Genomic DNA, 54,386 nt, shown 5'->3' with positions numbered 1-54,386 from the left:
AGCAGATGCAGCCGTTCCGCAGCAAGCACATCGCGATGATCTTCCAGGACCCGATGACGTCGCTGAACCCGGTCTACAGCGTCGGGTGGCAGCTCGCCGAGACCTACCGCGCGCACCACGACGTCTCGAAGAAGGCGGCGTGGGCGAAGGCGGTCGAGGCGCTGGAGCTCGTCGGCATCCCGCAGCCGGACAAGCGCGCGGCGCAGTACCCGCACGAGTTCTCCGGCGGCATGCGGCAGCGCGTGGTGATCGCGATGGCGATCATCAACGACCCCAGCGTGATCATCGCGGACGAGCCGACCACCGCGCTCGACGTGACGGTGCAGGCGCAGATCCTCGACACCATGCTGCGGCTGCAGGCCGAGACCGACGCGGCGATCATCATGATCACCCACGACCTCGGCGTCGTCGCCGGCATGGTCAACCGCGTCCAGGTCATGTACGGCGGCACCGTGGTCGAGTCCGGCCCGGTCGACGACGTGTTCGAACGGCCGCGGATGCCCTACACCGTGGGCCTGCTGGGCTCCGTGCCGAACCCGGCCTCGCTGGGCAAGCGGCTCACCCCGATCAAGGGCGCGCCGCCCTCGCTGGTGAACCTGCCGACCGGCTGCTCGTTCTCCCCGCGCTGCCCGCTCGTCACCGACGTGTGCCACGAGTGGGAACCGCACCTGGAGGAGGCGGGCCGGCCGGACCACCGCACGCGCTGCCACCGCTGGGAGCACCTGGCGGCCCACGAGCAGCCGCAGAGGCTGTTCCTGCACGACGAGATCGGCACCGTGGAGAACCCGGCGGTCTTCGCCGCGGCCAACCCCGACGAGTCGCTCGAAGTCACCGCCGTGCACGGAACCCTGCTGGACGAGGAGTCGAAGTGACCACCCCGCTGTTGGAGGTCACCGACCTCGTCAAGGAGTTCCCGGTGCGCGGCAAGGGGATCATCCCGCGCAACGTCGGCACCGTGCAGGCCGTGTCCGGTGTGTCGTTCACGCTGAGCCCCGGTGAGACGCTCGGCCTGGTCGGCGAGTCCGGTTGCGGCAAGTCCACGACCGGGCGCGCGATCCTGCAGCTGCACAAGCCCACCTCGGGCTCGGTGAAGTTCGAGGGCCGCGAGCTGACGTCGCTCAGCACCAAGCAGCTGCGGCCGCTGCGCAAGGACATCCAGATCGTCTTCCAGGACCCGTACGCGTCGCTGAACCCCAAGTGGCAGGTCAACGACATCATCGCGGAACCGCTGGTGATCCACGGGGTCGAGGGCGGCGTGCAGCGGCGGGTCAACGAGCTGATGGAGCTCGTCGGCCTGAACCCGGAGCACCGCAACCGGTACCCGCACGAGTTCTCCGGCGGTCAGCGGCAGCGCATCGGCATCGCCCGCGCGCTGGCGCTGAACCCGCGCTTCCTGGTGCTCGACGAGCCGGTGTCCGCGCTGGACGTGTCGGTGCAGGCCGGTGTCGTGAACCTGCTGGAGGAGCTGCAGGAACGGCTCGGGCTGGCCTACCTGTTCGTCGCGCACGACCTCTCGGTGGTGCGGCACATCTCGGACCGGGTCGCGGTGATGTACCTCGGCAAGATCATCGAGATCGGCGAGCGGGAGGCGATCTACACCCGCCCGATGCACCCGTACACGCAGGCGTTGCTGTCGGCGGTGCCGATGCCGGACCCCAAGCAGGAGCGCAAGCGTCAGCGGATCGTGCTGACCGGTGACGTGCCGTCGCCGGTGAACCCGCCGTCGGGCTGCCGGTTCCGCACGCGGTGCTGGAAGGCCCAGGACATCTGTGCCACCGAAGAACCGAAGCTGGAAAGGCGAGGTGCGCCGGACGGAACGTTGTCCGCCTGCCACTTCGCTGAGGAAAAAACGGTCGTGTGAGACCGATGTGAAGGCCACCTTCGTCCCTGGACAAAGGTGGCCTTTACTCTTTTCTGGTGACGCTGACTGCCCCACCACGGTTGCTCTTCGTGCACGCCCACCCAGACGACGAGAGTCTGTGGACGGGCGGCACCATCGCGCGCTACGCCTCGGCCGGCGCCCACGTCACGGTGATCACGTGCACGCTGGGGGAGGAGGGCGAGATCATCCCGCCCGCACTCGCCCACCTGGCCGCCGCGGAGGCCGACCAGCTCGGCGGCTACCGCGTCGGGGAGCTGAGGTCCGCCTGCGCGGCACTGGGCGTGACCGACCACCGGTTCCTCGGCGGCATCGGCAGGTGGCGCGACTCCGGCATGGTCGACGTGCCGTCCAACGCCCACCCGCGCGCGTTCGTTCAGGGCTCGGTGCAGGAGCAGGCCGCGCAGCTCGCCGACGTGCTGCGCGAGGTGAAGCCGCAGGTCGTGGTGAGCTACGACGCGTTCGGCGGGTACGGGCACCCGGACCACATCCGCGCGCACGAGATCACGATGGCCGCCTGCGCGCAGGTCTCGGACGTCGAGCGGGTGTTCTACGCGGTGACCTCGCGCGACGCCACGGAGGCGGGCGTCGCCGCGCTGTCCGCGGTGCCGGAGGCGTTCCGGCTGCCGGAGCCCGGCGAGCTGCCGGTGACGCCGGACGAGGACATCACCACCGTGATCGACATCTCGGAGCACCTGATCGCGAAGCGCCGTGCGTTGCGCGCGCACTCCACGCAGGTCAGTGTGTGGGACGAGGGATACGCGTTGTCGAACGGCATCGCCCAGCCGCTGGTCGGCAACGAGTACTACGTGCTCGCCAAGGGACCGGCGGACGGCGTCGCCGCGGATCTGTTCGGAGGACTGGGTGAGCGCTAGCTGGCGAGTGGTGTTGCTGCTGCTCCTGTGCGTCGAGGCAGCGGTGCTCGCTGTGCTGGAAGTGTTCTTCCTGCTCGTCCGGTTCGACGGGACGCTGCTGCCGGACCTCGGCGCGTGGCCGTTCCCGGTCATGGTCGTGGTGGCGGTGGTCACCACGCCCGTGCTGGTCATGTGGGCCGCGGCGCTGTCGGACCGGGTGTCCGCCGCCGCGGCGCCGCTGCTGGTGTGGTTCTTCACGATCTTCGCGCTCGCCTACCTGGAGCCCGGCCGGGTCGCCCGCGTCAGCTTCCTGCTGGGCGACTGGCGCACGCTGCTGCTGATCGCCGGCGGCGCGCTGCCGGGCGCGGTGGCCGTGAGCGCGGCGATGGCGCGCAACGCGGCCAACCGGCCCGGCCTCTACGACCCCGCGGGCACCCAGTAGCGGTAGCGGTGGTGCTCGGAGCAGCCGAGCTCCTCGTACAGCCGGATCGCCGCGGTGTTGTGCTCGGCGACCTGGAGCGCGCACGTCGTGGCGCCCTCGGCGAGACCCCACCCGGCCAGCTCGCCCATCAGGCGCGTGGCCAGACCGCGGCGGCGGTGCTCCGGCCGCACGGCGAGCCGGGCCACGTGCAGCACGTCCTCGACGACCGCCCCGCGCACGGCGGCGACCACGACCCCGTCCTCCTCGACGCCCGCGAAGCACACCCGGCCCGTGCCCAGCACGTGCCGTATCGCGGCGGTCACCTCGGATCCGGCCGTCAGTTCCCACCATCCGGGAAGATCGCGGCTTTCGGCGGCACCGTCGGCGAACTTCTCCAGCGGACCCGTCATGACCAGCGACTCCGCCCCGCCGGGGTGGTCGAGGTCCACCCGCCAGCCCGCGTCGGTGATCGCCCGCTCGTGACCGCTGCCGCGCACGACGTGAGCAGTGGGTTTGATGCCGTGCGCACGGGCGAACCCCTCGACGGCCGACAGCGCCGACGGAACCGGTACACCAGGATCGCCGCAGGTGAGCGTGCTGTTCGCGCGGCCGGTGAAGCCGGCGGCCGCGCGCATCAACCAGTCTCCAAGCCGTTCTTCTGCCACCGCGGGCCATGCTCGCGCGCAGAGCGATTCCAGGTGATCCACTGTGTGCACGGGTCCATCCTCGTCTCAGGGAGCGAGCCGGGGTGGGTGGTGTGACGTGGCGCACCAGGCAGCTAAGGCAAGCCTGACCGGGTGATACTCGAACGTGCCGCGTACTCTCCGGCTTGCGCGGTGTGGACCAGGGAGAAGCAGGAGAGCGCAGTGACCTATGTGATCGCCCAGCCGTGCGTGGATCTGCTCGACAAGGCGTGCATCGAAGAGTGCCCCGTCGACTGCATCTACGAAGGCGACCGGATGCTCTACATCCACCCCGACGAGTGCGTGGACTGTGGCGCGTGCGAGCCGGTGTGCCCAGTGGAAGCCATCTACTACGAGGACGACGTCCCCGACGAGTGGAAGGACTACACCAAGGCGAACGTCGACTTCTTCAACGAGCTCGGCTCACCCGGTGGCGCCTCGAAGGTCGGCAAGGTCAGCGCCGACCCGGAGTTCGTGAAGGCACTCGCACCGCAGGCTGCTGAGGGGCATTGATCATCCAACGCCGAGGTCCGGGCCTGCCGGACTTCCCGTGGGACTCGCTGGCCGGCCACGCCGCCAAGGCGCGCAAGCACCCCGGCGGTGTGGTCGACCTGTCGGTCGGCACACCCGTCGACCCGGTTCCCGCGGTGATCCAGTCCGCGCTGTCGTCCGTCGCGGACGTCCCCGGCTACCCGACCACCCACGGCACGCCCGAGCTGCGCGCCGCCTTCGTGGCGGCCGTGCGGCGGCGCTACGGGATCACCGGCCTGTCCGCCGACGCGGTGCTGCCCACGATCGGCTCCAAGGAGCTGGTGGCGTGGCTGCCGACGTTGCTGGGCGTCGGTCCCGGTGACGTCGTGGCCGTGCCGTCGGTGGCGTACCCGACCTACGAGGTCGGCGCGCTGCTCGCCGGTGCCGAGGTCGTCCGGCTGGCCGACGACGAGCGGCCTCCGCCCGGCACGAAGCTGGTGTGGCTGAACTCGCCGTCGAACCCGACCGGCCGTGTCCTGTCGACCGAACAGCTGCGTTCCGCCGTCGCCGCCGCGCGCGAGGCCGGAGCCGTTGTCGCGTCGGACGAGTGCTACCTCGCACTGCCGTGGGACTCCGCGCCGGTGTCGGTGCTCCACCCGTCCGTCGTGGACGACTTCGACGGCGTCCTCGCCGTGCACTCGCTGTCGAAGTCGTCCTCGCTGGCCGGTTACCGGGCCGGGTTCGTCTTCGGCGACCCCGAGCTGGTCGCGGGCCTGCTGGAGCTGCGCAAGCACGCAGGCATGATCGTGCCGCGGCCGGTGCAGGAGGCCATGCGCGCCGCCCTGGAGGACGACGCGCACGTGGCCGAGCAGCGGGCCAGGTACCAGGCCCGGCGCGAGGTGCTCAAGCCCGCGCTGGAGGCGGCCGGGTTCACCGTGTCGCACTCCGAGGCGGGGCTGTACCTGTGGTCCTCGCGCGACGAGGACGCCTGGGAGACCATCGCCTGGCTGGCGGACCGGGGCATCCTGGCCGCACCGGGCACGTTCTACGGTCCCGCGGGCGCCCGGCACGTGCGGATCGCGCTGACGGCCACCGACGAACGGGTCGCGGCTGCCGCGGAGCGGTTGAAGGCCTGACCCGGCGTTGCCGGCGCGGCGTCAGGGCGTCAGGGGCGTCAGGGCTTCAGCGCCGACCACACCCGGCGGGTGAACTGGTTGGGCGGCACCGCGTCTGTGGTGAGCCGCACGCTCGTGCTGATCTCCTCGCCGCTCAGGCCGAGGCCCAGCACGAGGTGCCAGTGCAGGTCCCACAGGTCCTGGAAGGCGTCCAGCTCCACGTCGGTGTCCGCGCTGACGTGGAGCACGGCCGGTTCCGCGACCCGCACGACCCGTTCGACGGCCCGCACGTCCCTGCTGTTGGTGCGGAAGCTGAACCCGAGGTCGACGGTCTCGCTGTCCAGCCCGTACGTGACGTAGGAGTGGCAGCGGTGGTGCGGCAGGCTCAGCGGCTGGTTCGTCTCCAGGTAGAGGTCGCCCTCGAACCGCAGCGTCGGCGAGTGCTGGCTGAGCGTCGCGCGGGCGCTGACGAACTCCCAGCCCGGCATCTCCAGCCTGGGCAGCAGCAGTTCCAGGATCTCGCCGCGGCGTGCTGACCGCGTGCGTTCACCGGAGCGCCACGGGATCTCCCGGCTGTAGGGCTCCTTCTTCGTGACGAACACGTACGGCGCGTTGTCGGTCTGCAGGGACAGCACCACGACCGTCCGGCGCGGAGCCCAGTCGAACGCGACGGTCGTGAGGCCGGGCGCGACGCCGTCGAAGTGGCTCTCCACCTTGGGCCACCAGCTCGACAGCTCCTCGGCCGGCGCGCCCTTGACGTAGCGGCCCTTCTCGTCGACACCGACCACCCACATCGCCTCGGAGCCCCTGGCGGCGTTGCAGAGGGCGGCGATCTGCCGTGCGGCCTTGCCGTGGTCGACCGGCCACTGCGTCTTGAACTCGACGAACGAGTCCTCCGACTGCGCACCCTGCAGGGCACGCTCGATGGCGGCGCGAGCGTTCAACTCGAGTCGCTGTTTCAGCACGTGCACCTCCTGCGGGTCGAGACGGCAAGGGCCCAGCCTGCCTGCGCAGACCGGGCCCCGGACACCTGGTTTCCGGTCAGTCGTTCGCGTGCAGCGCGGCGTTCAGCTCGACGCCGGTGCCCTTGCGCGGTTTCACCTTCACCACGCCGTCGGTGGAGTCGCGCAGGAACAGCAGGTTCGACTGCCCGCTGAGCTCCACGGCCTTGGTGACCGTGCCGTCGGGCAGCGTCACCTTCGTGCCGGCGGTGATGTAGAGCCCGGCCTCGACCACGCAGTCGTCGCCGAGCGAGATGCCCAGGCCGGCGTTGGCGCCCAGCAGGTTCCGCTCGCCGAGCGAGATGACCTGCTTGCCGCCGCCGGACAGCGTGCCCATGATCGACGCGCCGCCGCCGACGTCGGAGCCGTCGCCGACCACGACACCGCCGGAGATGCGGCCCTCGACCATCGAGCTGCCGAGCGTGCCGGCGTTGAAGTTCACGAAGCCCTCGTGCATGACCGTGGTGCCGGACGCGAGGTGCGCGCCGAGCCGCACCCGGTCCGCGTCACCGATGCGCACACCGGACGGGACCACGTAGTCGACCATGCGCGGGAACTTGTCGACGCCGTAGACCGTCACCGGCCCGCGGACGCGCAGGCGGGTGCGGGTCTGCTCGAAGCCCTCGACCGCGCACGGGCCGTGGTTCGTCCACACGACGTTGGTGAGCAGGCCGAAGATGCCGTCGAGGTTCGCGCCGTGCGGCTGGATCAACCGGTGGCTGAGCAGGTGCAGTCGCAGCCAGACGTCGTAGGTGTCGGCCGGGGCGGCGTCCAGGTCGACCGCCACGCGGACGCCGACCACCTCGACGCCGCGCTCGGGGTCCTCGCCGAGGAGCTTGGCCGCGGCCTCTCCGAGGGCTGCCGCGATCTCGGTGGAGGCCAGCCGGGTCGTGCCCAGGTCCGGCGTCTCCTCCAGGACGGGCGACGGGTACCAGGTGTCGAGGACGGTGCCGTCCGGGGTCACAGTGGCCAAGCCGATGCCGTATGCGGTGCTCACGGAGACCGAGCTTAGTCCTGGTGGGACGGGGCCGGGTTCCGCAGGTCACCGCCGGTGGCGGCGGTCGTGCTCAGTCGGGGACGTCGGCTGTGAAGTAGAGGGAACCGAGGTCGCCGCGCGTCGCGATCAGGGCCTCGTTGCACTTCCACTGCCGGGCGTCGGTGCTGGACACGTTGTCCACCGCCACCTCGCCGCAGCGGTTCGCCTCGAAGTCGCCGACCGAGGTCCTGAGGCGGGGCAGCACCTCGCTCACACCGGGCTCGACCTCCTTGCCCTGCAACGACCGGTCGAGCGCGCGGGTCATGCCGCCGACCCGGGAGACCCACGCGGCGCACTCGGCGGGGGTGCCGCTGTGCTGGGAGCCGCACGGGGCGGCGAACAGCGCCCTGATCTCGCCGCACTGCTGGTCGCACGCCACGGGCGCCTCGCCGCAGCCGGTCGCCGTCAGCACGAGCGCGGTGACGAGGAGTGTGCGTTTGGTCACGCACCGCACGCTAGCGGCTGATCGGGCAGGCGCGAAACGCGCGGCGCTAGGGTGGCGGTCGTGTCCGACACCCTTGACCTGTTCGCCGACCCGATCGAGCTCACCACCGCGCTGGTGGATGTGCGCAGCGTGTCCGGGGAGGAGGACGAGATCGCCGATCTGGTCGAACGGTCGCTGCGGCTGCACGCGCCGCACCTGGAGATCACTCGATCGGGGAACGCCGTGCTGGCGCGGACGAACCTCGGCAAGGACAAGAGGATCGTGCTGGCCGGGCACCTGGACACCGTGCCGGTCAACCGGAACTTCCCCAGCCGCCGCGAGGGCGATGTGCTGCACGGGTGCGGCACCGTCGACATGAAGGGCGGCGACGCGGTCATGCTCGCGATCGCCGCACAGAGCCGGAACGCGCGCCACGACCTCACGTTCGTCTTCTACGACTGCGAGGAGATCGAGGCCGAGCGCAACGGGCTCACCCGCATCGAACGGGAGCTCGTCGAGTGGCTGAGGGGCGACCTCGCGATCGTGTGCGAGCCGTCGAACGGCACGGTCGAGGCCGGCTGCCAGGGCACCATGCGCATCGAGATCAGGACGACCGGCAAGCGCGCCCACACCGCGCGGGCGTGGATGGGCCAGAACGCCATCCACGGGCTCGGGGAGGCGTTGAACCGGCTCGCCGCCTACGAGCCGCGGCAGCCCGAGATCGACGGCTGCCGCTACCACGAGGGACTGCAGGCCGTGAAGATCAGCGGCGGGGTCGCGGGCAACGTCGTGCCGGACGAGGCGGTGCTGACGGTCAACCACCGGTTCGCGCCGGACCGGTCGGTGGAGCAGGCGGAGCAGCACCTGCGGGAGGTCTTCGCGGGCTACGACGTCACGGTCACGGACTTCTCGGGCGGTGCGTTGCCGGGGTTGCACGCCCCCGCCGCGCAGGAGCTGGTGGCCGCCGCGGGGGGCACGCCGGTGGCCAAGCTGGGGTGGACGGACGTGGCGCGGTTCGCGGCGCTGGGGATGCCCGCGGTGAACTTCGGGCCGGGTGATCCGACGCTCGCGCACACCCAGGAGGAGAACGTGCCGGTCGAACAGATCACCGGGTGTTTCACCGTGCTTCAGCGTTTTCTGCTGGCCTGATCATTAGGATCATCGGATGACGGAAGAGAAGAACAGCAACGGCGCGGTGGACGAGCATCCCAAGGAGAAGCAGCGCGGGCCGGTCGTGCTGCGCCGCGACCAGAAGGACGAGCTCACCACCACCGACCAGCGCCTGCTCGACTCGCGCGGGCCGTCGGACTGGGTGCACACCGACCCGTGGCGGGTGCTGCGCATCCAGGCCGAGTTCGTCGAGGGCTTCGGGGCGCTCGCCGAGGTGCCGAGCGCGGTGACCGTGTTCGGGTCGGCGCGGACCGGGCGGGACCACCCGGAGTACCAGCTCGGGCGCGACCTCGGGAAAGCGCTGGCGGAGGCCGGTTTCGCGGCGATCACCGGTGGCGGTCCCGGCGCCATGGAGGCGGTCAACCGCGGGTGTTCGGAGGCCGGCGGGTTCTCGGTCGGGCTGGGCATCGAGCTGCCGTTCGAGCAGGGGCTCAACCCGTGGGTCGACCTCGGCGTGAACTTCCGCTACTTCTTCGTCCGCAAGACGATGTTCATCAAGTACTCGCAGGCGTTCATCTGCCTGCCGGGTGGTTTCGGCACGCTCGACGAGCTGTTCGAGGCGCTCACCCTGGTGCAGACGAAGAAGGTCACGAAGTTCCCGGTCGTGCTGTTCGGCAAGAGCTACTGGCAGGGCCTGTACGACTGGATCCAGAGCTCGGTCCTGGAGGGCGGCAAGGTCGGCGAGAAGGACCTCGCGCTGCTGCACCTGACCGACGACATCGACGACGCGGTGCGCGTGGTCAAGGAAGCGCACAAGGCATGGGCGGACGCACACTGATGTACGTGGCTGTGTACTGCGGCAGTCTCGCCACCGTTCCCCAGAGCTACGTGGACGTCGCCGCCGAGGTGGGCAGGCAGATCGCCGCACGCGGCTGGAACCTCGTGTGGGGCGGCGGGCAGACCTCGATGATGGGCGCGGTCGCACGGGAGGCGCGCGCCGGCGGCGCGAGCACCTACGGCGTGATCCCGAAGGGCCTGGCCACCAGGGAGATCGCCGACACCGACTCGACCGAGCTGCACGTCGTCGACACCATGCGCGAGCGCAAGCGGATGATGGACGACAAGGCCGACGCGTTCCTCACGCTGCCCGGCGGCATCGGCACCGCGGAGGAGTTCTTCGAGGTGTGGACGGCCGGGGTGCTGAGGATGCACGACAAGCCGGTCGTGCTGCTCGACGTCGACGACCACTACAAGGGCCTCGTCGAGTGGCTGACCGAGCTGCGGGACAAGGGTTTCGTCTCGCCCGCCGCACTGGCCTCGCTGGTCGTGACCGGCGACGTGTCAGCGGCTCTCGACGCTTGCGTCCGCTAGTCCCCTGACCCTGGCCAGGAACTGGGCCTCCGGCAGGAGGTCCGGCAGCGGCCGGTACGGCGTGACCGCCACCGCGAACCGCTTGCCGGACACCACCCTGCCCTGCCAGGAGCCCGCGATCTCGCCGTCCACCAGCACGGCGCCGCGCCGGCCCAGCACGCGGAAGACGTCCTTCTGCGCGGCCTTGTCCGGCAGCAGCAGGTCGCGGTCGCGCGCCTGCAGGTAGGGGTCGGTCGGCGGCAGGAACCTGACCTCCGGCGGGTCGGCGGCGGCGATCTCCACACCCTCCGGCAGCCACGCCTGCTGCCCCTCCACGGCCACCTCGACGAGGTCGTCCGGCCACCTCTTCTTGACCTCGCGCACGGTCGTGCCGAAGTAGGAGGCCACTTCGGACGGTCCGGCCGGGCCGTGCAGCGCCAGGTAGCGGTGCACCAGCTCGTCGAACCCGGCGGTCTGCCGCGGCACCCCCGGCCAGCCGTGAATCCGTTCGAACGTGACGGTCTTGCACTCGGGCAGGATTCGCAAACCCGCGGGCAGCGCGGCGAGCCGGAAGATCGGGTCGCTGACGTGCGCGGTCCCGCAGCCCCGGCAGTCCTCGACGGTCTGCTTCGGCGCCAACGGGGTCAGTGCCGCGCTGACGTCGCCCTTGGTCATCGGCTTCGTCACGATCGACCGCATGGCCGTGGCGACGTGCCGCAACGCCGCCAGCAGGTCGTCGACCTTCGGCCGGGAGGCGCGGGCACGGGCGTCGGCGTCGCTCCACGGCCACAGCGCGCGGGCGAACGCCTTCAGCTCACCGGCCCGGTGCAGGTGCGGGGCACCGCGCACCGACCACGTGACGGTGAAGTCGTCGGTGGCCGGCGCGGTGAGGCGTGCGGCGAGGCTGAGCAACGCCGAGCCGGCGGTGTTGTCCTGGACGCCCAGGGAGAACACCGCCAGCTCGGCCGCGTCGCCGACGCGCCGGTCCAGCTCGTGCTGGTGGATCCGGTGGAGGAGCACCTGCTGCCGGGTGAGGTCCACCCGGACATTCTTACGCCTTCGGCACGGTGAGGCTCGACGGTCCGAAGGTGACGGTCGAGCCGCGGGTCGACTCGCTGAGGTACCGCGGGTCCACGGTGTCGACCACCAGTGCCAGCCGGTTGCCCGCGCCGACGTTCCACACCGTCGGCTCCAGCGGCACGTCCAGCGTCTGCGTGCGGCCGGCACCGGTGACCTTCACCGGCTTGTGCGTGACCAGCGCGCCCAGTCCGAGCGGGCCGACCTCGTACAGGTACGCGAACAACGTGGTGACCTCCGCGCTCGGCGTCACCGTCAACCGCAGCTGCGGCGTGCCGGCGAGCGTGGCACCGGCCGGGTACTGCGGCCCGTACCAGACGCCGGCGACGTTGCGGTCGACGAACGGCAGCGAGACGCCGGTCGGGAGGTTCAGGAACCCTTGCAGCGCACCGGAGAGCAGGATCGTGCCGCTGTCGGCGACGGTGTTCCAGCCGGCGTGGATCCGCTTGCCTTCGAGCTGCACCGTGTCGGCGGCCCCGTCCGGCCAGGCGCCGAACTTCTTCCACGTGCCGCCGTTGTTGGGCTTGAGCTGCACCGGCTGCTCGGCGTCGATGCCGTTGGCCGTGCCCTTCACGTACCGGTCGAACCAGCGGCCGACCGACTCCCAGATCTCGTTGGGCAGACCGGCCGCGCCGAACAGCTCGGCGGTGGCGTGGTCGCCGGGCGAGAGCATGAGCCGCTTCGGCCCGGTCAGCCGCGAGTAGAGGTCCGCGACCTGGCCGGGGGCGAAGATGCCGTCGTTCCAGGCGTTGCCGAGCAGCACGGCGGTGCCGTTGGCGTTGAGCTGCGCGATCTTCGAGGCGGCTGACCGGCCGGCGGAGATCGGCACGACCTCGTGGAACCGGCCGTCGCGGTAGGCGTCCTCGGCCTCCAGCAGAACGGGACCTGGGCGCCCGGTGGCGTGGCCCGCCGCCAGCAGGACCTCGACGGCCTGCTTGTTCACGGTGTCGTTGGGGTAGAGCGAGCGGGCCAGGTCGGTCCACGTGCTCAGCGCCGCTGCCGCCCTGATCCGCCGGTCGTTCGCGGCGGCGAGCAACGACTGCCCGGCGCCGTAGGAGATCCCGGCCGCACCGACCTTCGTGCCGTCGGCACGGGCGTTGGCGATCGCCCAGTCGATGACCTTGCTGACGTCGCCCACGGTGTCGGGGCCGGCGATGTCGATCTCACCGCCGGAGTCCCAGAAGCCGCGGCTGGTGTAGCTCACGACGACGTAGCCGGACTCCTTGGCGAGCTTGGCCGCGGCACCGACGTACTCGATGTTCGGAACCGACCAGCTCGACGGCATCACGAGCAGCGGGAACGGCCCGTCACCCCGGCCGGTGGGCTCGATGACGAAGGCCTTCAGCGCGGTGCCGCCGACGCCGGGGATGGTGCGGTAGGTGATCTGGTGTCCCGGCGCCGCGATGGCCGCCGGTGCACCGAGCAGGGTGGTGAGGAGTGCCAGGAACAGAACAAGTGACCGGCGCACGCTGGTCCTCCTTGACCATGACGTAGATCACACAGGGTTGCTGTTCGGGAGTAAAGCAGATGGCTACTCGCGAGTAGCAAGAAGCTGTGAGTCAGGTCACTGTTTACGCTGGGTGGCGTGAACCGATTCCGCGTCAGTGAGCTGCCGAAAGACCGGGTGCTGGTCGTTGCGCATCTGACCAGCGCGAATGCCTTGGAGCAGGCGGTCGTCGACGGTGCCGACGTCGTCGAGTTCGACGGCGAGCTGGAGCTGCCGCCGCTCACCGGGACGCTGGACGTCGTGACCGTCCCCGCGGGCGACGAGGACTTCACCCTGGCGGCCGCGACGGTGGCCGCGCTGTCCGGAGCACGCGCCGTGCGGGCGTCCGACGTGCGGCAGGCGAGGAAGGTCGTGGAGATGGTCGCGAGCGTGGCGGGCACCCGTCCGCCGGCCCGAGCGGTGCGGGCGCTGGCCTGATGCTGCCCTCCGTCGAAGCCTGGTTCGGCACGCACACCTGGCAGCAGCCCCCGTGGACGGTCGACGAGCTGGTGGCGTCGAAGCGCGGGCGCACGGTGTCCGTGGTGCTGCCGGCGCTGGACGAGGAGGAGACCGTCGGCGCCGTCGTCGCGGTCGTGCGGCCGCTGCTCGGCTCGCTGGTCGACGAGCTGGTGGTGGTGGACTCCGGGTCGACCGACCGGACCGTCGCCGTGGCGGCGGAGGCCGGGGCGCGGGTGGTGCTGCGCGAGGACGTCGTGCCGTGGCTGGAACCGGTGCCCGGCAAGGGCGAGGTGCTGTGGCGCTCGCTCGCGGCGACCACCGGCGACCTCGTCGTCTTCCTGGACTCCGACCTCGTGGACCCGGAGACCGCGTTCGTCACGGCATTGCTCGGGCCGTTGCTGCTCGACCCCGGCGTGCACCTGGTGAAGGGCTTCTACCGGCGGCCGCTGCGGCTGGAGAGCACCGGCGGCGGGCGCGTCACGGAGCTGGTGGCGCGGCCGTTGCTGAACACCCTGCGGCCGGAGCTGTCCGGTGTGGTGCAACCCCTCGGCGGCGAGTACGCGGCGACCCGCTCCTTCCTGGAGTCCGTGCCGTTCGCCGCCGGGTACGGCGTGGAGATCGGCCTGCTGCTGGACGTGCACCGCCTGCACGGGCTGGCCGGGCTGGCGCAGGTGAACCTGGGCGTGCGCAAGCACCGCAACCGGTCGCTGCTGCAGCTCGGCGTGATGTCCGCGCAGATCATGGGAACGGCGCTGGCCCGGTGCGGGGTGTCCGCGGACTCCGGGCCGTTGACGCAGTTCGTGCAGGTCGACGGCGAGTGGCTACCCGACTCGACCGACGTGGTCGTCGCGGACCGGCCCCCGATGGTGCACGTGGTCGAAGAGCGCTAGCTGCTCCTCGCGGTGCGTCACGACGAGCGCCGTTCCCCGGCAGTGGCCGAGCACCTTGCCGAGCACCCGGTCGGCCTGCTCGGGGTCGAGGCCCTCGGTCGGCTCGTCCAGCAGCAGCACCTCGGGTCGGGCGAGCACCGACCGGGCGAGCACGAGCCGTTGCCGCTGGCCGCCGGAGATCTCCTCACCGCGTTCGCCGACGACCCGGTCCCAGTCGAGGTCCAGCTCGGCGATCTCGGCGGCCCGGTCCAGTTCTTCTTGAGTGGCACCGGGTTTGGCCAGCAGGACGTTCGCGCGGACCGTGGTGTGGAAGACGTGGGCGTCGGCCAGCGCGCCCGCACTGGGTTCGAGCCGGCGCGCGACGGCGTTGAGCAGCGTGGTCTTGCCCGCCCCGCTCGGGCCGACGACCGCGGTCTTCCCCCGCAGCGCCGGCACGTCGGCGGGTTCTGCGGGCTCGGGTTCGCCGGTCGGTTCCGGGGCCGGCCTGCTCAGCGCGGCCAGCGGGACGGTGATCTCGAACGTCGCGATGGCGGCCATGACCAGCCACGCGGGTTCGTGCTGCGCCAGCACCAGCAGCGCCGCGCCGAACTGGACGGCGATGGCGAGCGGGGTCAGGTCGCGGGCGCGTTCCTCGCGGGACAACGTCTTCGCCGTCCGGGCCGCCACCGCGAACCGGGCGTCGTAGAGGCCGTGGGCGATCAGCTCCTCACGGCTGTGCACCAGTTCGGTGGTCTGCTCGGTGAGCAGGGCGCGCAACGGCGTCAGGTCCTCCGCCCGCCGCGTGGCGAGCCAGGGGAGCAGGCCGAGGTTCACCAGCAGACCGGCGACCAGCGGCACCGAGAAGCCGGAGACGACCACCACGACCACGCCGGCGAGGACGGCGGTGCACCACGGCAACGTCGTGCGGAGCCGGGCGTCGAGCTGCTGGTCGACGTTCGTGACGATCCGGGTGAGCGCGGTGCCGGACGGGACGTGCCGGCGCGCCACCAGGTCGTCGTAGACCCGGCCGCGCAGCTCGACGGCCTCGCCGAGCACGGCCCGGTGGCTCGTGAGGCGTTCGAGGTAGCGCAGTGCGCCCTTGGCCAGCGCGAGCGCCCTGACCGCGACGATCGCGACGGTCAGCGCGTGCACCGGCGGGTGCTCGGCGGCCCGCAGCACGAGCCACGTGGCGGTCGCGGTGAGGCCGACGCCGGCGAGCTCGGCGAGGGTGCCGACGACGATCGCGAGCCTCACACCGCCACCACCCTCGTGACCTCGGCGAGCAGCGCCGGCCGGTGCGCCACGACCACGGCGGTGCGGCCCCTGGTGAACTCCCTGACCGCTGTGAGCACGAGCGCCTCCGTCTCCGCGTCGAGGTGCGCGGTCGGTTCGTCCAGCAGGAACAGCCCGGCGTGGCGCCGGTCGAGCGCGGTGGCGAGCGCGACCCGTTGCTGCTCGCCGGAGGAGAGGTCCTTCGGCACGAGCGTGGGGCGTTGCGGCACCCACGACAGCGCGGCGAGCCATTGCGCGTGGTCGATCTCCGCGAGGTCGACACCACCGACCAGCACGCGGCCCTCGTCGGGTCGCACGAACCCCAGCAGCAGCCCCAGGACCGTGCTCTTGCCGGCGCCGCTCGGGCCGACCAGCGCGATCCGCTCGCCGGGGGAGATCCGCAGCGAGAAGTTCCGCAGGCTGCGCACGCTCACGCCGTCCAGCACGATCTCGGCGCGGGCGAGGTCCGGCGGCGCCACCCCGGTGTGCTCGGCGCGGACCGGGACCCGGTCCAGCACCGCACGGCCCTGCGCGCCGGCGTGGTACTGCGCACCGGCCGCGCGCAACGGCAGGAACGCCTCCGGCGCCAGGAAGAGCACGAGCAGCGCGGTGTGCAGCGGCATGCCGCCGCCGAGCAGCCGCAGCCCCACCGGCACGGCGACCAGCGCCACCGCCATCGTGGCCACCAGCTCCAGCACGAACGCCGACAGGAACGCGATCCGCAGCGCCGACATCGTCTCGGTCAGGTGCCGTGCGGCCAGTGCGCGGACGGTCGCCGACTGCGCCCGCGCCCGCCCGAACGCCCGCAGCGTGCCGATGCCCTTGACGACGTCCAGGAAGTGCCCGCCGAGCGTCGCCAGCGCGTCCCACTGCCGTGCGGTCCGCTCACGGGTGTGCGCGCCGACCAGTGCGCCGAAGACCGGGACCAACGGCAGCGTGACGAGGATCGTGAGCGCCGCCGCGAGGTCCGCGAACGCCAGCCGGACGACCACCGCCAGCGGCACCACGACGGCGAGGACCTGCTGCGGCAGGTACCCGGTCACGTACGGCGTCACGTCGTGCACGCCGCGCGTGACCAGCGTCGCGACCTCGCCGGCCCTGGTGCCGGGGTCGCGCAGGAACGCCTCCCGCAGCCGGGTGCGGGTGCGTTCGGCGGCCCGGTGCGCCCACTCCCGGTGCCCCCACCACACCAGCACCCGCGCGCCGACGACCAGGCACAGCAGGGCGTACCCGGTGCCGCCTGCCAGCACCGACGCGAGCAGCTCCGCCTGCGCCAGCACCAGGAACGGGACCGGGATCAGCGCGAGGAGATGGCGACGATCGACCACTGCACAACCACCACCAGCGGGATGACCGGGACCGCGACCCACGCGAGCAGGCCGAGCGTGTCGGCGTGCGCCATGAGCCCGGTCGTGTCGACACGGGTGAACGCGAGCGGGATCGGCAGCGCGCACAGCAGTGCCGTCACCGGGAACAGCCGCCGGTGGCCGCTCTGGAACACCCACCCGTGCACCGCGAACAGCACCGGCATCACCAGCGCGACGGGCCACGGCGCGTCGAGCAGGTGCGCGAGGAACAGCCCCCACCCCACCGACACCGCCAGCGCGCCGGTGAACACCAGCCACCACCACAACCGCAGCTGCACCGCGGCCATGAACAGCACCAGCCCGGCCAGCACGAGCGTGAACACGCTGTGCGCACCGGACAACAGCTCGCCCTCCAGCCGCGGGAACGCCGCGAACAGCACCCCGATCGCGGCGACCAGCCACACCTCGTTGCCGAGGAAGAACGGCGTCATCCTCCGCAGCACCTCGTCCCGGCGGCGGAACGGCAGCAGCAGTCCGCTGCCGTAGTCGAAGCCCGCCAACGCGAAGTAGCCGGCCGTCAGCGTGCCGAGGACCGTCAGCCACAGCGCTTCCATCAGAGCGTCACCACCAACGGCGAGACAGGGGCGGGCGTCGTGTCCGGACCGCGGCGGACCGCGCGTGCGATCAGCGTCCAGTCGACGACGGCCAGCACGGCGAACAGGGACGTGAAGACGATGAGGGACAACAGGACCTGCCCGGCGTCCACGTGCGACACCGCGTCCTCGGTCCGCAGCAGCCCCTGGACGAGCCAGGGTTGCCGGCCGACCTCGCGGAAGACCCACCCGAAGACCGCCGCCGCGAACGGCAGCGGGATGCCGACCACCATGAGGTGCAGGGGGAAGCGCAGGCGGATCACCGCGTCCCGCAGGAGCAGCGGCAGCGTGAGCCAGCTGACCGCCGTCAGGACCATCCCGATGATGATCATGAACCCGAGTGGCGCGCCGAGCCACTGCGCCGCGTCGGCCTTGCCCGGCTGGTACCGCGCGATGACCGGGAACTGCGCGAACCCGGCGCCGATCAGCGACGGCGTGGCCAGCGCGGTGCTCACCACGCCCAGCCGCAGCGACCGCCGGAAGAAGTCGGTCTCGGTGGTGCGCCGGAGGAAGTGGCAGGCCGACACGCCGGTCACGAACACGCCGCCTGCCGTGATCGACGCGAAGACGACGTGCATCAGCGCGCTGGTGAACGTCGGGTTGGTGAGCAGGGCCGGGAAGTCGTCCAGCCGCAGCACGTTCCCCTCGACCCGGTAGCCGACGGGGTGTTGCAGGAACCCGTTCGCCGCCATGATCCAGAACGCCGACGCGAACGCCGTGAGCGCCGTCAGCCAGAGCAGGCTCAGGTGCACCCACCGGTTGAGCCGGTCCCAGCCGAAGATCCACAGGCCGAGGAACGTCGACTCCAGGAAGAACGCGACGAGCGTCTCCAGCGCGAGCGGCGCCCCGAACACGTCGCCCGCGTAGGTCGCGAGCCCCGACCAGTTCAGCCCGAACTGGAACTCCATGACGATGCCCGTCACGATGCCCAGCGCGTAGTTGATGACGTAGACACGGCCCCAGAACCGCGTCATCCGCTCGTGCACCGGGTTCCCGGTGACCGCGTACCGGGTCTGCATGACCACCAGCAGCGTCACGAGCCCGAGCGTGAGCAGCACGAACAGGAAGTGGAACGACGTCGTCAACGCGAACTGGAGGCGGGCGAGGTCTGCTGCGCTCATGAGTAGGGACGCTATATGTAGCGTGCCTACATCAAGGCGGATCTCCTGCAACATCAGGGACATCTCAGGGCTCCCCGGAGGCGGCGCATCAGTAGAGTCGCTACTCATGAAGCCCGACGCGCTGCGTGGCCACCTGGACGCGTTGCTGCTGGCCACACTCGACGGCGAGCAGCTGCACGGCTACGCGATCATCGAGGCGTTGCAGCAGCTCAGCGGTGGTGCGCTGGACCTGCCCACCGGCACGGTCTACCCCGCGCTGCGCAGGCTGGAGCGGGCGGGCCACGTGACGAGCGACTGGAGCACGGTCGGCGGGCGCAAGCGGCGGACCTACCGGCTCACCTCGGCCGGCCAGCGGGCGCTGAGCGCCGAACGCACCGCGTGGCGGGAGTTCACGACGGTCATCGACGGGGTGCTGGGAGGTGGTGGCGGGTGGGCCCGGACGTGATCGACCACCGCGTGATCGACCGGTACGTGACCGACCTCGGGTCCCGGCTGCGTGGCTCGAAGCGGCAGGTCCGCGACCTCCTCGCGGAGACCCGCGACAGCCTGTCCGACGCCACCGAGGCCCACGTCGAGAGCGGTCTCACCGAGCAGGAGGCGCAGCGGCGCGCCGTCGCGGAGTTCGGGCCGGTCAAGGAAATCGCGAACGAGTACCAGGCCGAACTGGCCGTCGCGTACGGCACGCGGACGCTCATCTGGCTCGCGATCGTGCTGCCGTTGCTGCACATGGCGTGGGAGCTCGTCCGGATGCTGCTCATCGGGCCGTGGCAGGACTTCGGGACGGTGCCGCCGCAGTGGTACCTGTTCATCGCCAAGGCGAACGACCTGGCCGGCGGTGTCGCGTCCGGGATCGCGCTGGTGGCCCTCGTGCTCGGCCGGGTCCTCGCGCGCACGTGCGACACGAGGCTGCTCGCCCGGCTCGGCGCGGGCGTGGCGCTGGGCGCGGTCGGCATGGTGCTCGCGGGCAACCTCGCGATCATCGCGGCCACCGCGCACCTCGACCCGGCGCGGCTGCTGCAGTCGGTGCCGATGAGCGTCGCCAGCCTCATCACCTGGACCGTGATCGTCCGGCTCGGTCTGCTCGCTCGCCGCTGCCTGAGCTGTGCCACGATCGTCGCGTGACCAACGCCCTGATCTACCTGATCGTGATGGTGGCCGTCGCGGCAGTGGTGTTCCTGCTCGCGGCGTTGGTGTTCGGGCGCGGCGAGGAGCTCGCCCCGCTGCCGCCCGGCGCCTCGCCCACGCGGCTGCCGGCCGACGACATCACCGCGGAGGACGTCCGCGAGCTGAAGTTCCAGCAGGTGTTCCGCGGCTACAAGATGAGCGAGGTCGACTGGGCGTTGCAACGGCTCGCGACCGAGGTGGAGACGCTGCGGGCGCGCGTGCGGGAGCTGGAGCCGGAGAGCCATGAGCGAGCGTGAGCGTTGCCCGTGGGGCGGCTCTACGCCGGACTACGTCGACTACCACGACACCGAGTGGGGCGTCGAGCTGCACGGCACGAACGAGCTGTACGAGCGGATGTCGCTGGAGGCGTTCCAGTCCGGGCTGTCGTGGATCACGATCCTGCGCAAGCGGCCGGCGTTCCGCGCCGCGTTCGCCGGCTTCGACCCGGAGCTGGTCGCCGGTTTCGGACCGGCCGACGTCGAACGGCTGATGGCCGACGCCGGCATCGTCCGCAACCGGATGAAGATCGACGCGGTGGTCCACAACGCCCGCGTGATCACCGAGCAGGACCTCGACCTCGACGCGCTGCTGTGGTCGTTCGCGCCGCAGGACCACGTCCGCCCCGCCACGATCACCGACGTGCCCGCGATCACGCCCGAGTCCAAGGCGATGGCCAAGGAGCTCAAGCGCCGCGGTTTCAAGTTCCTCGGCCCCACCACGTGCTACGCGCTGATGCAGGCCACCGGCATGGTCGACGACCACATCGCGACCTGCTTCCGCGCCTCCTCCTGAGGGCATCTGCAAGTACCGCCAACTGCGAGTTGGTGGTACTTGCAGATGCCGGAACAAGCAGGGGTCAGCGGCCGGTGAACTTCGGGGCGCGCTTGGTCACGAACGCGTCCACGGCCTCGCGGTGGTCCGCGGTGGCGCCGCAGTCGGCCTGGGTGCGGCGCTCGGCCTCCAGCGCGTCCTCCAGCGTGCCGTCGGCGGCGGCCGCGAGGGCTTCCTTGATCTTCGCGTAGGCCGTCGTCGGACCGGCGGCGAGCTTCGCGGCGAGCAGGTGCGCGGTGGAGAGCAGCTCGGCGTCCGGCACGACCTGGTTGACCATGCCGATCCGCAGCGCCTCCTCGGCACCGACCGGCTGCGCCAGCAGCATCATCTCCATCGCCCGGCCGTGCCCGATCAGCCGCGGCAACGTCCACGAGGCACCGGAGTCCGCGGTCAGCCCGACGTTCGCGAACGCCATCAGGAACTTCGCCGACGCACCCGCGATCCGCAGGTCGGCCGCGTAGGCGAACGACGCGCCCGCGCCCGCCGCACTGCCGTTGACCGCCGCGATCACCGGCTTCGGCATGCCGATCAGCTCGCGCACGATCGGGTTGTAGTGCAGCTCCACGGTGTGCAGCGGCGCGGGGTCACCGGCCTGGAGCAACCCGATGTGCTCCTTGAGGTCCTGGCCCGCGCAGAACGCCCGGCCGGCGCCCGTGATCACCACCGCGCGCACCGAGGAGTCGGCAGCCGTCTCCTTCAACGCCTCCAGGAACGCCACCTTCAACGCGACGGTGAACGCGTTGAACGACTCCGGGCGGTTGAACGTGAACGTGCGCACTCCGTCAGCGTCGTCGACGAGGAGCTCGGACACTCGGGACCTCCATCAAGCAGTGGAAACGTTGCGGACCGGGCGCAGGCACTCGTCGACGAAACGGCTCGTGCCCGGTGCCAGCCGCAGCGTCTGTTCGTCGAAGAACGACGCTGCCTCCCGGCCCGGCCAGTCCTGGGGCAACAGTTCAGCAGGAAGACCGGGATCGCGGAACAGGAACTTGCGCCACGCGTGCAGCAGCTGCTGGGAGGCGGCGAAGGCGGCCGCGTCGTCCGATTCGTCCACAACGGACACCACCGGTTGCCAGTGCGCGACGAACGCGGCGTAGTCGCGGCCCAGTCCGTCCAGGTCCCAGGCCCTCGCCGCGAGCTCGGCGTCCGCACCGTCGTGTGAACCGTGAAAAGTTCGTGCGGGAACTTCTCCGGCGGCCAGCACGTCGGCCAGCTCCGGCGAGGGCCGGGGTGCGATCCACGTCACCGGGCCGAGGGCGCCGTAGCCCAGCAGCTGGAGCTCGGAGGCCAGGTGGTCGCGCGAGTCGCGGCCGGGCAGCTCCTCCAGTACCACGACGTGCCAGCGACCGTCCCAGGTGGACGGCCGGGTGCGGTAGATGCGGGCAGCGGCCTCGTCGAGCCGCCGTTCCCCGCGGGGTGTCATCGCGTAGCCAGGCCCGTCGGGCAGCCGCACGGGGTGCAGCCAGCCCTGCCGGACGGTGCGCGAGACCGCCGTCCGGACAGCGGGCGCGGCGAACCCCAGCGGCTCCAGCAGCCGGACGAGGGCGGCGATGGTGGCGGCACCACCGCGTTCGCGCAGGTGGCCGCCGTAGACGTCGAATAGCGCGGAACGGGCTCGCACCCTGTTGAGTCTGTCACGCCGCGCCGTGGAGTGCCGAAAGTGTTGCGCGGTCGTGAAACCGGGTACTGACCAGGGACAAGTGAAGATCCACAACTGTCACCCGGACTCGCCAAAAGATCGGTTCGGTTTCGCCCCTGAGTCGCGATAGGGGAGAATGGAGCAGATCCGGCCTGGCCGGACGGGGAAGAGTTGACGGAGGGAGCACGCGATGGCGGCCATGAAGCCCCGGACCGGCGACGGTCCCCTCGAGGTCACCAAGGAGGGACGCGGCATCGTCATGCGCGTGCCGCTCGAGGGTGGTGGGCGCCTCGTCGTCGAGATGTCGGCGGACGAGGCCAGCGCCTTGGGCGACGCGCTGAAGGCCGCCGCCGGCTGAGGCACCCGGCGAGAGAAGTACGTGAAGCCCCGGTTTCCACAGTGGAGACCGGGGCATCGCTTGTTGCAACCAGGGGCGGGGGCGAACGGCCGCGCCGCTGGGTGAGAATGAGCGGTCCCTGATGCACAACGAGAGGTCCAGGTCGTGGGGTCGACGGTTCCGGCAGTGCCAACCAAGCTCGTGGACGTCGAGGTGGCCGTGGCGCCGCGGCGCAGCGTGCCGGCGGTCGTGCTCGCGGGCACCGGTCCCGCGCTCGGTCCGGGTGGCGAGGGCATCGACACCGCCGACCTGACGGGCAAGGCCGGCGAGGCGGTCCGCCACCGGGCCACCGGCACGTGGACGCTCGGTGTGGGCACCGGAACGCTCAGCGACTACCGCACGGCCGGTGCGGCGCTCGTGCGCGCGTTGGGCGGTGACGACGCTCCCAAGACCGCCGACGTGCTGCTGACCGCCGACTTCGACGCCGACAAGGTGCGGGCGTTCGTGCTGGGCGCGGCGCTCGGCGGCTACCGCTTCAAGGTCACCGGCGAGGAGGCGCCCCGCCGGGTCGGCTCGCTCCGCCTGGTGACGCCCGACCAGGGCTTCGAGGAGGTCCTGACCTCCGCCGCGCTGAAGGCGCACGCGCTCGCGACGGCCACCGCGCTGACCCGCGACCTCGCGAACACGCCGTCCAACGTCAAGGACCCGCGCTGGCTCGCGACCACCGCGGCCAAGCTCGCCGACCGGGTGCCCGGCCTGTCCGCCGTCGTGCGCGACGAGAAGTGGCTGGCACAGCAGGGCTTCGGCGGCGTCCTCGCCGTGGGCGGCGGCTCGTCCCGCCCGCCGCGGCTGATCGAGCTGACCTACGACGGCGGCACCGGCCCGCACCTGGTCTTCGTCGGCAAGGGCATCACGTTCGACACCGGCGGCATCTCCGTGAAGCCGGCCGACGGCATGCACCTCATGCGCACCGACATGGCCGGTGGCGCCGCGGTGATCTCCGCGCTGCTGGCCGTGGCCCGGCGCGGGTTGCCGATCAGGGTCACCGGCCTCGTGCCGTGCGCCGAGAACCACGTCTCCGGCTCGGCGTACCGGCCGGGCGACGTCGTGCGGCACTACGGCGGCGCCACCACCGAGGTGCAGAACACCGACGCCGAGGGCCGCATGGTGCTCGCCGACGCGATGGCGTACGCGGTGAAGACGCTCAAGCCGGACCTCGTCGTGGACGTGGCGACGCTGACCGGTGCCATGAAGGTGTCGCTCGGCCTGCGCACGGGCGGCCTGTTCACCGCTGACGACACGCTGGCCCGCACCGTGGTGGACGCGGGTGCGCGGGTGGGGGAGAAGTGGTGGCGGATGCCGCTGCTGGAGGAGCACGTCGAGGCCGTGACCAGCGAGATCGCCGACTACCGGCAGTGCCCGCCCGGTCCCGGCGGCATCACCGCGGCGCTGTTCCTGCAGAAGTTCGCGGGCGACGTGCCGTGGGCGCACCTCGACATCGCGGGTCCGGCGCGGTCGGAGAAGGTCTACGAGGAGGTCGTCGCGGGCGCCACGGGCTTCGGTGCGCGGACCCTCGTCGAAGTTGCTGAACATTTTTCGCGTTAGTAGCCGATCGGACCGTTCGAGACGGCGGTGCCTCACGGCATGATGTGAGCTCCTTCACAACGCCGTAGAGGAGCGCTCGTGTTACTCCGCCTGGCACTCGCCGTCTCGTTGCTCCTGACCGCGCTGACCCCCGCCGTGGCGAGCACGCCGTGGTGGGAGCCGGTGGCCCGGCCCGCGCAGGACTCGCAGATCGGGGTGACCGGCGAGCCGTTCCGCGGGACCGACGGCCAGGGCCGGGTGCGCGGCCTCGTCGACGCGCACAACCACCTGATGACCAGCGAGGCGTTCGGCGGCCGGCTGATCTGCGGCGCGCCGTTCGCCGAGGGTGGCGCGCCGGAGGCGTTGCGGGACTGCCCCGAGCACCACCCCGCCGGGCTCGGCGCGATCTTCGAGGCCGTGGTGACCTCGGACCTCGACGGCCACGACCCGGTGGGCTGGCCGACGTTCCGCGACTGGCCGTCGTACACGACCGTCTCGCACCAGCAGAACTACTACGCCTGGCTGGAGCGGGCGTGGCGCGGCGGCCAGCGAATCCTGGTGACGGACCTGACCAGCAACGCCGAGCTGTGCGTGATCTACCCGTTCAAGGACCGGCCGTGCGACGAGATGACGTCGGTGCGGCTGCAGGCCAAGCGCACGTACGAGCTGCAGGACCACGTCGACCGGATGTTCGGCGGCCCCGGCAAGGGCTGGTTCCGCATTGTGACGACGTCCGAGCAGGCGCGGTCGGTCGTGGAGCAGGGCAAGCTCGCCGTCGTCCTCGGCATCGAGACCTCGGAGCTGTTCGGCTGCCGCCAGCTCCTGGACCTCCCGCTGTGCGGCCGGGGTGACATCGACCGCGGTCTCGACGAGGTCTACGCGCTCGGCGTGCGCAGCGCGTTCCTGTGCCACAAGTTCGACAACGCCCTGTGCGGCGTCCGCTTCGACTCCGGCGTGCAGGGCGGCGTGCTCAACGCCGGCCAGTTCCTGCGCACCGGCACGTGGTGGCAGACCGAGCGGTGCAGGGGCCCGCAGCAGGACAACCCCATCGGCTTCGCCGGCCCGAACGCCCTGATCCCCGCCACCGTCGTCGCCCCGGCGTACGACCCGGACCGGCGCTGCAACGTGCGCGGCCTGACCGCGCTGGGCGAGTACGCGGTGCAGGGCATGATGCGCAGGCACATGATGATCGAGGTCGACCACATGAGCGTGAAGGCCGCCGGCCGCACGCTGGAGCTGGCCGCCGCCGCGCGCTACCCCGGTGTCCTGTCCAGCCACGGCTGGATGGACGCGCAGTGGACCGAACAGGTCTACCGGCTCGGCGGGTTCATCGCGGGCTACGAGAACGACCCCGACAGCTACGTCGCCCAGGCCGCCGCCACCGAGGCCCTGCGCCGCAGGTACGACGTGGGCCTCGGCTTCGGCTCCGACTTCAACGGCGTCGGCTCCCACCCGGCTCCGCGCACCGGCGTGACCTACCCGTTCCGCAGCTACCCGGACGGCCCGCTGGTGGACCGGCAGAGGACCGGCGAACGCGTGTGGGACGTCAACACCGACGGCGGCGCGCACATCGGGCTGCTGCCGGACTGGGTCGAGCAGGTGCGGCAGCTCGGCGGTGACCAGGTCGTGGCGGACCTGCTGGGCGGGGCGGAGTCGTACCTGCGCACGTGGTCGGGGACTCAGCGCTGGACCTCGTGAGTGCGCAGGGCGTGCTCGCGGAACGCCCTGACCGCCGGTGGCAGCGGCTGGTCCGTCAGCCACGACAACCCGAACACCCGGCTCGACCGCGGCGTCAGCGGTAGCTCCCGCACGCCTGCCGGTGGCGTGAACTCGGGGTGGGGCAGCAACGCCACCCCGAGTCCCGCCGCCACCAGCCCGCGCACGGTCTCGGTCTCCTGTCCCTCGAAGGCGATGCGCGGCGTGAACCCGGCCGCCGCGCACAGGTCGTCGGTGATCTGCCGCAGCCCGTAGCCGTGCTCCAGGACGATGAAGTCCTCGTCCCGCAGGTCCGTCAGCCGCACGGCCTCGCGCGCGGCCAGCCGGTGCGCGGCGGGCACGACGACGATCAGTTCCTGCTCGAACAGCACCACCGAGGAGAACTCGGGGCCGGACGGCGGCGGGGCGACCAGCGCGAGGTCGATCTCGCCGGAGACGAGCTTGTCCACCACGCCCTGGCGCGCGTCCTGGACCAGGCCGAACCGCACGTGCGGGTGCTCGGCGCGGAAGCCGCGGACCAGCTCCGGCACCACCGAGCGGCCGAGCATGTGCAGGAACCCGAGCACCACGCGGCCCTTCTCCGGGTCGAGCTCCTCCTCGACCTCGCGCAGGCCCGTCTCCAGCGCGGTCAGCGACCGGGTGGCGGCGTCGGCGAGCAGGCGGCCCGCGCGGGTCAGGCGGACGCGGCGGCCGGACCTGACCACCACCGGAGCACCCAGTGCGTCGCCCAGCTCGGCGAGCCAGCGGCTGACCGTGGGCTGCGGCAGGCCGAGGCGCTCCGCGACACGGGTCACGTGCTCGTCGGCGGCAAGCGCTTTCAGCACAGCCAGCTTCGGGGCCAAATCCAATTCGTCCACGGATCAATTTTGACGCATTTCCGTATTGGACGGATGCTTTAGCGTCGGAGTCATGACCAGGCTGACCGCGTCCATCGCCGCGTCCGGACTCGCGAGCTTCGCGCTGCTGTACGCGCCGCAGCCGCTGCTGCCGCTGATCGCGGACGAGTACGGCCTCGGGCCGGGCGGAGCGTCGCTGGTGATCTCGGCGTCCACGCTGGCGCTCGCGCTGGTGGTCGTGCCGGTCGCGGCGCTGTCCGAACGGATCGGGCGGCGGCCGGTGATCGTCGCGAGCGTGCTGCTGGCCGGGCTGGTCGGGCTCGCGCTGCCGTTCGCGCCGAACTACGACGTGTTCCTGGTGCTGCGCGTGCTGCAGGGCGCGGCGGTCGCCGGGGTGCCCGCAGCGGCCATGGCGTACCTGGCCGACGAGCTCGACGGCGGCGGCGGCCTCGGCGCGGCGATGGGCGCGATGATCGCGGGCAACAGCGCGGGCGGCATGCTCGGCCGGCTCGCGTCCGGACTGACCGCGGACTGGCTGGGGTGGCGCGGCTCGCTGCTGGCGGCGGGGGTGTTCGGGCTGGTGGCTGCGGCCGTGGTGGTGTTCTTCCTGCCGCCGGCGCGCACCCGGCCGAAGCGGGCGCCGCGGGCGTTGAAGGCGGCGCTGCGGGACCCGGTGCTGCTGTCGCTCTACGCGGTGTCGGTGCTGCTGGTCGGGTCGTTCATCTCGTTCTACAACGTCGTCGGCTTCCAGCTCGGCGGGCCGACGTGGCTCGAGTCGCTGGTCTTCCTCTTCTACGGCGTCGGCAGCGTGGCGTCGGCGTTCGCGGGCCGGTTCTCCGACCGGTTCGGCCGCGGCCGGGTGCTGCTCGCGTGCATCGGGGTCCTCGCGCTGGGCGCGCTCGCGAGCCTGGTGTGGGTGCCGCTCGGGCTGGCGGTCGTCACCGGCGGGTTCTTCGCCGCGCACGCCACGGCCAGCGCCTGGGTCGGTGCGCGCGCTCCGGAACACGCCCGCGGCCAGGCGTCCGGGCTGTACCTGCTCGGCTTCTACGTGGGCAGCAGCATCGGCGGAACGGCCGGCAGCACGGCGTTCGGCGAGTGGGGCTGGGGCGGGCTGGTCGCCGTGGTCGTGGGCTGGCTGGCGCTCGCCGCGATGCTCGCTCAGAACTCCAGCGCGAGCGTGAGGCGCGCGTCGACCGGCACCAGCGCGACCTTGCCGAGCCGGGGCAGGTCGGGGTTGCCGTCGACCAGCCCCACCGAGACCGAGCGGGTGTCCGCCGGGATCTCCACCACGACCGCGAACGGCAGCGGGCCGCCGTCGTAGCGGGCACCGACCTGCGGTGCCGCCGAACCGTCCGGCAGGGTCACCGTGACCAGGTCCTTCGTCAGCAGGCCGCCCGCGGTGTCCGGCACGTCACCGGTGGCCTCCAGCCGGACCTCCAGCAGCGCCTTGTCGGGTGCGGAGGCCGTGGCGACGTCGTACTGGCTCGGACCGAGCTTCACCGGACGCTGCCGGCCGAGCTTGACGCCGGTGACCTTCATGCCCATGGCGTTGCCGCCGAGCCGGAACTTCTGCGTCTGCTCGGCGAACTGCGCCGGACCGGCCGCGCGCAGCAGCACGGCGGGCGGGTTCTCGGCGCGCTTGCCGGACGGGACCTCGACCCGCTGCTCCAGCGACTTGGCGCCGAGCGTGCCCAGTGCGAGCGTCTCGGTGCCGGCCTGCGGGTCGGGCACGGTGTAGACGACGAACACCGAACCGTTGGCCGGCAGGCGGTCCTGCGGCAGCACCTGGCGCTTGCCGGGCAGCTCCAGCGCGAGCTCGGAGGGCTGCGGGGCGAAGCCCTGCCAGTTGGTGCGCAGGTAGCCGCTGTCGGTCTCGTTGAGCTTCTCGACCTTCATCCGCAGCACGCGCAGCCGGGAACCCGGCTCGGCGCGCACGGTGCCGTCGGAGGTGTGCCACAGGTCCGGGTTCGCCCAGCCGGTCACGGCCGTGGAGAGCAGGTCGTCGCGCACCCGCACGTCGACGTTGCCGAGCCCGAGGTCGGAGTTCGACCGCTTGCCGTCGTCGGGCAGCACGGCGAGGAAGTCCCTGCCCGCGGTCAGGTCCTGCTGCTTGGCCGGGTCGAACTGCTTGCCGTCGGTGCGGATCAGCGTTCCCGCCGGGGTGCTGCGGTTGCCGCTCTCGGGCACCTGCGGCGACTGGACCTCGAAGCGGACCTCGTCATCGGTCTTGCCGACCTCCTTGAGCGGCACGGGCACCCAGTCGGTCGAGGCGCCGGTGCCGGGCACCTGCACCGGGCCGCACCACAGCCGCCGGTCCACCTCGGAGTCGACGCCGGTCTTGGCGAACCAGCAGCTGACCGCCGCGGCACCCGCCCGTGCCACGTAGCCGTACTCCAGCGTGAACGAGATCTGCGCCTCGGCCTCCGACTGCAGGTCGGAGGCGCCGGCGAGCTTCTTGCCGTCGACCGTGAGCGTGGGAGCGGGCGGGGCCGCCTTCGGTGCTGACGCACATCCGGCCGCCGCCAGGACGACCGCCAGACCCAGCACCGCACAACGCACAGTCCTCGCGCCCCTCACCAGTTGGAACCAAAAGTCACTACTGGTTAAAGGCGGCGTTCACACTTCAGGGTTGCCCCGGACGTGTGTGGCTCAAATCACACTGCGGTAGACCTCGACCGTCTGCTCCGCCATCGCGGCCCAGGAGAATTCCTGCTCAGCCCGCTTGCGGCCAGCCGCGCCGAACCGCTTGGCCCGCTCCGGGTCGGCGATGAGTGAGTTGATCGCCTCACTCAACTGCAGCCGGTAGGTCGACGGGTCGTGCTCGTCGTAGTGAACCAGGAGCCCGGTCTCACCGTCCGCGACGACCTCGGGGATGCCGCCGACGTCGGAGGCCACGACCGCCGTGCCGCACGCCATCGCCTCCAGGTTCACGATGCCGAGCGGCTCGTAGACCGACGGGCACACGAACACCGTCGCGTGGCTGAGGATCTGCCGGACCTCCGCGGGCTGCAGCATCTTCTGGATCCAGAACACGCCCTCGCGCGCCGCCGCGAGCTCGCTCACCGCGAGCCGGGTCTCCTCGGCGATCTCCGGGGTGTCCGGCGCGCCCGCGCACAGCACGATCTGCGCCTCCGGCGAGATCTGGTGCGCGGCGGCGACGAGGTGCCCGACGCCCTTCTGCCGGGTGATCCTCCCCACGAAAGCGACGATCGGCTTCGTGGGATCGATCCCACGGGACGTCAGGGCGTCCGTCTCGGAGACCGGGCGGTAGGCGACGGAGTCGATCCCGTTGCGGACGACGTGGACCTTCGCGGGGTCCAGCGCCGGGTAGGCGTCCAGGACGTCCGCGCGCATGCCCTCGCTCACCGCGATGACCGCGTCGGCGTGCTCGTAGGCGGTGCGTTCCGCCCACGACGAGATCCGGTACCCACCGCCGAGCTGCTCGGCCTTCCACGGCCGGTGCGGCTCCAGCGAATGCGCGGTCACCACGTGTGGCACCCCGTGCAGCAGCTTCGCGAGGTGGCCGCCCATGTTGGCGTACCAGGTGTGCGAGTGCACGAGGTTCGCCGTGGACACCGCCGCCGCCATTTCGAGGTCGACGGCAAGTGTGGTCAACGCCGCGTTTGCGTGCTCCAAAGAATGGGGAGGGTTGTGCGCCGTGGCGTCTCCCCTGGGCGCCCCGAAACAATGCACGTCGACATCGACCAGCTCTCTGAGGTGCGGCACGAGGAATCCCACGTGCACACCAGCGCCGCCGTAGACCTCCGGCGGGTACTCCCGCGTCATGAGCGCAACTCGCACGCACCCACCGTAGATCACAGCGCGACACGGTGGGACGAACTGCTTTGCGTCTGGTTCGCGGACGATCGCCCGGATAGGGTCACGTGTTGTGAAGGGGCAGCCGCACGTCCTCGGAATTGTGCTTGCCGGTGGTGAAGGCAAGCGCCTGTGGCCACTGACGGCAGACCGCGCGAAACCGGCCGTGCCCTTCGGGGGCAACTACCGGCTGGTCGACTTCGTGCTGTCGAACCTGGTCAACGCCGGGCTCGCGAAGCTCTGCGTGCTGACGCAGTACAAATCGCACTCACTGGACCGCCACATCTCGACGACGTGGCGCCTGTCCAATGTGCTCGGTCAGTACGTGACGCCGGTCCCGGCCCAGCAACGCCTGGGCCCGCGCTGGTACACCGGCTCGGCCGACGCGATCTTCCAGTCGCTGAACCTCGTCCACGACGAGAAGCCGGACCACGTCGTGATCTTCGGCGCGGACCACGTGTACCGGATGGACCCCGGCCAGATGATCTCGCAGCACGTCGAGTCGGGTGCCGCGGTGACCGTCGCCGGCATCCGCGTGCCGCGGACCGAGGCCAAGGCGTTCGGCTGCATCGACTCCGACGCCTCTGGCAAGATCACCCGCTTCCTGGAGAAGCCGTCGGAGCCGCCGCACGTGCCGGACGACCCGGACGTGACGTTCGCGTCGATGGGCAACTACGTCTTCACGACCGAGGCGCTGCTCGACGCGCTGCGCGGGGACGCGTTGAACCCGGACTCCGACCACGACATGGGCGGCGACATCATCCCGATGCTCGTCGACCGCGGCAAAGCGCACGTCTACGACTTCCAGGACAACGAGGTACCCGGCGCGACCGACCGCGACCGCGGCTACTGGCGCGACGTGGGGACGATCGACGCCTACTACGACGCCCACATGGACCTGGTCTCCGTCCACCCGATCTTCAACCTCTACAACCAGCTGTGGCCCATCCGCACGGCGACACCGCCGCTGCCGCCGGCCAAGTTCATCGCGGGAGGGTCCGCTGAGGACTCGATGGTCGGCCCCGGCGCGATCATCTCCGGCAAGATCCACGGCTCGGTGATCTCGTCGGACGTGGTGGTCGAGGTCGGCTCGGTCGTGCAGGGCTCGGTGCTGCTGCCGGGCGTGCGGATCGGCAAGGGCGCGGTGGTCCGGCGAGCGATCCTGGACAAGAACGTCGTGGTGCCCGACGGCGCGCTGATCGGCGTGGACGCCCCGATGGACCGCGAGCGCTACACCGTCTCAGCAGGCGGCGTCACAGTCCTAGGCAAGGGCGTCCGCGCCTACTAGCCCCCGCACCCCTCTTCTTCTCTTACACACCCCTTGCATGCGCCGATAACCCGCGCACGCGCGGATCGCACGAAAGGTCCCCGCGTGCGACAGGAGCGCACGAAAGGGCCCCGCGTCCCCTTCCAAAAAGGCACGCGGGGCCCCCGCGTTCCCCTGGAGGGCACGTGGGGGCCCCGCGTGACCGTCCTAGGGGCGGCGGGCGGCGACCAGGAGGCCGTCGCCCAGCGGCAGGATGACCGGAACGAGCCGCGGGTCCTCCCGGCACGAGCGCGCGATCTCGCGCATGGCCAGGGTCGACTCGTCCTTGACCTTCGGGTCGACGACCTTGCCGTGCCAGAGGACGTTGTCGAACGCGATGACGCCGCCGGGCCGCAGCATCCGCACCCCGTGTTCGAGGTACTGCGGGTACTCGGGCTTGTAGGCGTCGACGAAGACGAGGTCGTAGGCCGCGTCGGTGAGGCGGGGGAGGACCTCCAGGGCCTTGCCCATGATCAGGCGGGTCCGCGACGGTGAGATGCCGGCGGCGGCGTACGCCTCGCGGGCGGCGCGCTGGTGTTCGGGGGCGACGTCGATGGACGTCAGCACGCCGGACCTCGGCATCCCCGACAGCAGGTAGAGGCCGCTGGTGCCGGCGCCGGTGCCGATCTCGACGACGGCCTTCGCCTGCAGGGCGGCCGCGAGGAACCTGAGAGCGGCTCCGCCACCCGCGCCGATGGGCACGCAGCCCAGCTCCTCACCGCGTGCGCGCGCGGCGAGGTGCACGTCGTCCTCGGGGAGGTACTGCTCGACGTACTCCCGCAGGGCCGATTCCGGTGTCACAAGGACGAAGGCTAGTGCCACTTGTGCCCAAAACGGGTGAACGCCGCCCGAACCGAGATTCTCAGGGTGCTCTCAGCCAGCTCTCACGATCGTTTAAACCGCGCGGGAGAAGGTACAGGGGCAAGAAGCCAGGCTCTGGTCGGGAACAAGCCGGACCCGCCGTCCGTTGAGCCGCACAAGGGTCGCCGGGCGGCCCACATGGAGGTGCCGAAACACCTGATGCGCACGCAGTCGAGTTCGCCGGAGGCCGTCGCGCCCATCGAGACGGCCGACTGGACGCCGCCCTCGTGGGACAGCATTGTCCGCGAGCACGCGGACAGGGTCTACCGGCTCGCGTACCGCCTGACCGGCAACCAGCACGACGCCGAGGACCTCACGCAGGAGACGTTCATCCGCGTCTTCCGCTCCCTGGCGTCGTACAAGCCGGGCACCTTCGAGGGGTGGCTGCACCGCATCACCACCAACCTCTTCCTGGACATGGCACGCCGGCGCAGCCGCGTGCGCATGGAGGCGCTGCCCGAGGACAACGACCGCCTCGAGGGTGACGACCTGTCCCCCGAGGAGATCTACGACGAGAACCACCTCGACCCGGACCTGCAGGCCGCGCTCGACGAGCTCCCCCCGGAGTTCAGGGCCGCCGTCGTGCTCTGTGACGTGGAAGGACTCTCCTACGAGGAGATCGGCGCCACTCTCGGGGTGAAGATGGGTACCGTGAGGAGCAGGATCCACCGGGGCCGCCAGGCCCTGAAGGTCGCTTTGGAACGCCGTCGTCGGGAATCGTTGCTGGAGGACTCTGCATGACCGACCTCCGTGGTTGGAGCCTGCCTGAGCAGCACCTGTTGCCGGATGCCGTGGTCGCGTTCGTGGACGGAGAGCTGTCCTCGGTCGCACACGAGCGAGCCTCTGCGCACATCCAGCGCTGCGGCTTCTGCGCGTTCGAGACCTACACGCAGCAGCAGGCGCGCGCAGCCGTGCGCACCGCGTCGGCGCCCACGGCGTCGGCCTCGCTGCTCGACCGGCTCGGCGCCATCCCGCAGGAGGTCGAGCTGCCGTCCGCACCGGACGGGCTCGCGATCACCGAGGACGGCCAGTTCGTCGCCGTTCAGCGCACCGACAAGCCCGCGTTCGGCTCCGGTCCCGTGCTGGGGTCGTCCAAGCCGCTGGGCAGCCAGGGCTGGTTCACCGGCCGCAGGGCCCGCCAGGGAGCGGGCGTCGTCGTGAGCGGCATGCTGCTCGGCGCGCTCGCGTTCGCCACCCCGGACGGCGAGCCGAAGCTGCCCGCGCAGCCGGCGCCCTTGATCCACCAGGACCTGACCGGCGCGCTCGTCGGCACCCGCTGACAGCTATTTCACCGCTCGTCAGGCAGGCTGTGGTTCAGCACTCCTAGCGGAAAACTCGGGGAGAGATGAGCCAGCAGTCGCCCAACGGCCAGACGCCCACACCTGTGTCCGGAGTGGACGACGGAGCACACCGCAGGCTGCGCCCGCGACCGCTCGTGCAGCCGCCGGTCGACCCCACCCACGCCACCGCCTTCGGCCGCCCCGCCGGTGTCGACGGCGCGTTCGCCGCGCGCACCGTGCAGGTTCCCCAGGTGCAGTCCGCGCCGCCCCCGCCCGAGTCGCTGGCCACCGCGTTCGGCCGCCAGGGCTCCGGTGAGCTGTTGCAGCGCCCGCCCGGCCACCAGCCGCACAGCACGCCCGACCCCGACGTCGACCCGGTCTTCTGGGACGGCAAGCCCGCCGCCGACCCGTGGCGCGACCCCGCCGCCGGTGCCGTCATCGGCCCGCCCGCCGTGGGCGAGGACCCGCCGGGAGAGCCGGAGAAGGCCCAGGAGCCCGGTCCCCAGCTGAGCGTCCCCGAGCTGCTGTTCGGCCGCCGCGTGAAGCCCACCGCCCTCGCCCTGCTGATGGTCGCCGCCCTGTTGGTCGGTTCCGTCGGCGGCCTCGTCGGCTGGCTGATCGGGCGCGCCGGCAACCCGCTGACCGACTCGACGGTCACCCTGGCCGAGGTCTCGGAGGGCAAGGAACGCCCGGCCGGCTCGGTGTCCGACATCGCCAAGCGCGTGACCCCGAGCGTCGTCTCCATCGAGTTCAAGGGTGCGAACGTCGCGGGCGTCGGTTCCGGCGTCGTCATCGAGAGCGGCGGCTACATCCTCACCAACGACCACGTCGTCGCCCCCGCCGCCGCGGACTCCTCGGCGAAGCTGAGCGCCGTGTTCACCGACGGCACCCGCGCCGCGGCCCGCGTCGTGGGCCGCGACCCGAAGACCGACCTCGCCGTCATCAAGGTCGAGGTGACGAACCCGACGGTGCTGCAGTTCGGCAACTCCGACGAGCTCCAGGTCGGTGACTCCGTGATCGCCGTCGGCTCGCCGCTGCAGTTGTCGAACACCGTCACCGAGGGCATCGTCTCCGCGCTGCACCGCCCCGTGACCGCTGCGGGCGAGAACGGCGGCCCCCAGGTCACCTACGACGCCATCCAGACCGACGCTGCCATCAACCCCGGCAACTCCGGTGGCGCACTGGTCGACTCGCGCGGTGCCCTCGTCGGCATCAACTCGTCGATCCGCACCGAGACCGGCGGTTCGGTCGGCCTCGGCTTCGCCATCTCCGGCAACCAGGCCCGCAAGATCGGCCAGGAGCTCATCCGCAGCGGCTCGGTCAAGCACGCCGACATGAACGTCAACGTCAAGTCGGTCTCCGCCGAGACCTCCGAGGGCGCCCAGGTGCAGAACGTCCCCGCCGGTGGGGCCGCGGCCACCGCCGGCATCCAGGAGGGCGACGTCATCACGAAGGTCGGCGACCGGATGGTCCGCAACGCCGCCGAACTGGTCGTAGCGGTCAGGGAACACGAAATCGGCGAAACCGTGCAGGTCGTGCTGGCGCGGCAGGGCCGTGAGCTGAAAATCGACGTCACGCTCAAGTCCGACTGACAAGTAGGCTGGGACCCGTGTTCGACAGCATCGGATGGGTCGAGATCCTCATCATCGTCGTCGCGGGTCTCTTCATCCTGGGCCCCGAACGCCTGCCGTCCGCGGCGGCCTGGCTGGGCAAGACGGTCCGCCAGGTCCGTGAGTACGCGACCGGCGCACGCGAGCAGCTCAAGCAGGAGATGGGCCCGGAGTTCGAACAGCTCCGCAAACCCCTGGAGGACCTGCGGGAGCTGCGCAACTTCGATCCGAAGCGCGCGGTGACGAAGCACCTCTTCGACGACCCGGAGCCGACGACGAAGGCGAACGGCTACCCGACGCCGCCCACTCCTCCCACCCCTGAGCAGCGCCCTCTGGCCCCCGGCGAACGCCCGCCGTTCGACCCGGACGCCACCTGACCCGAGAACGAACGAGGGGCCCCGCGTCACCGGTCCGGTGACGCGGGGCCCCTCGTCCTCGTTCTGCTACCGCCCGGCGGGCGAGACGTTCAGCAGGCGGCCGGCCAGGCCGCGGGAGCGGACCGAAAGCTTCGTCGCCACCTCGGTGAGGACCTGCGCGGCCGCCGAGTCCGGCACGGCCTGCACGATCGGGGTGCCCGCGTCACCGTTCTCCCGCAGCCGCGGGTCCAACGGGATCTGGCCGAGCAACGGCACGTCGGAGCCCACCGCACGGGTCAGCGACTCGGCGACGGCCGCACCGCCGCCCGCGCCGAAGACCTCCATGCGGGAGCCGTCGGGCATCTCCAGCCACGACATGTTCTCGATCACGCCCGCGACCCGCTGCCGGGTCTGCAACGCGATGGAACCGGCGCGTTCGGCCACCTCGGCGGCGGCGGTCTGCGGGGTCGTGACGACCAGGATCTCGGCGTTCGGCACGAGCTGGGCCACGGAGATGGCCACGTCACCGGTGCCCGGCGGGAGGTCGAGGAGCAGGACGTCGAGGTCGCCCCAGAACACGTCGGCCAGGAACTGCTGCAGCGCGCGGTGCAGCATCGGGCCGCGCCACACCACCGGGGTGTTGCCGGGGGTGAACATGCCGATCGAGATGACCTTCACGCCGTGCGCCTGCGGCGGCATGATCATCTTCTCGACCTGGGTGGGACGGCCGTCCGCGCCGAGCATGCGGGGGATCGAGTGGCCGTAGATGTCGGCGTCGACGATGCCGACGGACAGGCCGCGCGCGGCCATGGCGACGGCCAGGTTCACGGTGACCGAGGACTTGCCGACACCGCCCTTGCCGGACGCGACGCAGTACACGCGGGTCAGCGAGCCGGGCTGGGCGAACGGGATGACCGGTTCCTCGGTGCCGCCGCGCAGGGTCTTGCGCAGCTCGGTGCGCTGGGCGTCGCTCATCACGTCGAGGTCGACGCGCACCGACGAGACGCCTTCCAGCGCGGACACGGCCGCGGTGACGTCGGCGGTGATCTTGTCGCGCATCGGGCAGCCGGCGACCGTCAGGTAGACCCCGACCACGACCGAGCCGTCCGCGGCCACCTCGACGTCCTTGACCATGCCGATCTCGGTGATCGGACGGCGGATTTCGGGGTCCTGCACACCGGAGAGCGCCTTGCGGACGTCCTCCGCGGTGGGGAGGGGCTGCGTGGTGGTCACCGATCCATGCTACGTCCGGTTCACGCCCGTCCTACCGGCCGGTCACTTTCCAGCGCAGGCCCAGGTCGTAGCGGGAGGAGCGCTGTCCGTAACATCGACGTCCGTGCCGGAATCGGGTAGTTCCCGATTGCCCACCCGCGTCGAGCTCGGGGTGTGGCGATCGTTCCTCCGCGCGCATGCACGGATCACGCGGGTCCTCGAGACCGAACTGATTGCTGAGCAGCGCCTTTCTCTCGCGGCGTACGACGTGCTGGTTCAACTGGCCGAGTCGCCCTCCACGCGCATGCGCATGACCGAGCTCGCCGACGCCGTCCTGCTGTCCCGCTCCGGCGTGACCCGGCTCGTGGACCGGCTGGAACGCGCGGGGCTCGTCGGGCGGGAACGCGCCGACGGTGACGGACGCGGCATCGTGGCCGTGCTCACACCGCTCGGTGCCGAACGCCTCCGCAGCGCCTCCACCACCCACCTGGCGGGCGTCGCCGAGCACTTCGGCGAGAGCTTCGGACCCGGTGAGCTGGAGGCCTTCGGACGCACCTGCGACCGGCTGGCCGCGGACGACGTCTTCCCGTGATCACCGTCGTGGGACTCGTGCACGTCGAGGCCGGCCGCCTCCTCGTTGTGCGCTCACGCAACAAGAAGGCCTTCTACCTCCCCGGCGGCAAGATCGAACCCGGCGAGACCCCGGCCGAGGCGCTGCGCAGGGAGGTCCGCGAGGAGCTCGGCACCGACCTCGACCGCCCCGAGGTCCTTCAGCGCTACGTCGCCCCCGCGTACGGCGAGGGAGAGGGCGCGATCGTCGACATGACCTGCTTCACGGCGGAGCTGCTCGGCACACCGCAGCCGACGAGCGAGATCGCCGAGCTCACCTACGTCACCCGCGACGAGTACCGCGCGCACGCCGAGACGGCACCCGCGATCCACGACGTGCTGGCCGACCTGGTCGAGGCCGGGCACGTCAGGCCGTGAGCAGCGGCTGGTCCCGGTCGGCCGTCACGGCCTGACCTTCTTGCGGTTGTCCTGCTCCTTCACCAGCTTCTCCAGCTCACCGCGGATGAAGTCGCGCGTCGCCACCTCGCCGAGGGCCAGTCGCACCGCGGCCAGTTCGCGCGCCAGGTACTCGGTGTCCGCCTTCGTCTGCGCCGCCCGCTTGCGGTCCTCCTCCAGCGACACCCGGTCCCGGTCGTCCTGCCGGTTCTGCGCGAGCAGGATCAGCGGTGCGGCGTAGGCGGCCTGGGTCGAGAACGCCAGGTTCAGCAGGATGAACGGGTACGGGTCCCACCGCAACGACACCGCGACGAGGTTCACCGTGATCCAGACGACGACGATCAGCGTCTGCCAGAACAGGAACTTGCCGGTGCCGAGGAAGCGCGCGAGCCGCTCGGAGAGCTGTCCGAACGTGTCGGGGTCGATCGAGAACCGGAAACCCCTCGGTTCGCGCGGCTGGTCGAGCCTGCGGCGGGGCAGTACTTCAGGCATGGCTCAGTCCCGTCTCGCGCCAGTTGTCCGGCAGCAGGTGGTCCAGCACGTCGTCGACGGTGACCGCGCCGAGCAGGTGCTCGGTGTCGTCGATCACCGGTGCGCACACCAGGTTGTAGGTGGCGAAGTAACGGGTCACGTCGCTCAGCGAGGCGTTCGGCGACAACCGGGCCAGGTCGGTGTCGAGCACGCCGGCGACGAGGTCGAACGGTGGTTCGCGCAGCAGCCGCTGGATGTGCACGCAGCCGAGGTAGCGGCCCGTCGGCGTCGCGGAGGGGGAGCGGCAGACGAAGACCATCGACGCCAGCGCCGGCGTGAGGTCGGGGTTGCGCACCCGTGCCAGCGCCTCCGCGATCGTCGCGTCCGGCGTCAGGATGATCGGTTCCGGCGTCATCAGACCGCCCGCGGTGTCGAACGAGTACTCCAGCAGGCGGCGGACCGGTTCGGACTCCTCGGGTTCCATGAGGTCGAGCAGCCGGTCCTTCGTCACCTCGGACAGCTCGGCGAGCAGGTCGGCCGCGTCGTCCGGGTTCATCGCCTCCAGGACGTCCGCGGCGCGTTCCTCGTCCAGGTGCGACAGGACGTCCTTCTGGTCCTCTTCGGACAGTTCCTCGATGACGTCCGCGAGCCGTTCGTCGTCGAGGGCGTCCGCGACCTCGTGGCGGCGCTTGGGCGGCAGCTCGTGGAGGGCGTGGGCCACGTCGGCCGCGCGCATGCCCTCGAACACCGCGACGAGCTGCTGCGCTCCCTGCGGCTGGCCGGCGAGCTGGTTCACGCTCAGACCGCTGACGTCCTCCCACCGCCACACCTGCACCGGTCCGCGTCGGCCGAGGCGTCCGGAGCGCCGGCGGACCGCGACCTTGACCATCCGCCAGTCACGGGTGCGGGTCAGCTCCATCGCGGCGTCGGTGACGGTCGCGGACGAACCGTCCTCCAGCTCCACCGTGGCGTCCAGCACCTCGCCGATCACCAGGACCTCGTTGACCCGCTGGTGGAACGGCCGCAGGTTCACCGACCCGGTCGCGAGCGTCACCGCGTTCGGCTCGACCGTGGTGACCCGCAGCATCGGCACGAAGATCCGCCGGCGGGTGGCGAGCTCGACGACCATGCCGAGCACCCGCGGTGGCTGCCGGTCGATGCGGAGGCTGATCACGACGTCCCTGGCCTTGCCGATGGGTTCGCCATCGGGGCCGAAGACGGGGAGTCCGGCCAACTGCGCGATGTAGACCCTGTTCACAGCCACCACGACAGCGAGCCTAGATCAGGACCTGACCGCCCACTCGGCGATCTCGGCGCAGATGGCCGCTTGGTCCGGCAGGTCCTCCTCCAGGCACCAGATCCAGTTCGCCACCGCGCGCTGCAACGTCCAGTCGCGGGCCTTCGCCACGTCCAGCTCGCCCGCGTCGCACAGCGCGAGGAACCGGCCGGTCAGCCCCCTGCGCCCGTCCAGCTCGCCGAACCTGTTCCACAGCAACGGGATCATGCAGTACTCGGGGTCACCGGACAGCGGCTTCGGGTCGATCACGAGCCACGGTTCCCGGTCGCCGCGCAGCACGTTCCGGTAGTGCAGGTCCTCGTTGACGAGCGTCGTGCCCATCGGCCGGGTGCCCGCCTCCCTGGCCGCGTCGAGCAGCCTGCGGGGAACGGCCGGGTGCTCCTTCAGCGTGTCCGTGAACCGGCGGAAGTTCGCAGGCGCTTCGAGGTGCCGGTGGCGGCGCAGCAGATCACCGATCACGCCGACGGCGAGGTCGATCGGTTCGTCGTCGAGCGAGTGCTGGTCGAGGCGTTCCAGCAGCAACGCGCCGAGTTCCGCGTCGTGGCCGAGCAACCGGACCGCGCCGTTGCCGTCGTAGAGCCGCAACGCGATCGGCTCGTGCTCGGTCTCGCGGTCGACCCACGTCAGCTTCAGCACGGCCGGGTGCCCGTCCGGCCGGCGCACCGGGAGCACGACGGCGCAGAACCCGTTCATCAGCGCGCCGTCCGGGGTGAGCCGCCAGCGCGCGCACGCCTTCGTGGCCAGTGAAGGCAGCTTCGCGACCCACTCCGGCGCGCCCTCGCCGAGCTCGAGCCCGAAGCCCTCCGGCACGGTGATCACGTGCCGAACTCCAGCCGGTACACCGCGTCCCACTCGGGTTTCGTGTTGAGCCGCGCGGTCTTCAGCGCCTGGGCCGTCTCGTCGTCCGGTTCCACGAGCCGGGCTGTGGCCTGCGAGTCGACGAGGTGCGAGTGCGTGCTGGGGGAGCGGACGGTGACGGTGACCTCGGCGCCATCGGTCAGTCCGGGCACCTGCTGTTCCGTGCCGCCGGTGATCACCCACAACGCGTCGTCGCGCCAGTGGGCGTGCACCAGCTTCGGTTCGCGGCCGGGTGAGGTGATCCACACGGCGGCCGCTTTCCGCAGCGCCGCGTCGAGGATGCGCGTGATCTCCACCGGTTCAGACTGCCAGGGGCTGTGAGACGGGACTCAGCGGACATGCGCCCCGCAGCGATGCGTGCCACTGTGGCCCACATAGTTACCGGCCGGTACGAGGAGGTACTCCAGTGGTCGACCAGCAGCGTCCCCGTCGCTCGTGTCTGGCGGTCCCCGGCTCGAGCCAGAAGATGATCGACAAGGCCCGCACGCTGCCGGCGGACCAGGTGTTCCTGGACCTGGAGGACGCCTGCGCGCCCCTGGCCAAGCCGGACGCCCGCAAGACCATCGTCGCGTCCCTCAACGAGGGCGGCTGGGACGGCAAGGCCCGCGTCGTGCGCGTCAACGACTGGACGACGGAGTGGACCTACCGCGACGTCACCGAGGTCGTCGAGGGCGCGGGCGCGAACCTCGACTGCATCATGCTGCCGAAGGTCCAGACGCCGGAGCAGGTCGTGGCACTCGACCTCCTGCTCACCCAGATCGAGAAGACCATGGGCCACGAGGTCGGCAAGATCGGCATCGAGGCGCAGATCGAGAACGCCCTGGGCCTCAACAACGTCAACGCGATCGCCACCGCGTCCCCGCGCGTCGAGACGATCATCTTCGGCCCCGCGGACTTCATGGCGTCGATCAACATGAAGTCGCTGGTCGTCGGCGAGCAGCCGCCCGGCTACGACGTGGGCGACGCCTACCACTACATCCTGATGCGGATCCTGATGGCCGCGCGCGCCCACGACAAGCAGGCCATCGACGGCCCGTACCTGCAGATCCGCGACGTCGAGGGCTACAAGCGCGTCGCCGGCCGGTCCGCGGCACTGGGCTTCGACGGCAAGTGGGTGCTGCACCCCGGCCAGATCGAGGCGGCCAACGAGGTCTTCAGCCCCAAGCAGGACGACTACGACCACGCCGAGAACATCCTCGACGCCTACGAGTACTACACGTCCGAGGCGGGCGGGAAGCGCGGCGCCGTGATGCTCGGCGACGAGATGATCGACGAGGCGTCGCGGAAGATGGCGCTCGTGATCTCCGGCAAGGGACGCGCCGCGGGCATGTCGCGTGCGAACGTGTGGACGCCCCCGGAGGACTGAGATCCGTCACGGGTTGTGCGCCATTTCACCCCTGATGTCACTGCACGTGGCCGACCGTCACGGGTTGCGTTCAAAACGGGTGAGGTGACGCACAATCCGTGACCGGGGTTTGCGATCTCGCCCCGGTGCGGGTGCATGCTCTGGGGCATGTCACGTTCGAGTAACGGCAAGGCGGGCAGGCGCCTGCGGCTCTTCAAGCGCCGCGAGGACGACCTGCTCGAGCGCAGCTTCCGCAGCTGCCCTGGATGCGATGCCGACGTCCACGTGTTCGCCGACGTGTGCCGCCACTGCGGTGGTGCGCTGGAGATCGCCCTCGCGGGCTGAGCTCACCGCTAGTACGTGCTGCCCTGCTTGGCCGCCGCGATGATCGCGATGATGACGATCGCGAAGTACAGCAGGTAACCGGCGATGACCAGGTACCCGACGATGAGGCCCGCCAGTGCCAGGCCGCGGCCGTCTTCCTCGCCCCGCTTGATCCGCCCCATCGCGATGTGGCCGAAGATGACGCCGATGATGGACGTCACGCCGCAGGTCGCGATGCCCACGCAGGACAGCACGAGCGCGAGGATCGCGTTCGTCTGCGGCTTCGGCACGGGCGGCGGGTAGCCGTAGCCGTACATCGGCTGCGCGCCGTACGGGCCGGGTTGCTGGCCGTAGGGCTGGCCGGGCTGCTGGCCGTACGGGTCCTGCTTCGGGTTGTACGGGTCGTAGGTCATCGCTGGTCCCCCTAGGTGTGGTGAGGCGGGATCTTAAGTCCGCACTGTTCATTCGCCGCGCATGGGTGCGCGATCACACCTGTTGGGGAAGCTGTTTCGGTACAGCCGCCATGGCTGTGTTGCGGAGAGCACACCTCGGTCGCGAACGAGCGTTAACCGGTCCATACTCGCCGGTAACTCTTGCTTCGGAAGGGAAGTGCGATGGCGCGCCTCGCCCAGACCGCGGGTCTCACGGACATCCAGGAAGAAATCCTCGCGACCGTTCGCACGTTCGTGGACAAGGAGATCATCCCGCACGCGCAGGCGCTGGAGCACGGCGACACCTACCCCGCCGACATCGTCGAGGGCATGAAGGAGATGGGCCTGTTCGGCCTGACGATCCCGGAGGAGTTCGGCGGGCTCGGCGAGTCGCTGCTGACCTACGCGCTCGTCGTCGAGCAGATCGCGCGCGGCTGGATGAGCGTCTCCGGTGTCATCAACACCCACTTCATCGTGGCGCACATGCTCAAGCAGCACGGCACGCAGGAGCAGAAGGAGAAGTACCTGCCGCGGATGGCCGCGGGCGAGGTGCGCGGCTCATTCTCGATGTCGGAGCCCGAGCTGGGCTCGGACGTGGCCGCGATCCGCACGAAGGCCGTCAAGGGCGCGGACGGCTACACGATCAACGGCCAGAAGATGTGGCTGACCAACGGCGGCACGTCGAACCTGACCGCCGTGCTCGTGAAGACCGACGAGGGCGCGGACAAGCCGCACCAGAACCTCACGACGTTCCTGGTGGAGAAGCCGGAGGGCTACGGGGAGGTCCTGCCCGGCCTCACGATCCCCGGCAAGATCGACAAGATGGGCTACAAGGGCGTCGACACCACCGAGATGGTGTTCGACGGCTTCGAGATCTCCGCCGACCAGGTCCTCGGCGGCGCCACCGGCCAGGGCTTCCGGCACATGATGGACGGCGTCGAGGTGGGCCGCGTGAACGTGGCCGCCCGCGCGTGCGGCATCGCGCTCCGCGCCTTCGAGCTCGCGATCGAGTACTCGCAGCAGCGCAGGACGTTCGGCAAGGCCATCGCCGAGCACCAGGCCATCGCGTTCAAGCTCGCCGAGATGGCCACCAAGGTCGAGGCGGCGCACCTGATGATGGTCAACGCGGCGCGCCTGAAGGACTCCGGTCAGCGCAACGACGTCGAGGCCGGCATGGCCAAGCTCATCGCCTCGGAGTACTGCGCGGAGGTGACGCAGGAGGCGTTCCGCATCCACGGCGGCTACGGCTACTCCAAGGAGTACGAGATCGAGCGCCTGATGCGCGAGGCGCCGTTCCTGCTGATCGGCGAGGGCACCTCGGAGATCCAGAAGACGATCATCTCCCGGGGCCTGCTGCGGGAGTACCAGAGCCGGGGTTAGCCCGTTGGGGGTCGCTCTTTCACGGGAGTGGCCCCTGACGCTCCCCGTCCGGCCCGCACCGGGACTGCGCCAGGTCGCCGCGCTCGTTGGCGTGCAACGGGTTCTCGCCACCGCACCCCGTCGTGCCGTCGAACACCTCGGCGGTGGCCGGATCCTGTTGCAGCTCACCGAACACCTCGACGAGGTGCCGCCGGAGCTGACGACGTTCCTCCGCCCGTGCCGCACTGAAACCCGGTTGCCCGCAGGTCCACACTCGAACCACACGTTCGACGATGCTCTGGTGACCTCATGACGCACCCCCTGGCCGGCCCGACCCGCCGCCTCGCCCTGCCCGCCTCCGCCCAGCGCGCTCATCTGGAGTCGATCGGCACCGCTCCGTCCACCGACGAGCTCGCCCTGGAGTTCGACGACGTCCGCCGGCACCCGGTCCCGCCGGCCGCCGGCCCGTTCGTCGACCGCATCGACACCCTGCTGGAGACGATGAGCGGCCCCGGCCCGGTGTGGCACGTCACCTCACTGGCCACTGCCGCGCAGTGGGCCGAGCTCCGCCTGCTCGCCGCCGAGCTCCTGCGCCACCTCCCGGCCCACCCGCGCCCACTGGCCCCGTCCGAACGCGAACTGCTGGCTCTCCTGCTCACCGACTTCCCCGGCCTGCACGCCCAGCTCGACCACGTCCAGGTGCGCGCACCGTGGTACGACGGATCGGCCAGCCTCGACCTCGACACCTCCGGCCCCGCTGCTGACGTGCCCGACGGCGTGCTGCCGGTCAGCGCCGAGGTGCACTCGAACGGCGAGCACATCGGCGAACTGCTGCTGTGGGTCGCCAACGGCCGGTTGTCCGCCATCGAGTACGCCTGGGTCACCGACGAACCCCCGCACACCCTGCCTCCCGCGGCCGCGGTGACCACCCGGCGCTGACCGCTCGCTGCTCGGCTTCGACCGGCCGCGCACGCTGGCGATCACCCACGTCGTCGACGGCGACCTCGGCAAGGCCGCCGCGGTGATCGAGGAGGAGCGGGAGCGGGTGGGGGCGGGCAAGGACGCCTACGCGCGCGCCCACCGTGCGTTCGCACACCGGTTCGGGCTGGTCTTCGCCTAAGTTCGAGGGCGGCAAGTGGCCCACGGATCGTGTGGGCAGTCGTCGGATCATCACCGGAGAAGCTCCTATGTCTGTCGGACGGCTCGAAGAGCTGCTGGGCAATGCGATCGCCAAGGTCAGACGCGTCAACTACGTGCGTCCCGGCGGCCACCGCGAGGCCGAGGAGGGACCGATCGAGCTCACCCTGGAGAACGGTGCGGTCCTCCTCTTCGAGTCGGGCTCCGATGGTGAGTCGCTCCGCCTGTCCACCGGTGAATGGGCTGACCCGTTCGCTGGTCCGCTGTCCCCCGAGAACCAGGACTTCGTGGCCCGCTCGGGGAAGTGGACCGCCTTCGACGTGTCGTCCGAGGGGGACTACCGAGAACTCGTAGGACGTCGGGTCGAGGACATCTCGCTGGTGGTCGAGAACGGTAAGACGACCGGTGTGGAGCTCTCGGTCGGATCGGTGCTCGTGCGGGCGGTGGTCGTCGCTGACGAGCTCACGGTCGTCCTCGGCGAGGTAGCAGGGCGTCCTTCGAAGCAGGAGGAGTCGTGAAGGTGGTCGTCGACGGAAAGTCGATCACGGGGGAGCGGGCGTTTCACGATGCGCTTGCCGGCCCGCTCGACTTCGGGCCGTACTACGGCAACAACCTGTCCGCGCTCTGGGACCGCCTGAGCACCGACGTCGAACGTCCGGTGGAGCTGGTGTGGGTGGACTCCGAGGTCAGCAGGGAACTGCTCGGCGACGAGCTGTACGAGAAGATCGTCAAGATCCTCTCCGCCGTGGCGGAGAGAGACGCGCCACGTCCCGCCGAGCACAGGTTCGTCGTCCGGTTCGAGTAGCGCGCTGTGGGCGTTGCGGTCAGTGGAGCAATCCGGCAAAACACCCTTAGGCGTCTCAGCACGGCGCACCGGGCACTGGCAGGATGGAACGATCAGCGCGTCCGACAGAGGTGGTCCCCTGTGACGAGTCCGTTCGCCAACCCGAACCGACCCGGTGTCCCGCCACGCCTGCCCACGCCGCCGACGGGGTGGCCGGTCGGGTCGTACGCCACCTACGAGGAGGCGCAGCGGGCGGTCGACTTCCTGGCGCTCGAGGACTTCCCGGTGCAGGACGTGACGATCGTCGGCGTGGACCTGATGCTGGTCGAGCGGGTCACCGGGAAGCTCACCTGGGGGCGCGTCCTCATGACCGGTGCCGCCAGCGGTGCGTGGTTCGGTCTGTTCGTCGGCCTGCTGCTGACCCTCTTCAGCCCGGAACCGGGGGTGACGGTCGGGCCGGTGCTCACGGGTCTGATCACCGGTGTGTTCTTCGGGCTCGTGTTCGCCGCGGTCGGCTACGGGTCGGCGCGGGGCAAGCGGGACTTCCAGTCGGCGAGCCAGCTGGTGGCAGGGCGGTACGACGTGCTGTGCCACCCGAAATCGGCGGAGAAGGGCCGTGACCTGCTGGCCAGGCTGGCCATGCGCCCTTCAAACCCCTAGCTGTTGAGACATGAAGAACAGCTATTGGTTCTGAATCGTTGCCTCTCTTGGTTGCGGCTCCTGATCACCAGGCCTAGGTTCGGTGCACCGGTCCGCCGGGTGCGGCCGGTGGCACGACGAGGTGCCGGGCATTGCGGTCTGGCTCCTCCGTGCAGTCGGGAAGGAGGCAGGGCCGATGGGTGCGAACCGACGCCATCGACTCGCCGCCGGTGTGGGGGTCGCGTTGCTCGCGGCATCAACCGTCACGGCGTGCGGGTCGAGCGACGACGGCATCACCGTCAACGTCTACAAATACCCCCAGGAGAACTTCCAGGCGATCGTCGACAACTGCAATGCCAAGGCCGCGGGGCGCTACAAGATCGTCTACAACAAGCTGCCGCGGGAAGCGGACGGTCAGCGCGAGCAGATGGTGCGCAGACTCGCCGCCGAGGACGACAGCATGGACGTCCTCGGTCTTGACGTCACGTGGACGGCCGAGCTCGCGGAGGCGGGCTGGCTCAAGGAGTTCACCGGGTCCGTCAAGTCGCAGGTGGAGAGCGGCACGCTGAGGACGCCGCTGGAGACCGCCACCTACGAGGGCAAGCTCTACGCGGCCCCGGACAACACGAACGTCCAGCTCCTCTGGTACCGCTCGGACCTCGTGCCGAAGGCGCCGACGACGTGGGACGAGATGATCACGATGGCCGAGGACCTGGTCGCACAGGGCAAACCCGGCCGGATCGTGGGGCAGGGCAAGCAGTACGAGGGGCTCGTCGTGCTGTACAACACCCTGGTCAACTCCAACGGTGGCAAGATCATCGACGAGAGCGGCACCAAGGCCGTGGTCGACGACAAGGCCGTGGAAGCGTTGGCGGCGCTGAAGAAGCTCGCCACGTCCAAGGCGATCGACCCGTCGTTCTCCAACGCCGCGGAGGACAACGCGCGCCTGGCCATGGAGAACGGCAACGCCGCGTTCCAGCTCAACTGGCCGTACGTCTACGCGGCGGCGCAGAAGAAGCCGGACTTCGCGAAGAACTTCAAGTGGGCGCCGTACCCCGCGTTCGGCGGTGACAAGTCGAAGGTCACCGTCGGTGGCATCAACTTCGCCGTCAGCGCGTACACCAGGCACCCGGACGAGTCGTTCGACGCGGTGCTGTGCCTGCGCAGCGCGGAGAACCAGAAGCTCGCCGCGCTCAAGGACGGTGTGCCGCCGACCATCGAGGCCGTCTACGACGAGCCCGAGATGGCCGAGGCGTACCCGATGCGCGACACCATCAAGGAGACGCTGAAGAACGCGAGTGTGCGGCCGCGCACGCCCGCCTACCAGAACGCGTCGACCGTGATCGCCACGGTCCTGTCGCCGCCGGCGAGCATCGACCCCAAGGCGACCGGTGACCGGCTGCGCCAGGAACTCCAGGACGCACTCGACTCCAAGGGGGTGCTGCCGTGAGCCACGCGACTGCGGAGAAGACCGGGGCAGCGACAGCGGAGCCCGTCGCTCCCAAGAAGAAGGTGGCGCTCAGCGAGGGCAAGAAGGCCGAGCGCAGGCTCGGCTGGCTGCTCTGCGCGCCGGCCGCGCTCACCATGGTCGCGGTGACCGGCTGGCCGATCCTCTACTCGCTGCTGCTGTCGATGCAGAAGTTCGACCTGAAGTTCCCCGACCGCACCGAATGGGTGTGGTTCGACAACTACGTCGCCGTGCTCAGCAGCCCGTACTGGTGGAACGCGGTGTGGGTGACGGTCGTGCTGACCGTCGTCACGGTCGCGATCGAGCTGGTGCTGGGCATGTCGCTCGCCCTGATCATGCACCGCGCGCTGGTCGGCCGGGGCATCGTCCGCACGACGACGCTGATCCCGTACGGCATCGTGACGGTCGTGGCCGCGTTCTCCTGGCGCTTCGCCTGGACGCCCGGCACCGGCTACCTCGCGGAGGCCCTCGGCGGTGAGCCGGTGCTGACCGAGAAGATCCCCGCGCTCATGGTCGTGGGCCTCGCGGAGATCTGGAAGACCACGCCGTTCATGGCCCTGCTGCTGATGGCCGGTCTGGCACTGGTGCCGGACGACCTGCTCAAGGCCGCCGCGATGGACGGCGCGAGCGGGTGGCAGCGGTTCATCAAGATCACCGTGCCGATCATGAAGCCGGCGATCCTGGTGGCACTGCTGTTCCGCACGCTCGACGCGTTCCGCATCTTCGACAACCTCTTCGTGCTCACCGCGGGCTCGCAGGGCACGTCGTCGGTGTCGATGCTGACCTACAACAACCTGATCAAGGGCTTGAACCTCGGCATCGGATCGACCATGTCCGTGCTGATCTTCATCATGGTCGCGATCATCGCGTTCGTGTTCATCAAGCTCTTCGGCACCGCTGCCCCCGGCAGTGACGACGGGGGGAAGCGCTGATGGCTGGAATCGGAGGAGCGGAGACCACCGGCAAGAAGGTCGGCTGGGGCCTGCTCAACGCCGTCGTGGTGATCTACGCGCTGTTGCCGGTGCTGTGGATCGTGTCGTTGTCGTTCAAGTCGTCGGCGACGCTGGCGGACGGCAACTTCATCCCGCGCGAGTGGAGTCTGGAGAACTACCGCAACATCTTCTCGACGTCCGAGTTCACGCGGGCGCTGATCAACTCCATCGGCATCGCGCTCATCGCGACCGCGATCGCCGTGGTGTTCGGCACCATGGCTGCCTACGCCATCGCCCGGCTCGACTTCCCCGGGAAGAACCTGCTGGTCGGCGTCTCGCTGCTGATCGCGATGTTCCCGCAGGTCTCGCTCGTGTCGCCGTTGTTCGAGATCGAGCGCTCGCTCGGCCTCTTCGACACGTGGCCCGGCCTGATCCTGCCGTACATCACGTTCGCGCTGCCGCTCGCGATCTACACCCTGTCGGCGTTCTTCCGCGAGATCCCCTGGGAGCTCGAGAAGGCGGCCAAGATGGACGGTGCGACGCCGGGGCAGGCGTTCCGTCGCGTCATCGCGCCGCTGGCCGCGCCGGGCGTGTTCACGACGGCGATCCTGGTGTTCATCTTCTGCTGGAACGACTTCCTCTTCGCGATCTCGCTCACCTCGACCGAGCAGTCGCGGACCGTGCCGGTGGCGCTGTCGTTCTTCACCGGCAGCTCGCAGTTCGAGGACCCGGCCGGGTCGATCGCGGCGGCCGCCGTCGTGATCACCATCCCGATCATCCTCTTCGTGTTGTTCTTCCAGCGCCGGATCGTCGCCGGCCTGACCTCCGGCGCCGTCAAGGGGTGAGTTGACCAATGGCAGAGATCGTTCTGGACAAGGTGACGAAGAGGTACCCCGACGGCGCGCTGGCCGTCCAGGAGGTCAACCTCGAGATCGCCGACGGCGAGTTCATCATCCTGGTCGGACCGTCCGGCTGCGGGAAGTCCACCACGCTCAACATGATCGCGGGCCTGGAGGACATCACCGACGGCGAGCTGCGCATCGGCGGGCAGCGCGTCAACGAGAAGGCGCCCAAGGACCGCGACATCGCGATGGTGTTCCAGTCCTACGCGCTGTACCCGCACATGACGGTGAAGGAGAACATGGCCTTCCCGTTGCGGCTGGCCAAGGTCGACAACGCCACGGTCGAGAAGAAGGTCAAGGAGGCCGCGGAGATCCTCGACCTGTCGCAGCACCTCGACCGCAAGCCGTCCAACCTGTCCGGTGGCCAGCGGCAGCGCGTGGCCATGGGCCGCGCGATCGTGCGCAGCCCCAAGGCGTTCCTCATGGACGAGCCGCTGTCCAACCTGGACGCCAAGCTGCGCGTGCAGATGCGCACCTCGGTGTCGCGCCTGCAGAAGCAGCTCGGCACGACCACGGTGTACGTGACGCACGACCAGACCGAGGCCATGACCCTCGGCGACCGGGTCGTCGTCATGCGCGGCGGGATCGTGCAGCAGATCGGCGCGCCGCAGTTCCTCTACGACAACCCGGCCAACCTCTTCGTCGCGGGCTTCATCGGCTCGCCGTCGATGAACTTCGTGCCGGCGTCGCTGGAGAACGGCGGCCTGCGCTCGGCGCTCGGCGACGTGACGCTGACCGACCGGGTGCGGCAGCTGCTGGAGGGTGCCGACGCGCCCCGCGAGGTGATCATGGGCATCCGCCCGGAGCACTTCGAGGACGCGGCGCTGGTGGACGGCGCGGTGCTGTCCTCCGGTGGCAAGTTCACGTCCAACGTGGACGTGCTGGAGTCGATGGGCTCGGACAAGTACGCCTACTTCAACCTCAAGGGCGAGCAGGTCACCTCGGCCGACCTGCAGGACCTCGCGGCGGACATGGGCGCGGACGACGTGCCGGGTGACGGCATCTCGCTCGTCACGCGGCTGTCGTCGGCGTCGGGTGCCACCGCGGGCTCCCCCGCGGAGATCTGGTTCGACGCCGACAAGATCCAGCTCTTCGACCCGTCCAGCGGCAAGAACCTGACCTACACGGACCGGTGAACTGTCGAATTCAGGGCCGCCTCCCCCAGCGGGAGGCGGCCCTTTTCGATGCTTTCGGGGACCATTTGGGTGTTTTCCTCGCAATTTGTCACTCGAACAGGTGAGGGCAAAAGCCCGGGGTACCACCGGGCCGATCAGTCGGGGTCATCTGCCGGGGTGAACTCGCTGCGCCATTGGGCGCTCGGCAGTGTCACCTCAACGAAACGTGGTGAGCACCGCTTCGGTTGGTCCGCACGCTTGTCGAAGGCGGGTACAGGGCCACAGGGGGGTCAGGGGAACCACCGCCGAGAACCGAAAGAGAGCGTGCAATGGGGATCCTGGACGGAAAAGCCGTCGTCATCACAGGGGCGGGCCGAGGACTCGGCGAGGCCTACGCGATGCACGCGGCGCTGGCGGGCGCCTCGGTGGTGGTCAACGACAACGACGGTGACCTGGCCGAGAACGTGGCGGAGCACATCCGCGGCTACGGCGGCCGCGCGGTCGCCTCCAACCACACGGTGGCGGACCCGAGCGAGGCCGCGAAGATCGTGGACCTGTGCGTCGACGAGTTCGGCCGCATCGACGGCCTGGTCAACAACGCGGGCCTGAACTACGAGACGCTGCCGTGGGAGGACGACCCGGAGACCATCCGGGAGGTCGTCGAGGTGAACGTGCTCGGCGTCATCTACGTCGGAATCGCCGCCATGCGCGCAATGCGCGGGTCCGGCGGCGGCTCGATCATCAACATTTCCTCCGGCGCCTCCTTCGGCCAGCGCAAACTCGGCACCTATTCCGCGACCAAGGGCGCGGTCGCGTCGCTGAGCTACTCGTGGGCGCTCGACCTGGAGTCCGAGGGCATCCGCGTGAACGCCGTCTGCCCCGTCGCCCACACGCGAATGGTGTGGAAGTCCGAACGTTCCCTGCGCGCCATTCCGGCCGACCGCACACCGGGCAAGGTGGCGCCGCTGGTGCTGTTCCTGCTGTCGGACCGTTCCGAGGGCATCACCGGGCAGGTCGTGCGGTGCAACGGCAGGCAGCTGCACATCGTGGGGCAGCCGTACTTCAAGCAACCGATCCTGGAGAGCGACAACTGGGACACCGCCTCCGTGGAGCGGGCGTTCACGGGCGTGCTGCAGGCCCACCTCGAACCGTACGGGCTGGAGAAGAGGATGCCTCCCCGGCTCCGCGCGCTGGTGGAGCCGTCGCAGACCGCCTGAGCCCGCGGCGGCCGCGCGGACCTGCCGTCACGGTCCGCTTCCAGGGCATGTGATCACCGATTGAGGCGCTCGGGTGACGTTTCCGCACGTCACACGGATGGCTGCGGAAATTGTCAGTGGTGCCTGTCACCATCGGTCCATGGCCGATCGCAAACCCAGAGTCACCGACTGGCGACTCGTCGTGCAGTCCCGGTTGGACCGGGTCCGCGCGGATCTGGCTGCGCTCGGCCCGTCCGACCCGGTCGACCCGGAGGGCGACGTCTGGCGCCGCACCGCCGAGGAGCAGGCCGCCGTGGTGGAGGCGATGCTGACCGACCGCGAGCCGTGGTGGCGCATGGTGCCGTCGTGGTGGTCGGGCTGGTACATCGAGCGGGCCTGGCGCGCGCTGCACGAGGCCGAGGTGGCGACGATCTCGGCGGAGCGCGGTTTCCTCGGCCGGCTGCCGGGCCTGCAGGCGCGCGTGGCGCAGTACCTGGACGACGACGACCCCCGCCGCCGCGCCCTGGAGTCGTTGCGGCCGGGGGAGTTCACGCCCGCGGTGGAACGCGCGATCGTGGTCGACGCCCTGCGTGCGGCGTACGACAACTCGGACTTCGCCCACGCGGGCTCGCGGGCGTTGCGCAACAAGCTGATCGCGGCGTCACTGGTGCTGTTCGTCATCAACACCGTGCTCGGCGTCGTGAGCATCGTGAAGCCGGGCATCATCCCGCTGTGCGTGGACCCGAAGGAGAACGCGCTGCCGACGGTCTGCCCCGGCGGCACCGCCAAGGCGTCCGGAGTGGACGTCTGGCTCGTACAGGTGCTCGGCGCGTTCGGCGCGGTGCTGGCCGCCGTGGTCCTGCTCTTGCGCCGCCGGCCATCGCTCTCGCCGTACGTGATGATCGGCTACCAGGCGCTGATCAAGATCATGCTCGGCGCGGCACTGGCGGTGGTCGGCATCCTGGCCCTGGGAGCGGGCGTGACGAGCGGCCTGATCGGCATCCCCTCGGCCGCGGCACTGCTGCTGTGGGCGGTCATCTTCGGCTACGCGCAGCAGATCGGCACGCGGCTGCTGGACAAGTACACCGACGAGGTGCTGGACCAGGCCCGCCCCCTGCCGGACGCGGACAGCCCCCGTGTCGCACCGCGCTGACCGGCAGGACGGACGCGCCGACCGGTCGGCGGCTGCCCGGTGCGGGGCGGGTGGTCCTGTGTGCCCATGACAGCGGCGGGCCGTTCGTTCGCCGTGCCGCGCCGAGTGGTCGGCCGAACGGTCGCGCACCGACCAGCCGCGCTGGTTGCCGGTTACCGTCGCGGTCATGAACGCGTCAGAGCGGGTGGTCGCGCGGGTGCGAGCCGACTTCCGCCCCGAGGAAGCGGGCGAAGCCCTGCGGGAGCTGGCCGGCACCGAAACCGGCAACCAGGACGTCGAACGGGTGCACGCCGCCGTGGTGCTGGCGGCAGGAGGGAGTCTTGGGCAGCTGAGGAAGCTCGTGGAGCTGAGCCACGTCGACTGGCGGGACGTGCTGATGGCGGGCGGGCTTGCCGACGGCACCTGGCCGGAGGTGGTGGAGCGGGAGTTCGGCGGCTGACGGCGGGCGGCTGGCAGTGGGCGGGTGACGGTGGGCGGCTGACAGCGAGCGGCTGGCAGGGGCGGCTGGCAGAGGGCGGGTGACGGCGGGCGTCGGTCCGCGATCCGCCTCAGCCGCGACCCGCTGGTCGCGATCAGCGTCGGCCCGTGAGCCGTGGTCGGCGCACGGCCTGCCCGCGTCCCGCCTGCCCGCGTCCCGCCTGCTCGCGTCCCGCCGGTCCGCGACGGGCGCCGGTCTGCGGTTGGCGCCGGTCTGCGGTCGGCGTGGGCCGCGATCTGCCTCATCCGCGACCCGCTTGGCCGCGACCCGCTTGGCCGCGACCCGCTTGGCCGCGACCCGCTTGGCCGCGACCCGCTTGGCCGCGACCCGCTTGGCCGCGACCCGCTTGGCCGCGA

Annotated in this window: 62 protein-coding genes (1 of these 62 only partly in view); 40 read left to right on the top strand and 22 right to left on the bottom strand. The window is 70.7% G+C overall.

The window, feature by feature from the left end:
- The 4 genes in view from ACZ7CF_RS10035 to ACZ7CF_RS10020 are tightly spaced (at most 56 nt apart) and all read left to right on the top strand, a layout consistent with a single transcriptional unit that may run on beyond the window.
- Positions 1-872, top strand: the 3' portion of a protein-coding gene (locus ACZ7CF_RS10035; RefSeq protein WP_360386128.1) for an ABC transporter ATP-binding protein. It extends 295 nt beyond the left edge of the window; 872 of the gene's 1,167 nt are visible here — the last part of the coding sequence; its start codon lies beyond the left edge, outside the window; the stop codon is at positions 870-872.
- Positions 869-1,861, top strand: a complete 993-nt coding sequence (locus tag ACZ7CF_RS10030; RefSeq protein ID WP_360386131.1) for an ABC transporter ATP-binding protein — start codon at positions 869-871, stop codon at positions 1,859-1,861. The genes ACZ7CF_RS10035 and ACZ7CF_RS10030 overlap by 4 nt, the downstream gene beginning before the upstream one ends.
- Positions 1,862-1,917: 56 nt before the next feature.
- A complete protein-coding gene (gene mshB, locus ACZ7CF_RS10025) occupies positions 1,918-2,754 on the top strand; it encodes an N-acetyl-1-D-myo-inositol-2-amino-2-deoxy-alpha-D-glucopyranoside deacetylase (RefSeq protein WP_470369408.1) in 837 nt (278 codons plus the stop codon).
- Complete coding sequence (locus tag ACZ7CF_RS10020) at positions 2,744-3,175, top strand: hypothetical protein (protein WP_360386137.1); 432 nt, start codon at positions 2,744-2,746, stop codon at positions 3,173-3,175. The genes mshB and ACZ7CF_RS10020 overlap by 11 nt, the downstream gene beginning before the upstream one ends.
- Here the strand turns inward: ACZ7CF_RS10020 and ACZ7CF_RS10015 are convergent.
- Positions 3,151-3,819, bottom strand: coding sequence for a GNAT family N-acetyltransferase (locus tag ACZ7CF_RS10015; RefSeq protein WP_470369407.1), 669 nt, complete (start codon positions 3,817-3,819; stop codon positions 3,151-3,153). The genes ACZ7CF_RS10020 and ACZ7CF_RS10015 overlap by 25 nt on opposite strands.
- A 201-nt stretch (positions 3,820-4,020) precedes the next feature.
- On the opposite strand from ACZ7CF_RS10015, the gene fdxA reads away from it, so the two are divergent.
- Entirely contained in the window at positions 4,021-4,350 is a 330-nt protein-coding gene (gene fdxA / locus ACZ7CF_RS10010; RefSeq protein WP_218130387.1) for a ferredoxin, read from the top strand.
- A 2-nt stretch (positions 4,351-4,352) separates the two neighbouring features.
- Entirely contained in the window at positions 4,353-5,444 is a 1,092-nt protein-coding gene (gene dapC, locus ACZ7CF_RS10005) for a succinyldiaminopimelate transaminase (protein WP_360386687.1), read from the top strand.
- 38 nt (positions 5,445-5,482) lie between these two features.
- On the opposite strand, the gene ACZ7CF_RS10000 is transcribed toward dapC, so the two are convergent.
- The 3 genes from ACZ7CF_RS10000 to ACZ7CF_RS09990 form a co-directional block, all read right to left on the bottom strand.
- Positions 5,483-6,388 carry a hypothetical protein gene (locus ACZ7CF_RS10000; RefSeq protein WP_360386142.1) on the bottom strand — a complete coding sequence of 302 codons (906 nt, stop codon included), beginning with the start codon at positions 6,386-6,388 and terminating at the stop codon, positions 5,483-5,485.
- A 76-nt stretch (positions 6,389-6,464) separates the two neighbouring features.
- Entirely contained in the window at positions 6,465-7,421 is a 957-nt protein-coding gene (dapD, locus tag ACZ7CF_RS09995) for a 2,3,4,5-tetrahydropyridine-2,6-dicarboxylate N-succinyltransferase (protein WP_360386145.1), read from the bottom strand.
- A gap of 70 nt (positions 7,422-7,491) precedes the next feature.
- A complete protein-coding gene (locus ACZ7CF_RS09990; RefSeq protein WP_470369406.1) occupies positions 7,492-7,905 on the bottom strand; it encodes a hypothetical protein in 414 nt (137 codons plus the stop codon).
- Between the two features lie 60 nt (positions 7,906-7,965).
- Between ACZ7CF_RS09990 and dapE the strand changes: the two genes are divergently transcribed.
- The 3 genes from dapE to ACZ7CF_RS09975 are packed head-to-tail and all read left to right on the top strand — an operon-like array spanning position 7,966 to position 10,365.
- Positions 7,966-9,033: a succinyl-diaminopimelate desuccinylase gene (gene dapE, locus ACZ7CF_RS09985; protein WP_470369405.1), complete on the top strand. Its 1,068-nt coding sequence runs from the start codon at positions 7,966-7,968 to the stop codon at positions 9,031-9,033.
- A gap of 16 nt (positions 9,034-9,049) precedes the next feature.
- The gene (locus ACZ7CF_RS09980; protein WP_360386154.1) at positions 9,050-9,832 is read left to right on the top strand and encodes an LOG family protein; all 783 of its coding nucleotides are present in this window, start codon (positions 9,050-9,052) and stop codon (positions 9,830-9,832) included.
- On the top strand, positions 9,832-10,365 hold the full coding sequence (locus ACZ7CF_RS09975) for an LOG family protein (protein WP_360386689.1): 534 nt from the start codon (positions 9,832-9,834) through the stop codon (positions 10,363-10,365). The genes ACZ7CF_RS09980 and ACZ7CF_RS09975 overlap by 1 nt, the downstream gene beginning before the upstream one ends.
- On the opposite strand, the gene ACZ7CF_RS09970 is transcribed toward ACZ7CF_RS09975, so the two are convergent.
- Entirely contained in the window at positions 10,336-11,385 is a 1,050-nt protein-coding gene (locus ACZ7CF_RS09970; RefSeq protein WP_360386157.1) for a winged helix DNA-binding domain-containing protein, read from the bottom strand. The genes ACZ7CF_RS09975 and ACZ7CF_RS09970 overlap by 30 nt on opposite strands.
- A 10-nt stretch (positions 11,386-11,395) precedes the next feature.
- The gene (locus ACZ7CF_RS09965; RefSeq protein WP_470369404.1) at positions 11,396-12,889 is read right to left on the bottom strand and encodes a CocE/NonD family hydrolase; all 1,494 of its coding nucleotides are present in this window, start codon (positions 12,887-12,889) and stop codon (positions 11,396-11,398) included.
- A gap of 117 nt (positions 12,890-13,006) precedes the next feature.
- Here ACZ7CF_RS09965 and ACZ7CF_RS09960 point away from each other — a divergent pair, with 117 nt between their 5' ends.
- Both ACZ7CF_RS09960 and ACZ7CF_RS09955 read left to right on the top strand, forming a co-directional pair.
- Positions 13,007-13,345, top strand: coding sequence for a hypothetical protein (locus tag ACZ7CF_RS09960; protein ID WP_470369403.1), 339 nt, complete (start codon positions 13,007-13,009; stop codon positions 13,343-13,345).
- On the top strand, positions 13,345-14,256 hold the full coding sequence (locus ACZ7CF_RS09955) for a glucosyl-3-phosphoglycerate synthase (RefSeq protein ID WP_470369402.1): 912 nt from the start codon (positions 13,345-13,347) through the stop codon (positions 14,254-14,256). The genes ACZ7CF_RS09960 and ACZ7CF_RS09955 overlap by 1 nt, the downstream gene beginning before the upstream one ends.
- Here ACZ7CF_RS09955 and ACZ7CF_RS09950 read toward each other — a convergent pair.
- From ACZ7CF_RS09950 to ACZ7CF_RS09935, 4 genes are read right to left on the bottom strand one after another with little or no spacing between them, the layout of a single operon-like run.
- Positions 14,188-15,489, bottom strand: a complete 1,302-nt coding sequence (locus tag ACZ7CF_RS09950; protein WP_470369401.1) for an ATP-binding cassette domain-containing protein — start codon at positions 15,487-15,489, stop codon at positions 14,188-14,190. The genes ACZ7CF_RS09955 and ACZ7CF_RS09950 overlap by 69 nt on opposite strands.
- The gene (locus ACZ7CF_RS09945; RefSeq protein ID WP_470369400.1) at positions 15,486-16,835 is read right to left on the bottom strand and encodes an ABC transporter ATP-binding protein/permease; all 1,350 of its coding nucleotides are present in this window, start codon (positions 16,833-16,835) and stop codon (positions 15,486-15,488) included. Before ACZ7CF_RS09945 ends, ACZ7CF_RS09950 begins: the two co-directional genes overlap by 4 nt.
- On the bottom strand, positions 16,805-17,428 hold the full coding sequence (locus ACZ7CF_RS09940) for a cytochrome d ubiquinol oxidase subunit II (protein ID WP_470369399.1): 624 nt from the start codon (positions 17,426-17,428) through the stop codon (positions 16,805-16,807). Before ACZ7CF_RS09940 ends, ACZ7CF_RS09945 begins: the two co-directional genes overlap by 31 nt.
- Positions 17,428-18,588 (bottom strand): cytochrome ubiquinol oxidase subunit I, encoded by a 1,161-nt coding sequence (locus ACZ7CF_RS09935; RefSeq protein WP_470369398.1) that lies wholly within the window; start codon positions 18,586-18,588, stop codon positions 17,428-17,430. The genes ACZ7CF_RS09940 and ACZ7CF_RS09935 overlap by 1 nt, the downstream gene beginning before the upstream one ends.
- Before the next feature lie 106 nt (positions 18,589-18,694).
- Here ACZ7CF_RS09935 and ACZ7CF_RS09930 point away from each other — a divergent pair, with 106 nt between their 5' ends.
- The 4 genes from ACZ7CF_RS09930 to ACZ7CF_RS09915 are packed head-to-tail and all read left to right on the top strand — an operon-like array spanning position 18,695 to position 20,544.
- Complete coding sequence (locus ACZ7CF_RS09930) at positions 18,695-19,033, top strand: PadR family transcriptional regulator (RefSeq protein WP_360386180.1); 339 nt, start codon at positions 18,695-18,697, stop codon at positions 19,031-19,033.
- Positions 19,018-19,710, top strand: coding sequence for a permease prefix domain 1-containing protein (locus ACZ7CF_RS09925; protein WP_470369397.1), 693 nt, complete (start codon positions 19,018-19,020; stop codon positions 19,708-19,710). The genes ACZ7CF_RS09930 and ACZ7CF_RS09925 overlap by 16 nt, the downstream gene beginning before the upstream one ends.
- A complete protein-coding gene (locus ACZ7CF_RS09920) occupies positions 19,707-20,009 on the top strand; it encodes a DivIVA domain-containing protein (RefSeq protein ID WP_360386186.1) in 303 nt (100 codons plus the stop codon). The genes ACZ7CF_RS09925 and ACZ7CF_RS09920 overlap by 4 nt, the downstream gene beginning before the upstream one ends.
- Complete coding sequence (locus tag ACZ7CF_RS09915; protein ID WP_470369396.1) at positions 19,996-20,544, top strand: DNA-3-methyladenine glycosylase I; 549 nt, start codon at positions 19,996-19,998, stop codon at positions 20,542-20,544. Before ACZ7CF_RS09920 ends, ACZ7CF_RS09915 begins: the two co-directional genes overlap by 14 nt.
- A gap of 64 nt (positions 20,545-20,608) precedes the next feature.
- On the opposite strand, the gene ACZ7CF_RS09910 is transcribed toward ACZ7CF_RS09915, so the two are convergent.
- Positions 20,609-21,394, bottom strand: a complete 786-nt coding sequence (locus tag ACZ7CF_RS09910; RefSeq protein WP_360386192.1) for an enoyl-CoA hydratase-related protein — start codon at positions 21,392-21,394, stop codon at positions 20,609-20,611.
- A 12-nt stretch (positions 21,395-21,406) separates the two neighbouring features.
- Entirely contained in the window at positions 21,407-22,204 is a 798-nt protein-coding gene (locus ACZ7CF_RS09905; RefSeq protein WP_470369395.1) for a PaaX family transcriptional regulator, read from the bottom strand.
- A 208-nt stretch (positions 22,205-22,412) separates the two neighbouring features.
- On the opposite strand from ACZ7CF_RS09905, the gene ACZ7CF_RS09900 reads away from it, so the two are divergent.
- The 3 genes from ACZ7CF_RS09900 to ACZ7CF_RS09890 all read left to right on the top strand — a co-directional run bounded on the left by ACZ7CF_RS09900 (position 22,413) and on the right by ACZ7CF_RS09890 (position 25,841).
- Entirely contained in the window at positions 22,413-22,580 is a 168-nt protein-coding gene (locus ACZ7CF_RS09900) for a DUF3117 domain-containing protein (RefSeq protein WP_065914675.1), read from the top strand.
- A 165-nt stretch (positions 22,581-22,745) separates the two neighbouring features.
- Positions 22,746-24,164 (top strand): leucyl aminopeptidase family protein, encoded by a 1,419-nt coding sequence (locus ACZ7CF_RS09895; protein ID WP_470369394.1) that lies wholly within the window; start codon positions 22,746-22,748, stop codon positions 24,162-24,164.
- 78 nt (positions 24,165-24,242) lie between these two features.
- Positions 24,243-25,841, top strand: coding sequence for a hypothetical protein (locus ACZ7CF_RS09890; protein WP_470369393.1), 1,599 nt, complete (start codon positions 24,243-24,245; stop codon positions 25,839-25,841).
- Here the strand turns inward: ACZ7CF_RS09890 and ACZ7CF_RS09885 are convergent.
- The gene (locus ACZ7CF_RS09885; RefSeq protein ID WP_470369392.1) at positions 25,823-26,716 is read right to left on the bottom strand and encodes a LysR family transcriptional regulator; all 894 of its coding nucleotides are present in this window, start codon (positions 26,714-26,716) and stop codon (positions 25,823-25,825) included. The two genes, ACZ7CF_RS09890 and ACZ7CF_RS09885, sit on opposite strands and share 19 nt — an antisense overlap.
- A gap of 52 nt (positions 26,717-26,768) precedes the next feature.
- On the opposite strand from ACZ7CF_RS09885, the gene ACZ7CF_RS09880 reads away from it, so the two are divergent.
- Positions 26,769-28,016: an MFS transporter gene (locus ACZ7CF_RS09880; protein ID WP_470369391.1), complete on the top strand. Its 1,248-nt coding sequence runs from the start codon at positions 26,769-26,771 to the stop codon at positions 28,014-28,016.
- 1,328 nt (positions 28,017-29,344) lie between these two features.
- On the opposite strand, the gene glgA is transcribed toward ACZ7CF_RS09880, so the two are convergent.
- Positions 29,345-30,496, bottom strand: coding sequence for a glycogen synthase (glgA, locus tag ACZ7CF_RS09875; RefSeq protein ID WP_470369390.1), 1,152 nt, complete (start codon positions 30,494-30,496; stop codon positions 29,345-29,347).
- Positions 30,497-30,584: 88 nt separating this feature from the next.
- Between glgA and glgC the strand changes: the two genes are divergently transcribed.
- Entirely contained in the window at positions 30,585-31,799 is a 1,215-nt protein-coding gene (gene glgC / locus ACZ7CF_RS09870; RefSeq protein ID WP_360386208.1) for a glucose-1-phosphate adenylyltransferase, read from the top strand.
- A 186-nt stretch (positions 31,800-31,985) separates the two neighbouring features.
- Here glgC and ACZ7CF_RS09865 read toward each other — a convergent pair whose 3' ends face one another.
- The gene (locus ACZ7CF_RS09865; RefSeq protein WP_360386211.1) at positions 31,986-32,618 is read right to left on the bottom strand and encodes an O-methyltransferase; all 633 of its coding nucleotides are present in this window, start codon (positions 32,616-32,618) and stop codon (positions 31,986-31,988) included.
- A 198-nt stretch (positions 32,619-32,816) separates the two neighbouring features.
- Between ACZ7CF_RS09865 and sigE the strand changes: the two genes are divergently transcribed.
- The 4 genes from sigE to tatB all read left to right on the top strand — a co-directional run bounded on the left by sigE (position 32,817) and on the right by tatB (position 35,945).
- Entirely contained in the window at positions 32,817-33,419 is a 603-nt protein-coding gene (sigE, locus tag ACZ7CF_RS09860) for an RNA polymerase sigma factor SigE (protein ID WP_045312713.1), read from the top strand.
- Positions 33,416-33,958 (top strand): anti-sigma factor, encoded by a 543-nt coding sequence (locus ACZ7CF_RS09855; RefSeq protein WP_360386214.1) that lies wholly within the window; start codon positions 33,416-33,418, stop codon positions 33,956-33,958. Before sigE ends, ACZ7CF_RS09855 begins: the two co-directional genes overlap by 4 nt.
- A 65-nt stretch (positions 33,959-34,023) precedes the next feature.
- Positions 34,024-35,550 (top strand): S1C family serine protease, encoded by a 1,527-nt coding sequence (locus ACZ7CF_RS09850; protein WP_360386217.1) that lies wholly within the window; start codon positions 34,024-34,026, stop codon positions 35,548-35,550.
- A gap of 17 nt (positions 35,551-35,567) precedes the next feature.
- Positions 35,568-35,945, top strand: coding sequence for a Sec-independent protein translocase protein TatB (gene tatB, locus ACZ7CF_RS09845; RefSeq protein ID WP_360386219.1), 378 nt, complete (start codon positions 35,568-35,570; stop codon positions 35,943-35,945).
- A 66-nt stretch (positions 35,946-36,011) separates the two neighbouring features.
- Here the strand turns inward: tatB and ACZ7CF_RS09840 are convergent, their stop codons facing one another.
- On the bottom strand, positions 36,012-37,157 hold the full coding sequence (locus ACZ7CF_RS09840; RefSeq protein ID WP_360386221.1) for an Mrp/NBP35 family ATP-binding protein: 1,146 nt from the start codon (positions 37,155-37,157) through the stop codon (positions 36,012-36,014).
- Between the two features lie 103 nt (positions 37,158-37,260).
- On the opposite strand from ACZ7CF_RS09840, the gene ACZ7CF_RS09835 reads away from it, so the two are divergent.
- Together ACZ7CF_RS09835 and ACZ7CF_RS09830 are read left to right on the top strand one after the other, a co-directional pair.
- Positions 37,261-37,728 carry a MarR family winged helix-turn-helix transcriptional regulator gene (locus ACZ7CF_RS09835; protein ID WP_360386224.1) on the top strand — a complete coding sequence of 156 codons (468 nt, stop codon included), beginning with the start codon at positions 37,261-37,263 and terminating at the stop codon, positions 37,726-37,728.
- Positions 37,725-38,123, top strand: coding sequence for an NUDIX hydrolase (locus ACZ7CF_RS09830; RefSeq protein WP_360386226.1), 399 nt, complete (start codon positions 37,725-37,727; stop codon positions 38,121-38,123). The genes ACZ7CF_RS09835 and ACZ7CF_RS09830 overlap by 4 nt, the downstream gene beginning before the upstream one ends.
- 24 nt (positions 38,124-38,147) lie before the next feature.
- On the opposite strand, the gene ACZ7CF_RS09825 is transcribed toward ACZ7CF_RS09830, so the two are convergent.
- The 4 genes from ACZ7CF_RS09825 to ACZ7CF_RS09810 are packed head-to-tail and all read right to left on the bottom strand — an operon-like array spanning position 38,148 to position 41,063.
- A complete protein-coding gene (locus ACZ7CF_RS09825; protein ID WP_360386229.1) occupies positions 38,148-38,633 on the bottom strand; it encodes a DUF1003 domain-containing protein in 486 nt (161 codons plus the stop codon).
- Complete coding sequence (locus tag ACZ7CF_RS09820) at positions 38,626-39,879, bottom strand: magnesium transporter MgtE N-terminal domain-containing protein (RefSeq protein ID WP_360386232.1); 1,254 nt, start codon at positions 39,877-39,879, stop codon at positions 38,626-38,628. The genes ACZ7CF_RS09825 and ACZ7CF_RS09820 overlap by 8 nt, the downstream gene beginning before the upstream one ends.
- Before the next feature lie 15 nt (positions 39,880-39,894).
- Positions 39,895-40,728 carry an aminoglycoside phosphotransferase family protein gene (locus ACZ7CF_RS09815; protein WP_470369389.1) on the bottom strand — a complete coding sequence of 278 codons (834 nt, stop codon included), beginning with the start codon at positions 40,726-40,728 and terminating at the stop codon, positions 39,895-39,897.
- The gene (locus ACZ7CF_RS09810; protein ID WP_470369388.1) at positions 40,725-41,063 is read right to left on the bottom strand and encodes a hypothetical protein; all 339 of its coding nucleotides are present in this window, start codon (positions 41,061-41,063) and stop codon (positions 40,725-40,727) included. The genes ACZ7CF_RS09815 and ACZ7CF_RS09810 overlap by 4 nt, the downstream gene beginning before the upstream one ends.
- A 110-nt stretch (positions 41,064-41,173) precedes the next feature.
- Here ACZ7CF_RS09810 and ACZ7CF_RS09805 point away from each other — a divergent pair, with 110 nt between their 5' ends.
- Positions 41,174-42,133 (top strand): HpcH/HpaI aldolase/citrate lyase family protein, encoded by a 960-nt coding sequence (locus tag ACZ7CF_RS09805; protein ID WP_360386239.1) that lies wholly within the window; start codon positions 41,174-41,176, stop codon positions 42,131-42,133.
- Positions 42,134-42,280: 147 nt separating this feature from the next.
- A complete protein-coding gene (locus ACZ7CF_RS09800; RefSeq protein WP_360386241.1) occupies positions 42,281-42,457 on the top strand; it encodes a hypothetical protein in 177 nt (58 codons plus the stop codon).
- A gap of 8 nt (positions 42,458-42,465) precedes the next feature.
- Here ACZ7CF_RS09800 and ACZ7CF_RS09795 read toward each other — a convergent pair whose 3' ends face one another.
- Complete coding sequence (locus ACZ7CF_RS09795; RefSeq protein ID WP_458429294.1) at positions 42,466-42,849, bottom strand: DUF4190 domain-containing protein; 384 nt, start codon at positions 42,847-42,849, stop codon at positions 42,466-42,468.
- A 201-nt stretch (positions 42,850-43,050) separates the two neighbouring features.
- Here ACZ7CF_RS09795 and ACZ7CF_RS09790 point away from each other — a divergent pair, with 201 nt between their 5' ends.
- A complete protein-coding gene (locus tag ACZ7CF_RS09790) occupies positions 43,051-44,247 on the top strand; it encodes an acyl-CoA dehydrogenase family protein (RefSeq protein ID WP_360386246.1) in 1,197 nt (398 codons plus the stop codon).
- A 19-nt stretch (positions 44,248-44,266) separates the two neighbouring features.
- Here ACZ7CF_RS09790 and ACZ7CF_RS09785 read toward each other — a convergent pair whose 3' ends face one another.
- A complete protein-coding gene (locus tag ACZ7CF_RS09785; protein WP_360386248.1) occupies positions 44,267-44,509 on the bottom strand; it encodes a hypothetical protein in 243 nt (80 codons plus the stop codon).
- A gap of 26 nt (positions 44,510-44,535) precedes the next feature.
- Here ACZ7CF_RS09785 and ACZ7CF_RS09780 point away from each other — a divergent pair, with 26 nt between their 5' ends.
- The 11 genes from ACZ7CF_RS09780 (at position 44,536) to ACZ7CF_RS09730 (ending at position 53,991) form a co-directional block, all read left to right on the top strand.
- Positions 44,536-45,165, top strand: coding sequence for a hypothetical protein (locus tag ACZ7CF_RS09780; protein WP_360386250.1), 630 nt, complete (start codon positions 44,536-44,538; stop codon positions 45,163-45,165).
- A gap of 248 nt (positions 45,166-45,413) precedes the next feature.
- Entirely contained in the window at positions 45,414-45,881 is a 468-nt protein-coding gene (locus tag ACZ7CF_RS09775; protein WP_470369387.1) for a hypothetical protein, read from the top strand.
- Positions 45,878-46,168 carry a barstar family protein gene (locus ACZ7CF_RS09770; protein WP_470369386.1) on the top strand — a complete coding sequence of 97 codons (291 nt, stop codon included), beginning with the start codon at positions 45,878-45,880 and terminating at the stop codon, positions 46,166-46,168. Before ACZ7CF_RS09775 ends, ACZ7CF_RS09770 begins: the two co-directional genes overlap by 4 nt.
- Positions 46,169-46,288: 120 nt before the next feature.
- Positions 46,289-46,807 (top strand): YflT domain-containing protein, encoded by a 519-nt coding sequence (locus tag ACZ7CF_RS09765; protein WP_360386258.1) that lies wholly within the window; start codon positions 46,289-46,291, stop codon positions 46,805-46,807.
- A gap of 175 nt (positions 46,808-46,982) precedes the next feature.
- A complete protein-coding gene (locus tag ACZ7CF_RS09760; RefSeq protein ID WP_360386260.1) occupies positions 46,983-48,236 on the top strand; it encodes an ABC transporter substrate-binding protein in 1,254 nt (417 codons plus the stop codon).
- Positions 48,233-49,186 carry a carbohydrate ABC transporter permease gene (locus tag ACZ7CF_RS09755; RefSeq protein WP_360386262.1) on the top strand — a complete coding sequence of 318 codons (954 nt, stop codon included), beginning with the start codon at positions 48,233-48,235 and terminating at the stop codon, positions 49,184-49,186. Before ACZ7CF_RS09760 ends, ACZ7CF_RS09755 begins: the two co-directional genes overlap by 4 nt.
- Positions 49,186-50,031 carry a carbohydrate ABC transporter permease gene (locus ACZ7CF_RS09750; RefSeq protein ID WP_360386265.1) on the top strand — a complete coding sequence of 282 codons (846 nt, stop codon included), beginning with the start codon at positions 49,186-49,188 and terminating at the stop codon, positions 50,029-50,031. Before ACZ7CF_RS09755 ends, ACZ7CF_RS09750 begins: the two co-directional genes overlap by 1 nt.
- A gap of 8 nt (positions 50,032-50,039) precedes the next feature.
- The gene (locus ACZ7CF_RS09745; protein ID WP_360386268.1) at positions 50,040-51,224 is read left to right on the top strand and encodes an ABC transporter ATP-binding protein; all 1,185 of its coding nucleotides are present in this window, start codon (positions 50,040-50,042) and stop codon (positions 51,222-51,224) included.
- 308 nt (positions 51,225-51,532) lie between these two features.
- Positions 51,533-52,420: an SDR family NAD(P)-dependent oxidoreductase gene (locus ACZ7CF_RS09740; protein ID WP_360386271.1), complete on the top strand. Its 888-nt coding sequence runs from the start codon at positions 51,533-51,535 to the stop codon at positions 52,418-52,420.
- 139 nt (positions 52,421-52,559) lie between these two features.
- Entirely contained in the window at positions 52,560-53,552 is a 993-nt protein-coding gene (locus ACZ7CF_RS09735) for a hypothetical protein (protein WP_360386274.1), read from the top strand.
- A 166-nt stretch (positions 53,553-53,718) separates the two neighbouring features.
- Positions 53,719-53,991 carry a hypothetical protein gene (locus ACZ7CF_RS09730; protein WP_458429290.1) on the top strand — a complete coding sequence of 91 codons (273 nt, stop codon included), beginning with the start codon at positions 53,719-53,721 and terminating at the stop codon, positions 53,989-53,991.
- Positions 53,992-54,386 lie beyond the last annotated feature (395 nt).

The organism is Lentzea sp. NPDC036955, assembly GCF_055608005.1.
The sequence above is the reverse complement of the archived record's forward strand: the minus strand, read 5'-3'. Positions and strand labels throughout refer to the sequence as shown.

What these genes read in the sequence shown, in the direction of transcription:
- ACZ7CF_RS09735 (WP_360386274.1), top strand. Translation starts at nt 52,560, where the DNA reads ATGGCCGATCGCAAACCCAGAGTCACCGACTGGCGACTCGTCGTGCAG.
- ACZ7CF_RS09730 (WP_458429290.1), top strand. Translation starts at nt 53,719, where the DNA reads ATGAACGCGTCAGAGCGGGTGGTCGCGCGGGTGCGAGCCGACTTCCGC.
- ACZ7CF_RS09750 (WP_360386265.1), top strand. Translation starts at nt 49,186, where the DNA reads ATGGCTGGAATCGGAGGAGCGGAGACCACCGGCAAGAAGGTCGGCTGG.
- ACZ7CF_RS09745 (WP_360386268.1), top strand. Translation starts at nt 50,040, where the DNA reads ATGGCAGAGATCGTTCTGGACAAGGTGACGAAGAGGTACCCCGACGGC.
- ACZ7CF_RS09855 (WP_360386214.1), top strand. Translation starts at nt 33,416, where the DNA reads ATGACCGACCTCCGTGGTTGGAGCCTGCCTGAGCAGCACCTGTTGCCG.
- ACZ7CF_RS09780 (WP_360386250.1), top strand. Translation starts at nt 44,536, where the DNA reads ATGACGCACCCCCTGGCCGGCCCGACCCGCCGCCTCGCCCTGCCCGCC.
- ACZ7CF_RS09940 (WP_470369399.1), bottom strand. Translation starts at nt 17,428, where the DNA reads ATGGAAGCGCTGTGGCTGACGGTCCTCGGCACGCTGACGGCCGGCTAC.
- ACZ7CF_RS09775 (WP_470369387.1), top strand. Translation starts at nt 45,414, where the DNA reads ATGTCTGTCGGACGGCTCGAAGAGCTGCTGGGCAATGCGATCGCCAAG.
- ACZ7CF_RS09980 (WP_360386154.1), top strand. Translation starts at nt 9,050, where the DNA reads ATGACGGAAGAGAAGAACAGCAACGGCGCGGTGGACGAGCATCCCAAG.
- ACZ7CF_RS09935 (WP_470369398.1), bottom strand. Translation starts at nt 18,588, where the DNA reads ATGAGCGCAGCAGACCTCGCCCGCCTCCAGTTCGCGTTGACGACGTCG.
- ACZ7CF_RS09825 (WP_360386229.1), bottom strand. Translation starts at nt 38,633, where the DNA reads ATGCCTGAAGTACTGCCCCGCCGCAGGCTCGACCAGCCGCGCGAACCG.
- ACZ7CF_RS09915 (WP_470369396.1), top strand. Translation starts at nt 19,996, where the DNA reads ATGAGCGAGCGTGAGCGTTGCCCGTGGGGCGGCTCTACGCCGGACTAC.
- ACZ7CF_RS09795 (WP_458429294.1), bottom strand. Translation starts at nt 42,849, where the DNA reads ATGACCTACGACCCGTACAACCCGAAGCAGGACCCGTACGGCCAGCAG.
- ACZ7CF_RS09955 (WP_470369402.1), top strand. Translation starts at nt 13,345, where the DNA reads ATGCTGCCCTCCGTCGAAGCCTGGTTCGGCACGCACACCTGGCAGCAG.
- ACZ7CF_RS09760 (WP_360386260.1), top strand. Translation starts at nt 46,983, where the DNA reads ATGGGTGCGAACCGACGCCATCGACTCGCCGCCGGTGTGGGGGTCGCG.
- ACZ7CF_RS09800 (WP_360386241.1), top strand. Translation starts at nt 42,281, where the DNA reads ATGTCACGTTCGAGTAACGGCAAGGCGGGCAGGCGCCTGCGGCTCTTC.
- ACZ7CF_RS09930 (WP_360386180.1), top strand. Translation starts at nt 18,695, where the DNA reads ATGAAGCCCGACGCGCTGCGTGGCCACCTGGACGCGTTGCTGCTGGCC.
- ACZ7CF_RS09975 (WP_360386689.1), top strand. Translation starts at nt 9,832, where the DNA reads ATGTACGTGGCTGTGTACTGCGGCAGTCTCGCCACCGTTCCCCAGAGC.
- ACZ7CF_RS09880 (WP_470369391.1), top strand. Translation starts at nt 26,769, where the DNA reads ATGACCAGGCTGACCGCGTCCATCGCCGCGTCCGGACTCGCGAGCTTC.
- sigE (WP_045312713.1), top strand. Translation starts at nt 32,817, where the DNA reads ATGGAGGTGCCGAAACACCTGATGCGCACGCAGTCGAGTTCGCCGGAG.
- ACZ7CF_RS09850 (WP_360386217.1), top strand. Translation starts at nt 34,024, where the DNA reads ATGAGCCAGCAGTCGCCCAACGGCCAGACGCCCACACCTGTGTCCGGA.
- ACZ7CF_RS09900 (WP_065914675.1), top strand. Translation starts at nt 22,413, where the DNA reads ATGGCGGCCATGAAGCCCCGGACCGGCGACGGTCCCCTCGAGGTCACC.
- ACZ7CF_RS09790 (WP_360386246.1), top strand. Translation starts at nt 43,051, where the DNA reads ATGGCGCGCCTCGCCCAGACCGCGGGTCTCACGGACATCCAGGAAGAA.
- ACZ7CF_RS09740 (WP_360386271.1), top strand. Translation starts at nt 51,533, where the DNA reads ATGGGGATCCTGGACGGAAAAGCCGTCGTCATCACAGGGGCGGGCCGA.